A 52821-nucleotide genomic window follows, 5' to 3' on the forward strand; every position below is an offset into this window, starting at 1 on the left:
CGTTCCATCGTCAGTTACGATAATTGATACAATGATGGCGGAAGCCTACGACTTCAGTCGTGGGTCCGGGCGATAGGCAGAACTCTACAGCAACGCTACTGGTTAATTGTGCTGATCGATCAGCCCCTCGAGCGTCGCCCGATCCTGGGCGCCGAGCAGCCGTTCGACTGGCTCGCCGTCGGCGTACAGAACGAGCGTCGGAATGCTACGAGCACCCAGTTGCTGGGCGAGACGCTGGTGGGCGTCGACGTCGACTTTTGCGACCGCAGCGTCGGTGTCGGCGGCCAGCGCCTCGAGCGTCGGCTCGAGCATCTGACAGGGGCCACACCAGTCGGCGTAGCAGTCGACGAGGACGACGTCGTACTCGCCGACGACCTCCTCGAGGTGGGTCTGTCCCTCGATGGTGATCGGCTCGGGCGGACTCTCCGTCCGGGAGTCGTCGTCCGAATCGCCTTCGCCCTCGAGGCGCTGCTGGAGTTCCCGTTTTTTCGCCTCGAGGATCCGCGCTCGCTCGTCGTCCGGTGACTCGGTCATGCGTGCCCGTACACGGTGGGCCGCTATAACGGTTATCCAAATGAGTTACAATATAGACGGGGTCGCGATCCGTCTGTGAAGCGGTTGAATGCGACATCTGCACTGTTGGTGGGTACAATCCATCGGGCTCTCGACACTGGTGTTTATATTATTGGGTCCACGTCACATTACTATGGCGACGACGGAGACGGCGGTCGATCGGATCGGCATCGTTCTCGAGACGGCGGACCCCCGAACGGGCATGGAACGCCCTGCGCCTCGGGATTACGGCCCTCGAGGACGGCCACGAGGTGTCGGTGTTCCTCCTCGGGGAGGGCGTCGAGGCCGAGGAGATCGTCGATGAACAGTTCGACGTTCGTGACCGGATGACGGCGTTTATGGACGCCGATGGCGATCTGCAGGCGTGTGAAACGTGCCGAGAGCTTCGCAACAGCGAGGAAAGCGAGTACTGCCCGATGTCGACGATGGCCGATCTCCTCGAGATCGTGACGTCGGCGGACCGCGTCCTGACGATCGGCTGATCCTCAGTCGTTGCGCCGCAGTCGCTCCTGGCGTCGTTCGAACTCCTCATCAGAGAGGTCGCCGCGGGCGTACGCGAGGCGGAGTTCCTCGAGTGCCGGATCGCGGTCGCTCCTTTCAGACGGCGTTGTGACCCGGTAGAGGAGGTAGGCGCCGCCGAGGGCGACCAGAACCAGCGGGAGCCAGATCACCAGCCACGACAGCGTCGGGCCGATGCCGTTCGCGGCCCCGTCGTCCCACATGTGGCCGCCGCCCCACATTCCCACGGTCGGCCAGACGAGGAGCATCAGCAAAAGCGGGAGGAGAACGACGAGTGCGACGACGAGCAGAAGCGTTCGCAGGAGGTCGTTGTCGGGTGCCATACTCGAGTGTTCGTCGAACGACATCATAAAAACAAGTCTCGATCGGGGGATTCATCGCGGCATTGCTTCGAGCACGTGGTGTCGCGCTCAGGACGGCGGCACGAGCATCACGTTCCCGTTCGCTCGCGCGACCAGGTCCTCCGAGACGCTGCCCAGCAGCAGCCTGCGAAGGCGGCTGTGACCGCGCGAGCCGACGAGGATCGTCGTCGGGTCGTACGTCTCTTCTGCGGCGAGGATCTCGTCGGCCGGATCGCCCTGACGTATTTCGGTTCGGGTTTCGATCCCCCACTCCTCGAGTCGAGCGGCCAGCGCAGTCAGCCGCGATTCGGGATCGTCCCCCTCGGCTACCCCCGGGTCCTTCGGCGTCTCGACGTGGACGAGCGTCGCCTCTTGGGTCGCACGATGCAGGTACGAGAACGCCTCGAACGCCCGCTCGGCGTTCTCGGAGAAGTCCGTCGCGTACAGCATCCGCTGGAAGAGGTGCTGTCTGACGACGGACGGGTCGTCGGCCCCGCGCTCGATCCGGTTGACGAGCAGCGGCGTCTCGGTCGTCCGCGCGAGGTTGCGCGCCGTCGAGCCGATGACGCGGTTCTCGAGCGGACTCTTCCCGCGCGAGCCGACGAGGGTGAGGCTCGCACCGATCGTCTCGGCGATCCCCCGGATCCGTCGATGAGGGGTCCCGCGGACGACGTGCACCTCGACGTCGAAGCCGGCGTCCTCGATGACGCGCTGGTACCTCTTGATCGCCTTCTTCCGGCGCTTCTCGAAGTCGATGCCCGGCATTCCGGCGTGGACGTTCGACGGGATGACCGTCACGAGGTGGATCTCCTCGATGCCGATTCGTCCGAGACACTCGAGACAGGTTTCGTTCTCGATTGTCGCCTCGCTGGCGGCCGAGAGATCAGTAGCGAGTACCGCTTTCATACCCGTCGTAGGAACCGACGGCATAATATTGTTTTGGAGACCCAATATTAGATCCGATTCAGACGGTCGGCGGGGAACCACGGCCGGTGATAGCGTGTCGGGTCGTCGGATGCCTTCGAACGCACCCGTCGGCCGACCTCGGTCGTTCACGAACCGTGGTTCGCTCCTCTACCACCCCAACGTCAGAAATGGCGTCCATCACCCCGGATCCATAACGCGGATGATACGACGTGGAAGCGCGAATCGGGCGACCGCTGGAGCGGCTGTATCCGGATAACGTATGCAGATATTCTCGTTGGTTAGTCGTGGCATATCCTGCAGTAATATTGTGCGCCAGTCCCAAAAGCGTTATACGCCCACTCCGGGTAGAGAGCAATGAGTAGAAATCCATGATCCGCACACTACCGAACGCGAACGGAGGTCGGGGCGCATGATCAACTCCACAGCGCTCTCGGCCCCGGTACAGGCAACGCTCCTCGTGGGAATCGTCCTGGTGCAGGCGATCGTCCTCTACGCCGGCTACGGTGCCCTCGAACGAGTCGCAACGCCACTGATCGACACGATCACGAACGCGTAATCGATGGAGATACTGGGACTCGGACTGTGGCTGTTGGTGCTGTTCGTCAGCTTCGGCTTCATGGTCGGGGTACTGTTCGGCTTCTTCGGGATGGGTGGCTCGTTCCTGATCACGCCGACGCTGTTGATCCTCGGCTACCCTGCGCCGGTCGCGATCGGCAGCGGGCTGGCGTTTTACTTCGGTACCTCCGTGATCGCCGTGTTGAAACACTACGACGTCGGCCAGGTCGACTACAGGCTCGGCGCCATCCTGTTCGTCGTCCTCTCGATCGGGATCGAACTCGGCAGCCGACTCGTGTTCGGCCTCGAGGCGCTGGGAATCGCCGACCTCGTCACGGGCATCGCCTACGTCGTCCTGCTGGCGGGGATCGGTGCGCTGTTCCTGCGCCGTGCGTACAACCTCGAGGACGAGGACGACGAGGGGGACGACGTCGACGACGACGAGATACCGGCGGTCGGCAAGAAGATCCAGTCGTACAACGTGCCGCCGATGATCGACCTCACCTCCGGCGGCCGGGCGTCGCTGTGGACGATCAGCGGCGCCGGCGGCAGCGTCGGCCTCATCTCGGGGCTGATCGGCGTCGGCGGCGGCTTCATCCGCATGCCTGCGATCTACTACCTGATCGGGACGCCGCTGACCGCCGCCGTCGGGACCAGCCTGTTCGCCGGGCTGTTCTCGGGTGCGTTCGGCACCTTCACGTACGGGATGTCGGGGAGCGTCGACCTGACGGCCGTCTCCTTGCTGCTGGTCGGCAGCGCGCTCGGTGCGCGGATCGGCTCGGCGGCGACCACGATGGTCGAGGAGGACGACGTGGTCGTCTACTTCGGCATCATGATGGTACTCGCCAGCGCCGGGATCGCTATCAGCGAACTCGCGAACTGGCTCGGAACCGGCGCGCTCGACCTGGTGAGCGTCTTCTTGCTCGTCGGCTCGTCCTTTGTTGTCGCGTCGATGATCCTCTACAAGGTCGGTCAGTCGGTCGGCGCCGGCGAGTCGAACGCACACGCGACCTCCGAGGGTAACGACTGATGGTGAGGGCGAACCACCCGTCTCGGCGACAGGGGGAGAGATTGATTCGCGTTGGACGCGTAGCCATCTCCGTGCCAGCCGACCGACCGACTACCGCCGACGGCGACCCGCTCACCGCAGACGCGATCGTTTCCGCGATCCGAGCGGCGCCACAGCCCGTCGTGAACACGCGGTATCTCGCCGGCGAGTTCGGAACGGAGCCCGAAGAGCTGGTCGCCTACCTGTCGACGCTCGTCGAGGAGGGCGTCCTCGAGAGCCTCGAGATCCGGGGACGGACGCGGCTCTGGTGGCTCTCGCTCGAGAGCGAACTGGACTCGGACCGCCGATGACCTTACTTCTGCGTGAACACCCGGATGAGCAGGCCCAGAATGATCACGATCACGCCGAGAATCGTCGCGATCGGCGGGATCGGAACGAAGAGCAAGCCAACACCAGCGAGGATGACGATCGTCGACGGTCGAACCATACGTTACGGTCATCGGACAGCGGGGAACGGCTGCTGCAAGCAGGCTCCGAGAGCTTAAGTGGCGGGGGAAACGCCGGTCTCGAACTACCGATGTCGGACGTACAGCACCCAGATCCCGACCACCAGCAACAGCAGCCCCCACCACAGCGAATCCCAGGGGAGAACCTTGAGGATCAGGGTCACGATACCGGAAGAGACGAGCGACCAGCCGAGCGTCGTCTGATATGCCATACGTCACCCACAGTGTCAACGGGTGTATACGTGTGGGTTCGATGACCGACTCCGCGGTGGAGTACGAGGTTCTCGAGAGAGTCGTTTAGGATGGTCCAGGCCATCGGAGAATAGCACCGTTTACAACGGGCTCGCGAGAACGGGGCGTATGAGCGAGACTCGAGTCGCCCATCCGACCGTTCCACAGGTGGCGTTGATCGGCCTCTTCGTCACCGCGCTGGTGACCGCCCAGCTGACAGCCTCGAAGGTGCTCGCGTTCTCCCTGCCGGTCGAGTTACCGGTGACGGGTGCGCAGCTCGTGCTGCCGGGAGCGGCGCTCGCCTACGCGCTGACGTTCCTCGCGAGCGACTGTTACGCGGAGCTCTACGGCCGTAAGGCTGCTCAGATCGTGGTCAACGTCGCCTTCGCGCTGAACTTCGTCGTTCTGCTCCTCGTCTGGTCGACGATCGCCGCACCGGCCGCCGAGACGAGCATCGACCCCGGGATGTTCGCGGACGTCCTCGGCGCCTCGACGAACATCGTCGCCGGCAGCCTGCTGGCCTACGTCGTCAGCCAGAACTGGGACGTCGTCGTCTTCCACCGGATTCGGGAGTACACTGACGGCGACCACCTCTGGCTGCGAAACGTCGCCTCGACCGCCAGCAGCCAGGCGATCGACACCGTGATCTTCGTCGGCGTCGCCTTCGCGCTCGCACCCACCGTCTTCGGCGTCGGCGTCGCGCTCCCGCTCGAGGCCGTCCTCGCGCTGATGGTCGGCCAGTACCTCCTCAAACTCGCCATCGCCGTCCTCGACACGCCCGTAGTGTACGCCGTCGTCACGCTGGTGCGCTCGCGCTGGGCGACCGGGAGCGATGACCCCTCGACGGTCTGAGCGAGCACAGAAACGAAGACCGTCCTGGACGAGTGTGCGGTACGATCCCCGACCGCGCTCGGTGCCGGCTCGAGTCGATCCCTCCTTCCTCGTCGGAAACGCACAGCTTCGCCACGCACCGGACGTCTACGGGGAACTCCGCACCCCCCTCGAATGACGGTTCCGGCACGATCGGCTGAAACGGACGGTGTTTAGTGGATCGACCGAGAGCCACGGATATGGACGAGAGAGTGTCCGAGCACGCCGAAGTGCTCGTTGACTGGAGCGCGCGGGTCGAAGCGGGAGACGACGTCGTACTGAGCGTCGGCCCCGACGCTCACGAACTGGCGGTCGCCGTCGCCGAGAAACTGGGCGAGCGCGGCGCGAACCTGCTCGCGACCTACAGCTCGGGCGAACTCGAGCGAGCCTACCTGCGGGCCCACGACGGCGAGTTCGACGAGGATCCCGCCCACGAACTCGCGCTCGCGGAGAACGCCGACGTCTACCTCTCGGTCGGGGGCGGGCGCAACACGAGCGCGACGGCCGACGTGCCGAGCGAGATCCGACAGCAGCGGCGAAAGGCCCGGAAAAAGACGCGCGAAGCGCGGTACGACACTCGCTGGGTGTCGACGGTTCACCCGACCCGATCGCTCGCCCAGCAGGCGGGCATGGCGTTCGAGGAGTACCAGGAGTTCGCCTACGACGCGATTCTCCGCGACTGGGAGGAACTCGCCGAGGAGATGGCCCAGATGAAGGCGCTGCTGGACGAGGGTGAGGAAGTACGCCTCGTCACGGAGGGAACCGACCTCACGATGCGGATCGACGGTCGGACAGCGGTCAACAGCGCCGCCTCCGTCGCCTACGACTCCCACAACCTCCCCAGCGGCGAGGTGTTCACCGCCCCCTACGGCACCGAGGGCGAGGTCACCTTCGACGTGCCGATGACGATCAACGGCGAGGCGGTCCGGGACGTCCACCTCGAGTTCGAGGGCGGCGAGGTCGTCTCCCACGACGCCGCCCAGGGAGCCGACGTGATCGGCGAGATCCTCGACACCGACGAGGGCGCCCGCCGCCTCGGCGAACTCGGCATCGGGATGAACCGCGGCATCGACCGCTACACCGACAACATCCTCTTCGACGAGAAGATGGGCGACACGATCCACCTCGCCGTGGGGCGAGCCTACGACGCCTGTCTGCCGGAGGGTGAGTCCGGTAACGATTCCGCCGTTCACACCGACATGATCACCGACGTCAGCGAGGAGTCGCGACTCGAGATCGACGGTGAAGTCGTGCAGCGGAACGGGCGGTTCCGGTGGGAGGACGACGAGAGCTGAGCGTGCGAAGAGCTCGTCTCGAAACGGTGAGCGAGGCGAGCCGTGGAGACGGTTCCGAGGTCTGATCGACCACTTTTTGGTCCAGCTTTTGCGAGCGAACGCCGCACCGCGGCGCGAGCGAGACAAAAGGTGGGTGCAGGTCGTCCAGCGGAACGGGCGGTTCCGGTGGGAGGACGACGAGAGCTGAGCGTGCGAAGAGCTCGTCTCGAAACGGTGAGCGAAGTGGGTCGCGGAAACGGGTTCGAGTGCTGAACAGTCGTTTGACGTTAACAGTCTGTTAAACGCGACTGTGCGCCCGCCCCGGCCCTAAGTAAACTCATAATAATGTACCATCGAGCTATTGTATCGAGTACCGCCTGACCGGCGGCGGCCAATAGCCGGTTGGGACGATTCGGTGTCCCGGTCCCCGATTTCGTAGTTGTCTGCCCGCCCCGTCGGAGGCGGTACCGTATCCGGCATCAGTCCCGTGGCTGTCGGGCGAGTCACTCCGACTCGCCTCGCAGTGTCTGTCCCACTATTCGATCAGCGGCGCTTATTCCCCTCGAGTCCGAATCCGGAGCCATGCGCGACCTGCTCCGAGCCGGGGCGGCGATCTACAACGACGGCTACCACCACGCCGCCCACGACGCCTGGGAGCCGACGTGGCTCGAACTCGAGAGCGGCACCGACGACGAGCGGTTGCTTCACGGCCTCATTCAGTTCACAGCCGCCGTCTACCACGCCCGAAACCGCAACTGGGAGGGTGCCGCCGGGCTCGCGACGAGCGGCCACGAGTATCTCGCGGCGCTGCCGGCGACCTACCGGACGGTCGACCTCGAGCCCGTACGCGAGTATCTCGTGAGGCTGGCCGACGACCCCGAGGTGATCGAGCGCCGCCGCCCGATTCGGCTCTCGCTCGAGGGGGAGACGCCGACGCTCGCCGATCTCGGCGTCAAAGATACGGGAGTCGCGGCCGTCGTCCTCGCAGCGGAACTGGGATACGACGAGGAGGTCGTCGAGCAGGCGCAAGCGTACGCAGAACGAGATCTCGAGGCCGGGGACGACGGAAGCCGGTTCATCACGTTACTGTTCGATTTCGTCCGCGAGCCGGCTCACCGGGGAATCGTCTTTCAGCGACTCGAGGGCCACGTCGAGCGCAGACGGGCGAAGGAGCGGGACGTCGAAGGGCTGTTCTGATCAGTCGTGGTCGGCGGAGTTGTCCCGTGGCTCGTAGCCGAGTACCTTCCGCGCCCGGTCGATGGAGTAGTACTTCCGGTCGTTGTCCGAGATGCCGTAAACGATCTCGTAGTCGTACTCCGCTCGAATGCAGCGATCGAACAGGTGAGCGCAGTCGCGATAGGAGAGCCACATCGCCTGGCCGCGCTCGTAGTCGATCGGTGGGTGGCCCTTCGTGAGATTGCCGATCCGCACGCAGGCCACCGAGAGCCCGTGTTCGTCGTGGTAGTACCGCCCGAGCGTCTCGCCGGCCGCCTTCGAGACGCCGTAGAGGTTCCCCGGTCGCGGGAGTTCGGTGCCGTCGAGGCGGAACTCGTCGTGTGGGCGGTAGAGATCGGGCGTGCGCTCGCCGGTCTCGTACGCGCCGACGGCGTGGTTCGAGGAGGCGAAGGCGACTTTCCGGACGCCCGCATCGACGGCCGCCTGGAAGACGGTGTGAGTGCCGTCGATGTTGTTCGTCAACACGCTGTCCCACGGTGCTTCGGGACGCGGGTCGCCCGCGAGGTGAATCACGGCGTCGATACCCGCCATCGCCTCGCGGACGGCGTCGGTATCCGTGATATCGGCGACGACGAACTCGCCCGGGGGTTCCTCGGTGGGCGGCTCGCGGTCGAGCAAGCGCCACTCGTACTCGTCGGCGAGGTCGGCGAGGATCGCTTGGCCGACGCGCCCCGCAGCCCCGGTCAACAGGACCGACTGTGCCATTCGTTCGGTGTGAAGGCGACGGGCGATAAGTAACGTGCGGTTCCACCCCGCCATCGCAACGGCCTTCCCGCCGGACTGCGAGGGCTCGAGTATGAATCCAGCGACTACCGAGCCCACCGACGCCGAGGTCGCCTGCTTCGAGGCGGGTATCAAGTTCGGATCGCTCTACCACCAGTTCGCCGGGACCCCGGTCGCGCCCGCGAGCGCGCCGAGTCTCGCGACGGCGATGGAGGAGGCGATCGAAAACCAGCCCCACTGTCGGGAGGTCACCGTCTCGGTCCGCGAGGACGAACTCGTGGCCGCCCTCGATTCGTCGGCCGCCGACTACACCGAACTGACCGGGCGCTTCCTCGAGGTCGAAATCGTCGTCGAGTACGAGGGCCACGAAGTCGTGGCGCGCATGGAGATGGAAGACGGCTACCCGCTGATGCGAGTCGCCGAGGTTCGACGAAACGACTGAGTTCGACGCCCGAAACGGATGCCCCTCATCAGTTTCGGAACCGGAACGCCGTTTTCCCAATACCAACGCCGAGACGCCCGTTTTCACTTTCACTTTCGGGCGACCTTTTAACCTATGTCGGGCTGAACTGACAGTCATGAGTCAAGCATCACTGAACGACGACGACCTGTTCGGCGAAGCGGCAAGCGAGATGCGTTCGGACGTCGAGGCCTCCCTCGAGGAAGCCTGGGACGCCCTTCCCGAGGCCGACGACGTCTGGGAGACCGACGCCGAGAACGTACTCGGCGTGCTCAATGGCCTGAAATCGGCGCTCGACGCCGGCGACGCCGAGGATCACCTTCGCGACGCCAAGAAGTGGTTCACGATGGGCCAGCGCGCCGACGCCTTCGAGGACGCCGACGACCTGGAAGAAGAGATCGCTGACGTCGAGGAGGCCATCGAAGACATCTCCGAAGCCGGCGAGCAGGTCGGCGACCTCACCTCGACGATTCCCGCGCTCCGGGGCACCCTCGAGAGCGCCGGCCCGGACGCAGACGAGGAGTCCGACGAAGACGACGAGTAAGCAGGTCGTCGACCGTCCGAGCACCGACTTATCGGCGCTCGGGCCGCGAGACGTCCCGCGATTCGACGGCCTCGAGCAGCCGCGCCAGCGAATCGGCTGCTAGCTCGAGCAGCCGCGTCCCGCGCTCGGCGCTTCCCTCTCCCGGGTCCCCGACGACGCCGTTTTCGGTAAACTCCGCCGAGTCGTGCGCGAGGTTCGTGTGGCTAACCCACTCCCCCCAGCCGTCGGCAGCGCCCTCGCGGGCCTCCTCGATGCGGTCTTCTCGAACCAGATCGGGGTGGACGTGGCGCATCAGCGCCGTCTCGAGCGGGCCGCCGTGACCCATGTCGCTCGAGTGGTCGCCGACGGCCTCGAACCAGGTGAACGAAACGGCGTAGGCGTCGTCGTGGCGGGTGACGGTGCCCGCGACCTCCCTGAGCGCGTCGACGTTCCCGCCGTGGCCGTTGACGAGAACGACCCGGTCGAACCCGTGGGAAGCGAGGCTGTCGACCGACTCGCGGACGTACCGCCGGAACGTTTCCGGGGACACCCACATCGTGCCGGGAAACTGGCGGTGTTCCTCGGCGACCCCGATGGGAACCGTGGGAGCGACGACGACCTCGCCGTCGAAGCGTTCGACGCCCGCGTCGGCGACCGCCGTCGCCGCGAGCGCGTCGGTTCCGAGTGGGGCATGCGGGCCGTGTTGTTCCGTGCTCCCGACCGGCAGCACTGCGAGTTCCGTCTCCGTCGCCTCGACGTCCGTCCACGTCGCGTCCGCGAGGTGCATGCAGACGGCAACGGGGCGGCGAGCCTTGTAGCCGACGGCTCGTCCTCGAGTGGACACACGCGATAGCAGGGTGAAACGGTAACCGGCCGCCTCTCGACTGACCATACATGGACGACGAAACCCGCCAGCAGGGCGTCGAACTGGGCGAACTGGGCACGCAGTTACAGAACCACGACTATCCGGCGAGCCAGGACGAACTGCTCGAGGAGTACGGCGACGAGACGATCGATCTCGAGTCGGACGAGACGAGTTTCGGCGAACTCCTCGAGCCGTTAAACGAGGATGAGTACGCCTCGTACGACGAAGTCGAACAGGCGATCATGAACATGGTCGGCGACGCGGCGATCGGCCGGAAGAATTACAGCGACAGGACTCCGCCCGCACCGGGCGAGGATCGCCAGGAGGAAGGCGCGCCCGGCCAGGAGGGCCAGGACGAAGAGGACTCCTTCTGATCAGTCGTTCTGGCGCGCTTCCGTTCTGGCAGTTCGCTGCTGGGCGCGCTCGATGAACTCCTGTGGGAGTTCGTCGATCTCGCCGGCCTGAACCCCCCAGAGGTGCGCGTACAGCCCGTCGTTCGCGAGCAGGTCGTCGTGACTCCCGCGCTCGACGATCTCGCCGCCCTCGAGGACGACGATCTTGTCGGCGTCCTTGATCGTCGACAGCCGGTGGGCGATCGCGAACGTCGTCCGGTTCTCCGTGAGTTTGTCGATCGAACGCTGGATGAGCATCTCCGTCTCGGTGTCGACGTCGCTGGTCGCCTCGTCCAGGATCAGGATGTCCGGATCCTTGAGGATCGCGCGGGCGATGGCGACCCGCTGGCGCTGGCCGCCCGAGAGTTTGACGCCGCGCTCGCCGACCATCGTGTCGTAGCCGTCGGGCAGATTCTGGATGAATTCGTGAGCCTCCGCGGCCTTGGCCGCCTCGACGACCTCCTCGTGGTCCGCGTCGAACGTCCCGTACGTGATGTTCTCCCCGACGGTGCCGTAGAACAGGTACGACTCCTGGCCGACGTAGCCCATCGACTGACGCAGGCTCGGCAGCGACACCTCACGGATGTCCTGACCGTCGATCCGGATCGACCCCTCGTTGACGTCGTGTAAGCGCAACAGGAGCTTGAGGACCGTGGACTTCCCGGCCCCCGTGGGTCCGACGAGCGCGAGCGTCTCGCCGCCCGGAACGTCGAAGGTAACGTCGTCGAGGATCGTCTCCTCGTCGTTGTAGCCGAAGGTGACGCCGTCGTACTTGACGTAGCCGTTTCGGACCTCGAGGGGCTCCGCGTCGCTGTCGGTTTCGATGCGGCCCTGTTCGTCCATCAGACCGAAGATCCGCTCGCTCGAGGCCTCCGCGCGCTGGTACATGTTGATCACCTGCCCGAACTGGGCCATCGGCCAGACGAGCTGCTGGGTGTAGAGGATGAAGATGACGAACGTCCCCGTCTGGAGCGTCCCCGTGAACGGCCCGGGAGCCGTTCCCGTGAACACCCAGTAGCCGCCGACGACGAACGTGAGCACGAAGCCGATCCCCGAAATCAGCTGGAGGCCGGGGAAGAACTTGATTCGTAACCAAATTGCACCCCAGTTCGTGTCGTAGTACTTCCGCGAGACGTCGTCGACGCGGTCCGACTCGAATCCCTCGGTGTTCGAGGACTTGATCACCTGGATGCCGCCCAGGTTGTTCTCGAGTCGGGAGTTCACTTTCCCGACCGACGAGCGGACCGCGGCGTACTTCGGCTGGATCTTCTTGACGAAGATGTAGGTGAAGACCGCGATCAGTGGGACGGGTGCAAGCGAAATGAGTGCCAGTTGCGGGTTGAGCCAGAACAGCAGGAAGCCGATGCCGACGACCATCACGACCAGCCGCGTCGCGGAGTTCAGCCCGTCGTTGAGGAAGCGCTCGAGCTGGTTGACGTCGTTGCTCAGCACCGACATCATCTCCCCCGTCTGCTTGTTCGAGAAGAACTCCATGTCCAGGCGCTGCATCTTGTCGTAGGTCGCCGTTCGGACGTCGTGCTGGATGTCCTGTGAGAACGCGTTGAACCCCCAGTTTCGAACCCAGTGGAAGATCGCCCCGAGTGCGAACGAGCCGGCGATAGCGACGGCGACGAACCAGAACTGGCCGTCCTGGGTCGCGGGTAGCCACGATTCGGGAAGGGCGCTGAGCGGCACCTGTTCGTGAAACAACGCCTCGCCGAACAGGGAGTCGATCGCAACACCGAGAAGGAGTGCGGGGAGGAGATCGAGCGCTCTGGCGAAGATGCTTGCAAGCGTTCCAACAGTTACGGAGAACCAGTAGGGACGGCCGAACTCGAAGAGCAACCGTTTCATCGGGCTGTCGATGTTTTCCCGTTGCTCCTCGAACGGGTCGTCTTCGTCCCAGTCGACACTGCTCATTACCCCGACTGAATGGACGGTCAGCAATAAGCGTTGCCTACGAATCGAAACACCGGCCCCTACTCGTATTCGATCTCTACCTCGTCGCCGACCTCGATTCCCGTCTCGTTGGCGTAGCCGCGGGGCACCTCGAGCACCCACTGTGCCTGCCCGGAGTATCGCAGGTTCTCGCCGTCCTCGTCGGGTTCGGGGGCCCGTGCGTGGTGAATCGTCGTAATCTCGCCGTCGCCGTCGATGAAGATGATGTCGATGTCGAAGCTCATGTTTCGCATGACGTAGGTGCGCTCGTCCTCGCTCGAGTGGACGAACAACATTCCCGAACCGTTCTCGAGGGAATCGTGCTCGCTGAGTCCCGTATAGCGCTCCTCCCAGGTGTCGGCGACCTCGACGTCGACGGTGGCGAGCGTCTCGGAATCGTCGTTGACGACGGTAACGGTCGCCTGATCCTCGGAGAACGGCGACGGAACCAGCCCGGACTGGACGAGCACGAAGCCGGCCAACAGCGCGACTGCGGCGAACAGCACTCCCTTCCAGACCGTCTCGAGGTTCATCCCGGTGGAAGTGCGAGGCGAGAAAGTAAAGGTTATTCGGGGTCGGCCGGTTGGGTACGGTACGGGCTCGTGGTCTAGCTGGTTATGACGCGGCCTTTACAAGGCCGAGGTCGGTGGTTCGAACCCGCCCGAGCCCATATTTCTGCCGCGAACAATTCGTGAGCGGCAGAAATTAGATGTGAGCGGCGGGTTCGAACGAGAGAAGACGCAGCGCTCGAGCGGAGTGAGAGCGACCGTCTTCGCGTTGTTCGAACCCGCCCGAGCCCACTTCCTACTGTGATATCCGAAGGTGAAGCGGCCTCGAGCAGCCATGAATAGAGAGAGGACCGAACGCTGCGGCGATTACGTCGTCAGTCGCGCGCGAAGCTGACCGATCAATCCGTCACCGGACTGCGCCTGTAGCTCCGAGTGGAGCCGCGAGTGTTCGGGTTCGTCTTTGAGGATCAGTCGGAGGTAGGGCTCGAGTTGATCGGCGTTCGGCGCGAGGACGACGGTGTGGTCGTCAGTATCGTGATCGACGACGTTGGCATCGTCGAGCTTGGGAACGTGACACTGCACGGAAGAGACGTAGACACTCTTGTATTCGTTCTTCGCGACCTCGTCGGGTGGGACGTCGTGCTCCCAGCTTGCGACCTGCTCGGCCAGCGTCGAGAGCTCGATTGGGCGGTCGTATCCACGGAGGGCGTAGAGGAGGTACCGCCGACGCCGGTTGGCGAGCAGCTCGAGGATCGTATCAGCAGTCAATCTCGATGACCTCTTATCCGTGGTAAGCGCTTCCATAACACAACTGTGTCTCTCGGGCCGCAAAAGGGTGTCTTGAATATCCGTAAATCCAACAGACAGCGGTTAAGGCACCCGTTTTTGTGAATTTATGCACACCTATAATCACCGGTTTACCGCTCGAGGTAGGACCGAAAGGGGTGACGAACCGCTGCAGCAGCCGGCATTCGAAATCCTTTTTTACGTCATCGACGGAGGTTGAGGTGCGCCGCCTTAGCTCAGACTGGGAGAGCACTCGACTGAAGATCGAGCTGTCCCCGGTTCAAATCCGGGAGGCGGCATTTCTGCTGCGAGCAACACCGCGAGCAGCAGAAATCTATCCGAGCGGATTTGAACTAGACCAGAAATGCACAGCGAAGCGAGCATTTCTGGGCGTAGTTCACAATCCGGGAGGCGGCACGGTTCTTTCACGCAGTGTCACTCGAGGAGACCAACCCCTCCGAACTTCCGGACTCGACGGCCGGGGACGCAATTCCTGCGGAAACGGACACTATTTTGGATATATTCCACCATACATGGACGGATTTTCGCCTTTCCCGTCCCGGACACACAGCTGTTCAACTAACACGGGATAGAACTGGACATACATCACAACCCTTATCCGTGGACGCACACTGTGTTGAATTGCAATGGCGAAAGGAAACGTTGATTTCTTCAACGACACAGGCGGCTACGGTTTCATTTCGACGGACGACGCGGACGATGACGTATTCTTCCACATGGAGGACGTTGGCGGTCCGGACCTCGAAGAAGGCACAGAGATCGAATTCGATATCGAACAGGCCCCCAAGGGCCCCCGCGCGACCAACGTCACCCGACTGTAAGGCGACGTCGCCCGTCACCCGGACGGGATAGACGCGATTTTCATCGACACAGCCCGACTCGAGAGCGATGTGTATCGTTCGTCCCAAAGCGGGGGCCGAGGGTCGGCGCTGGAATCCGACGACATCCTGCACACCGCACGGTGTACGCAACCCCGGCGCTTAGGGCGACAGTCGTCGTGAGTGCTCCACGATAACGTACGAAATACACGAACCCGAGTATTCGGGAGCGACGACGTCGGAGTGGGAGGCTCCGCGGCAACCGGATTTTGACACCGACGACCTCTCGGCGACAGACGATCACTTCGTGGTCTCCGCGACGGGATTTCCTCCGGAGAACGTCACTGACCTGAAGCTCCCCGTCGTCGACCCCGACGGAACTCTCAACGAGAACGCGCTCCAGACCGCGCACGGCGGCGCCCACAGCGTCGAAGCGATTGACGATATCGACGACGAAACCGTCGACGAGGTCAGGGGTCTGCTCGAGGCGCTCTCGAAGGAGGCGTTCGACGAGGAGATCAGTGACTGAGAGGGGTCACAGCCCGGACGAGCCGTCCTCCATGCCGGGAGACCAACCTATATCCGACTCGCCGGATCACCGGGGATATGGTCGACGACCGGCTTATTGCCGAGAAGGTAGCACAAGCGGAACGGTGCCTCGAGGACCGTGAGATCGACTGCTGGCTCACGATCGCTCGAGAGACGACGGAGGTCGCGGACCCGGCACTGGATCTCGCGCTGGGATTCGACGTGGTGTGGGAAACGGCCGTCTTCGTCACTCGAGATGGAGAAAACCGCGTCGTCATCGGCCGGTACGACGCCCCGACCGCCGAGGAACTCGGCGTCTACGAGGTTCACCCGTACGACGAGTCGATCGAGGACGCGTTCTTCGAGGCCCTCGAGACGATCGACCCGGATTCGATCGCCGTCAACCACTCCGAAACGTATCCCGCGGCCGACGGGCTAACGCACGGCCTCTACCGTCGACTCGAGGGATTACTCTCGGGGACGAATTATGAAGAGTGTCTCGAGAGCGCCGAAGAAATCGTCACCCACCTGCGCGCCCGGAAGACCGATACCGAGCGCGAGCGGATTCGGGTGGCAGCGACGACGACCGAGGCCCTTCTCGAGGACGCCACCGACGACTGGACACCGGCGCGAACGGAAGGGGAAATTTCTGAGTATCTCCACGACCGGATGCGCGAGGCGGGCTACGGCAGCGCCTGGAGCTGGGACTACTGTCCGACGGTTCACGCCGGCGGTGACGCACCGGTAGGACATACGCTTCCTGGCGATCGGACGCTCCCCCCGGGCGAGGTCTTGCACGTCGACTTCGGCGTGCTCCAGGACGGGTACGCCGCCGACATTCAGCGGCTGTACTACTATCCGAGCGAGAGCGATCCCGAGCCGCCTTCCGATCTCGAGGACGCATTCGCCGACGTGCGCGCCGCGATTGATGCCGCAGCCGACGCGCTCGAGCCGGGCGTCATCGGTCACGAGGTAGATACGGCCGCCCGAGAGACGCTCACGGAGCGGGGCTGGCCGGAGTTCATGCACGCCACGGGACACCCGGTGGGACGCAACGCCCACGACGCGGGAACGCTGCTGGGTCCGCAGTGGGATCGGTACGGCGAGCAACCCGATCGCGAGGTCGGTGTCGGCGAGATCTACACGCTCGAACTCGGCGTCGAAACCGAGTGGGGGTATCTCGGCCAGGAGGAGATGGTCGAGGTGACTGACGACGGCTGTGCGTACGTCGCCGAGCCACAGACCGCGCTTCGGACCCTCGAGGCGACGTAGTCCGGAGTCGACGCTGGACGCCGGCGTTGCGAAAACGAGCAGTAATGGAGATGGTTCGGGAAGCGGGTTACGTCCCAAGGAGATGCAGCGCTTCACGGAGGTGATACCGGACCGTCTCGTCGTCGCTGTGCTCGAGTGCCTGTTCTAGGTGTTCTTCGATGCGAGGGCGGGGGTCGTCTGTCATGTGTATCGAATGCGTGGGGCTGATTCAGGTGCGGTGCGTCGTCCGAACGGGGCAGTGGAAGTCGTATAAGAACCGGTGAAACTTCAGCGACTGTATTGATCGTTCAGACGAATTTATCGGATTAACAGTGAGTGATTCGGCTGAACGATCGGTTGAACGGTACCACCGGTCGGCGGTCAGAAACGGAGAGCCGAACGGCGATGAGTAACCGTTTTGTCGCCCCTCCACGCCACCAAACGTATGAGCGAAGAACCAGACGAGCGATTGCTCGAGTTGCTCGCGGGGAACCGAGCGCACGTCGCCGAACTCCCCGAGGAATACTTCACTGCAGTGCAGAACGAACAGCATCCGGACGTAGTGACGATCTGCTGTTCGGACTCCCGGGTCTCCCAGGAGGGAATGTGGCACACGGAGCGACCGGGAACCGTGTTCACACCCAGCAACATCGGAAACCAGGTCTGGGACGACCACAGGGGTGAACGGATCGTCGACGGCAGTCTGCTGTACCCGGTCCACCACACGGGAACGGGAGCCGTCGCCATCGTCGGTCACACCGGCTGCGGCGCAGTCACCGCCGCCTACCACGTCGCGACGGGAGGCGAACTGCCCGAGCCCGAGGGCGTCGGGAAGTGGATCGAACTCCTCGCGCCCGTCATCGAATCGGGCCTCGAGAGCGACCTCGTCGACGAGACCGACGAGTCGACGGTCGTCGATCAACTGGTCGAGTACAACGTCGACTACCAGGCGCAGTTCCTCCACGACTCCGAGGATCTCCCTGCCGACGTCGCCGTCTACGGCTTCGTCTACGACATCCACGGCGTTTACGGTGACGACCCGGGGCGAGCCTACCTGGTGAACCTCGAGGGAGAAACCCACCCGGACGCGATCGCAGACCAGCTACCGGCCGAGTACGCAGACGCGACCGCGAGCCTGCTGTACTGATCGGCGACGTCAGATTATTATCGCTCCCGGCGAAAGACAGGGTATGCCACGGCCGCCGATCTGGGATCACCTCTGGGGATACCTAGAGAGTGATACGGGCTTTTATTACGCCGTCGGCCTGTTCACGGCCCTCGTGTTCGTGGCCGGCCTCGTCGTCCTCGCACTCACGAGCCCCGGCGGTATCGGGACGCGGGAACTCGCCGGTCTCGTCGTCGGCTTCTTTCTGTTCATGCTCGTCTACGTCGTCTCGATGGCGGTTCATCGGCTCGAGGACGGAGAGGAGCTTCGGTAACCGAGTCGGGCGGAAAACCGGCGAGCGATGCCGAAACCGGCGAATGACAACACAAGAGTTAACCGTGCACGGGCACTCGCTACAAAGGCAATGGCGAAAGGAACCGTTGATTTCTTCAACGACACTGGCGGCTACGGATTCATCGAGACTGAGGACGCGGACGACGACGTGTTCTTCCACATGGAAGACATCGGCGGCCCGGACCTTGAGGAAGGACAGGAACTCGAGTTCGACATCGAGCAGGCCCCCAAAGGCCCGCGCGCGACGAACGTCGAGCGCCTGTAAGGCGAATTCGCGGTAGTATCGGCACTTCACTGTCTGTATTTCACATCTCCGAGTGGCGACGCGACCGATCCTGACGGTTTTAGTACCGTGATACCCCAAGGTACGGCTATGACCGAGCCACGGCTCCGTCGCGGAGAGGAGATCGAGTACGAGACAGTCGACGCTGCCGACGGCCTCGAGAAGGGCGTTCTGATCGCCGACGAACACGGCGCGCCGAACTTCGCACTCCGGCGGTTCACCCTCGAGGCCGGCACCGAGGTCCCGAAACACACGAACGCCGTCGAGCACGAACAGTACGTCCTCGAGGGCCGGTACGTCGTTGGAATCGGGGACGAAGAACACGAGGTCGAGGCGGGCGATTCGCTGTTGATCCCGGCCGGAACGGTTCACTGGTACCGAAACGAAGGCGACGAATCGGGGGCGTTCCTCTGTGCGGTGCCGAACGGTGACGACGAGATCGAGCTGCTCGAGTAACACGCCTGCCGGGAGACGGATCTCGTTGCTGTGCAGTTACGAGAGGGGTATCCCCGCGAGCGCCGCGGGGCATTTCCGTTAGTCGTTCGGAAGGTCGTACTCGTCGAACAGCGTGTTCCAGTACTGATCGGCTTCGGTGAGCGAGTCGATCGACGAGACACGTTGCTGTAGCGTGGTGCCTTCGTCGGTCGAGATCACGCCTTCGTGGATCGCTTCGTCGATAACGTCGGTCAGGACTGACTTTTGATACTCGATGGGGGAATCTGACACATCGAGTGGAAAATCACGATACGAGGACATAGTTATGTAGTCCCAAGCTGGCAAGAACGCGTGCAACAGCCGAATTTCGGACGTTGTGTGTCGGCACCACATCTGACCAGGATGCTCGCACGGACGGCCGGAATCAGCCGATTCGACCGAGCAGCGACCGAGCAACGATCCGCAGAAGGTGAAACGGCTGCAACACGAGCGTCTGGTCGACGGAAACAGTACACTCGAGCGGGATGTCAGCCGAGAGTGTGACCGACGCCACGGCACTGTACTGTCACGAAGTCGAACCGCTCAAGTACGCGCCTCGAGTAACTAGAGCCTGTGTCGAAGCAGGTCCAGGACGTCGAAACGCTCTTCTGTCACGAGACGGGTTCGGACTACCTCGTGGTCGTCACCCGTGACGACGAGCGGCTGTTCCGTGCGAAACTCGGTCTCTCGGAGACCTCCGCCGGCCCGCGCCCGAGCAAGTTCCGTCTCAAGCGCGGCTCGAGCGAGGAGCCCCGACAGCCCGATGAGTTCGTCGAACTCGCCCGGCGGGCCGCGCGAATCCGGATCTCCGAACAGACCTCGAGGCGGGGTCGCGAGGTGCTCCAGGAGATGCTCGACGGCTATCAGCTCGAGGCCAAAGTGGTTCGTACCTGTCGGTACTGCGCCTCCTCCGGGCGGTACTCGCCGGTGACGACCGAGACGGCGATCAGGGACGGCACCGACTGGATCTGTACCGATTGTGCGGAACGCGAACTCGAGCGCGAACTCTCCTACGTCGGCGACGTCACCGGCGCTGCGAAGGATCGCCTCGAGGAGCTGATGCTCGAAGTGCAGGACCTGGAACGGATCGTCAACCTGCTCAAGGGCCGGCTCGACCCCGATCTGACGAAGTTCGATACCATCAGCGCGACGACCGACGATGTCGATCCCGTGCGGGTGGACTCGCTGAACCTGCATCCCGGTCTGCAGGGGTTGCTCGAGGACCGCTTCGAGACCCTGCTGCCGGTCCAGAGTCTCGCGGTCGACAACGGCCTCTTCGATGGAGACGACCAGCTCGTCGTGAGCGCGACGGCGACGGGGAAAACCCTCGTCGGCGAGATGGCCGGGATCAACCGGGTGCTCAACGGAAAGGGGACGATGCTGTTTCTCGTCCCGCTCGTGGCGCTGGCGAACCAGAAGTACGAGGACTTCCAGGAGGAGTACGGCCACCTGGTCGACGTCACCATCCGGGTGGGCGCGAGCCGGATCAACGACGACGGCAACCGCTTCGATCCCGGCGCGGACGTGATCGTCGGCACCTACGAGGGGATCGACCACGCCCTTCGAACCGGGAAGGAGATGGGGGATATCGGCACCGTCGTCATCGACGAGGTCCACACCCTCAAAGAGGACGAACGGGGCCACCGCCTCGACGGGCTCATCTCGCGGCTCAAGTACACCACGGAGCGACGCGCGGCTCGAGCGAAGCGAGAGTCGCGGGACGAACGAACGGGGAGCGAAGCGACCCGTGAGCAACGCGCCGCGCAGCGCGACGAGTACGGCGGGGCACAGTGGATCTACCTCTCGGCGACCGTCGGCAACCCCGAGAAGCTGGGGGCGGCCCTCGAGTCGACGCTCATCGAGTTCGAGGAGCGGCCGGTGCCGATCGAACGCCACGTCACCTTCGCCGACGGCCAGGAGAAAGTGCGCGTCGAGAACAAACTCGTGAAGCGGGCGTTCGACACCGAGTCCTCGAAGGGGTACCGCGGCCAGACGATCATCTTCACCAACTCTCGCAGACGGTGTCACGAGATTTCGCGCAAACTCGAGTACAACGCCGCGCCCTACCACGCGGGACTGGACTACAAGCGCCGCAAGACCGTCGAGCGGAAGTTCGCCGACCAGGAGCTCGCAGCGGTGGTCACCACCGCGGCCCTCGCCGCGGGGGTCGACTTCCCCGCCTCGCAGGTGATCTTCGACTCGCTGGCGATGGGGATCGAGTGGCTTTCCGTCCAGGAGTTCCACCAGATGCTCGGCCGCGCCGGTCGCCCGGACTACCACGACAGGGGAACGGTCTACGTCCTGGTCGAACCCGACTGCGCCTACCACAACTCCATGGAGATGAGCGAGGACGAGGTGGCGTTCAAACTGCTGAAAGGCGAGATGGAACCGGTGATGACCCGCTACGACGAGGACGCCGCGATCGAGGAGACGCTGGCGAACGTCACCGTCGGCGGCAAGGCGGCGAAGGCGCTCAACGACCGGATGCTCGGAAACGTACCGACGAAACACGCCCTCGGCAAGCTGTTACAGTACGAGTTCATCGACGGTTTCGAGCCGACACCGCTCGGGCGGGTGATTACGGAACACTTCCTCAACCCGGGTCAGGCGTTTACCCTCGTCGACGGCATCCGCAAGGACGCCCATCCCTACGACCTCATCGCGGATATCGAGTTGCGGGACTCCGAGCTGTAAACGGCGTCTCCGAACCGCTTCACGGACCGTCAAAAGCGAGCGACCGACGTTCCATCGGCCGTATCGTCCGCCGGTCCGAGGGGGTGCGCTCGACCGGTTCGAGAGGGCAGAGGCCGATCGTCCAGCGGTGATCGCACTCCGAACACTGAGGGACAGGATTACCCCCGACGAGTCGTCCAGCGCCCCCGCGTTCAGTCGTCATCTTGTTTCGGGGGGTCGTTCGCTCGAGCGCCAGCGGTCGCATTTCCGCGGGGAGCGACGGAAACGTCGCCGGCGTCGCTGACGGTTACCTCGAACTCCTGGTACTCGAAGGTCACAGTAACGCCATCGTGATCCGACCGAAGGATCGCGTTCAGCGCCTCCAGGTCGATCGCCTCGTAGAGCGGCGGCGTCAACTCGGTCGGAGTCGTCGATTTCGCCGCCGCGATTTCTTCGATAACCGTGAGGCTCATCGGGCCACATTCGGAGGAATGTGCGGATTCAACCATTGCACCGGGCTACCGGCGTGATGCGTTAAAAGTTGTTGGAGATCTAGTGTTTTATCGAGAGTACATAAGGCCCACCGGAAAATTTCCACCGACTCCGGACGGGCTACCCCTCGTGCTCGACTACGTACTGCTCTCCGAAGGCACCGAACGCCTGTGTGAACTCCGCTTTCAGTATTTCCGTCTCCAGCACCTCGATCTCGAGATCGTTCAGTTTCGTGATCGCCTCCTCGACGCCCTCTTGGGTCGGACTGATGACCTCGACCAACACGTTCCCTTCGTCGGTCACCAGTTCCCGGAGGGCGATGACGTTCGAGATCTCGATCGCTTTTTCGACGATCGAGTCGCGGTCGTCGGTGGGAACGGTCGCTCTGATGAGCACGTGATGGTCGAACCCCGCGACCTCGTAGTTGATAACGGGTGCGTATCCGGTGATGATTCCCTCGTCCTCGAGCGCCCGTATCCGAGTGGCGACGGAACTGGACGAGAGTCCGACGCGCTCTCCGATCTCCTCGGTAGTGGCGTTTCGGGCGTCCGTCTGGAGCAGGTGGAGGATCGCCATGTCCGTACGATCGAGTTGTTCGGGCAGCATCTACCTCGTACGGAAGACGCGTGCCTTTATCAGAACCACGGTGGTCGGACGGTTTCGGAACGAAGGAGGCGGTCATCGGCGTGAAACGTCACAACGGGGTACTCGACGACCGTGTTCCGGCCCGGAGGCGACGGCGGGGTCGTCATTACGGAACGAACGCAATCTCGAACAGCGCGAGCAGGATCACCAGCAGTGCGCCGGGAAAGCCGCCGATCGCGACGATGACGAGTGCGACGACGGTGACGGCGACCTCGAGGCCGAAGATCGCCTCCGCCAGAAACAGCGTAATCAGGCCGACGACCGTGTTGACGATGAACGGCTGGACGGTTCGAATGATGCGGGTTGCGCCGACGAAAAAGGCGATAACGAGCAGTAAGAGCAGGATCTCGAGGCCGGTAACCATACGTTGAGTCAGGTGCTCGGGCCTGAAATCGGTTCCGTCACGGAACGAAACCCTTTATATCGTCCGTCCGGAAGTGACGATGCGGGACCGTGGGTTAGCCTGGTATACTTCGGGCCTTGGGTGCCCGTGACCCCGGTTCAAATCCGGGCGGTCCCACTCATTCTGTCGCGAACAATTCCGTGAGCGACGAATTCGTTACGAACGACCGGATTTGAACTAGACGGCGGCGAACGAAGTGAGCCGACGGCGTAGTTCACAATCCGGGCGGTCCCCCAGTAGCCACAGAAGGTCAACGTACGTCCGATCAACAGCCACCGTGCGATCGGTAGGCAAATCGTTTCAGTCGGTGAGACAATCTCTGAAATTGAATTTTATAGAGTGCAATAGACTTAAACTCGCCGTCTATTCACCCCCAACTCGCCTGAAGACGCGATAACGCGGTGGCATAATCCTCACGTTCAATACCCCCTCGTCGCGTGACCCCAAATGCCCGCAAGGGCGTCAGAGGCACCATCCCTGCCACCGGTCACGGTTGACAGCGAAGAGAAATACCCCACCCGCGATACACCATTGCCATCCCTGTGGGGCACCCAACTCGTCATGATACACCAGGGGTATCGGGGAACCGGTCCCCCGTGCCCACCCCTGTCCGACCGTGGAACGATAACACGAGCAACTAGCTGCCGCGATTACTGCACCCCTAACTGTTGAGTGACGGCACAGGGTTTTCTCGAGCCAGAAGTCGCCAACGGAATTCGAACCCGACGGCGGTCGGCGATCGGGGGGAGTTAGTCGCACTGCCGGCCCTAGCCGAGCACGGGTTCTCGAGCCACCTTCGCCAACCGCGTCCGGGGAAAGACGTACACTCTGAGCGCGTCGGGGACGACGCCGTTCGTCGCCACGCGGGCGTGCGGATAGATCGCGCCGACGACGGGGTCGTCCGGCTCGTAGCGGTCGTTGGTGCCGTACTCCGCGACGGTCGTATCGGCGGCGGTGATGTGAACCGCGTCGGCCCGCAGGTCCGAGACGTCGACGACGGTGAGTCGATCGCCCGTCTCGCGGTCGCGGACGGCGTCTCCGGGAAAGATGGTGTGCGCCGGACAGTAGAACGGTCCGCTGGCGTCCTCCGGGACGAAGACGGTGCGGTCGCAGTCCGTACAGGCAACCGCGGTCTCGCCCGGGGGCGGGGTGCGGCCCTCGGTGATCTCGATGGCGACCCGCCGAACGTGTTTGCAGCGCACGTCGCGGAAGACGTGATCCGGACAGGTACACCGGCCGGCGTCCATATCGACGAGGTAGGTGCTGCCGCTGGCCGCTTCGACCTCGTAGAGGCCGTCGCCCAGTGCGAGCACGGACATCGGCTCGGTGCGGGCGCGGCGCGACCGCTCGTCGAGGTGGCTGTCGATCGGCAGGGGAAGCGATGCTTTCGGTGACGCTCGTGTGTTCATGGGTTGCGTCGGAAGTGGGGGAGTGCGTTCGTCCGGCTATTCGAATACGGTAGGGCCTCGAGCAGCATAACGGGCCCGCCTGCGTGCTCCAGCCGCCGGAAACCGCCGAAACGAGGGGTTCGATACGCTTTTGGCGTCCCCGAAGAAAGCCGTGGTATAATGCTCGAGCGCGAGCGCATCATCGAAATCGTCGTCGCCGTCTCCGCCGTCTTGCTGATGATCGGCGTCATGGTCGGCATCGGCACGAACTACGCGGTGAACGACACCGAACTCACCGCGGAGGGAGGAGAGATGCTGATCGGCGCGATCATCGGCTTCATCGTCCTGCTGACGCTAATCGGCGTCGGACTGGCGTACGCGCTGAACGACCCCGAGGACGGCCTCGAGGACGACGAAGCGGAGACGAAAAACGCGGCCTGAATCTCTTTTCGCCCGGTGCGACGACGCTGTAAGCGGCTGACGTGAGCGCTCAGTCGTCGCCGCTGGCCGTCGTCTCCCGCCAGTCCTCGAGTTCGTCCTCGTCGGCGTCGTCGAGGCGGTTCTCGTAGTAGGCCATCGGGTGCGGGATGCGCTCACAGAGGTCGTCCTTGTTCACGCAGTCGCCGTAGGACTGCATCGTCGCACACGACGGCGGCGAGTAGTCCGTCGGCGAGGTATCCCCGCGGATGTGGTCGGTCTGATACCGAGTCATCTCCTCGCCGAACGTCGAGTTCACCCGGTAGAGGTCGACGATCTCGTCGGTGCTCATCCCGATACTCGTCAGGAAGGCGGTGATCGCAAAGCGAGAGTGGTGGGGCAGGTGCTCGCCCTTCTGGATCGAGTCGAGCAACGCGGTCATACACGGCGGGAACAGGTCCGGGACGACCGTGTCGATCTCCCGGGTGAGATCCATCGCCGCGAGCACCTCCCGGATCGCCTCGACGTCATCCTCGAGTGCGGTCGCGATCGCCGGGGGAACGTCGAACGGCAGGCCGTCCTGAACCCGCTCGCGGATGGCCTCCCGCAACAGGACGTGAAGTTCTCCCTCGTCGACCGGCACTTCGCCACGGACGAGCGCCCGGTTGACCAGCCGCCACTCGTCCTCCCAGAGGTCCGCCGCGAGCGGGAGATAGGTGCCGACGGTGACCCGGTAGCTGTCGTCGGTTTCGCGGACCGTGTCCCGAAGGTCGAACTCCGCGAGCAGGTCCTCGAGGTCGATCCCGGCCGACTCGACGCTTTGCAGTTCGGTCGTGGACTCCCGATCCTCGGTGAACCGCTCGAACGCGACGCCGGCTTCCGCTCGGGCGTACTTCCGGACGAGGATCCGTTCGGCGACAAGCGAGACGAGCACTCGCGCGACCGGATACGAGAGCAACTCGACGCGAGCGTCCCGGTGAGGGGTACCGATTTCGCCGTCCTCGAGTGCACCCACCACCCGCTCGCGGGCGCGGTCGACGACGGCGTCGTCCTGCTCGACGACCGTCGACAGATCGACCGTCTGTGAGGCAACGGCGTCCCGTGCTGCCTCGAGAAACGGGTATCGAGCGTGCAGTCGCTGCATCGGTAATCCAATATTACTGCGTCGGGTTAAGCGCCGTGATTGTTCGTCGGCAGCCACCGAAACGGAACTCGAGTGGTAAAAGGGGATTACGCGTCGACACTCTCGAGCGCGGCGACGCCGCTACCGGCGGACGGTTTCACTTACCAGTCCCGCCGTTGCGGGTATCGTTCGCTCCCAAAAGCTGGACCAAAAGTGAACGGTTACCCCTCGAAGACGAACGTCCCGTCCTCCTGGACGACTTACACCCACTTTTTGTCTCGTTCGCGCCACCGGCGCTCACTCGCAAAAACTGGACTAAAAGGTGATCACTCACTCCTCGAAGACGAACGTCCCGTCCTCCTGGACGACTTCGCCGTCGACCTCGATGAGCGAATCTTCGCTCATGTCGACGATCATGTCGACGTGGACCGCCGAATCGTTGCCCTCGTTGCCCTCGCCGACGGTATCGTCGTAGGCGCGACCGACGGCCATGTGGACGGTGTCGCCCATCTTCTCGTCGAACAGCATGTTGTAGGTGAACTGATCGATGTCGCGGTTCATCCCGATGCCGAGTTCGCCCAACCGACGGGCACCGTCGTCGGTATTGAGCACCTCGGTCAGCAACTCCTCGTTTTTCGCCGCCGAGTGGGAGACGACCTCGCCGCCCTCGAACTCGAGGGAGACCTCGGTGATCTCCCGGCCCTGGTGGTACAGCGGCATGTCGAACAGCACCTCGCCCTCGACGCTGTCGGGCACGGGCGCGGTGAACACCTCGCCGCCGGGGAGGTTGCGCTCGCCGTAATCGTTGAGCGTCGGATTGCCGTCGATCGACATCGTGACGTCCGTCGTCTCGCCGCTTTTGATCCGGATCTCCGAAGCGGGGTCCATGATCTCGACCATGTGTGCCTGGTGCGCTCGCTGTTCGTCCCAGTCTTTGTTGACCGCGTCCCAGACGAAGTTCTCGTAGCCCTCGGTGGACATCTCCGCGAGTTGGGCGTTTGCGGGTGCAGGGAACTGCGTGAGACACCAGCGCGTCGACAGTCGCTCCGCGAGGATCGGCTGGTGGGCCTGGCTGTAGGCCGCCTGCGTCTCGGGCGAAACGTCGCTCGTCTGGGTGACGTTGTCGGAGGCCCGGATCGCGATGTAGACGTCGGTGTTCTCGATCAGCGCGAGTTCGTGTTCGGGGGTCTCGAACTCCCCGTCGGCCGCTCGGAGGTAGGCCCGCTGCTGGCGCTTCCCGGTGCGCTGGCTCGTGGTGATCGGGTTCGCGCCGTAGTCGCCGACGACCTCGTGCAGGGCGACGACGAGGTCCTCCGCGACGGGGTGGGCGTCGATGACGACGTTGTCACCCGCCTGAAGATCCACCGAGTGGTTCGCGATGATTTCTGCGTGTTCGCGGATACGTGGGTCCATATCACGGGAATTCTGCCAGCGAGGGGATACCGTTTTCGGATCGAAACGTCGCCGACCCCGGAGCCCGTCGGCCGGCTACTGCCACGCCCGGTTCTTTTCGCCCGTCCGGTGAAGCGGGCGTTATGGATTCGAAACTCCCCTCGGTGGCGCTGGTCGACGGTTCACCCCTCGAGTCCGTCGGCACCTCCTGGTTCCTGGCGGTCCTCGCCGCGTTCGCCGTCTGGTACGGCTCCGGATTGCTCGCCGATCGCATCCGCCCCAGACTCGAGGAGCGACTCCTCCGACCGACCACCACCAACGCCGTCCTGCTGCTCGGTCGATTCGCCCTCGTGCTGTACACGCTCGTCCCCTTCGCGGGGGTGCTCGGCTTCCGGCCGCGGAACGTCCTGCTGTCGGTGACGGTGCTGTCGGTCGTCGCCGGCGCGATGCTCGCACCCGCGGCCCAGAGCTACGTCAGCGGTCTGTTCGTGTTGCTCAATCGTCCCTACGAGATCGGCGACATGATCGAGTTCGTCGAACAGGACGAGCGAGGCTACGTCGACGACATCACGCTCCGGTACACGAAGGTGTTCACGCTCGACAACTCGTTTCTGGTCGTGCCGAACGAGACGATGCGCGAACGCGACATCCGAAACCTCTCCGCCGAAGACGAGCGCAGCCGCGCCTCCATCGAGGTGCTCGTCACGTACGAGAGCGACCTCGAGGCCGCCCGCGAGCTCTTAGAGCGCAGCGCCCACAACGCCGAGGGCGTCATCACCGGCGGACCGGATATCCGGGTGGGTCACTCCCGCTTTACCGCCCAGCCGCGGGCGTTCGTTCGCGAGTTCGCCGATCACGGCGTGCTCCTCGACCTCCGCTTCTGGGTCGAGCGGCCGTACCTGCCACTGCGGGTTCGCTCGGACGTCCAGGAGACGGTCTGGAGCCGCCTCGACGACGTCGACGTCGAGATTGCCTACCCGCACACCCACCACGTGTTCGACGAAACGAGCGGGCGGGCGCGGGTCGCCCTCGAGGGAGACGAGGCCGCAGAGCCCGTCGCGGGCGCCGCGGTCGAGCGCTGGCGAGAGGGGGAGGGGACGGCCGGCTGAGCGGCTGCCGTAAACGCCGCCTATTTCGTCGTGCGCCCGCTACGGCCCTCCATGATCGACCTTCGCTCCGATACGGTGACGAAGCCCGACGAACCGATGCGCCAGGCCGCCCTCGAGGCCGACGTCGGCGACGACGTCTACGAGGAGGATCCCACGGTGACCGAACTGGAGAGCCGCGCCGCCGATCTCGTCGGCATGGAGGCCGCGCTGTACGTTCCGACGGGGACGATGGGCAATCAGGTCGCCGCCCACCTCCACACCGACCACGGCCAGGAGGTGCTGGCCGACCGCAAGAGTCACGTCGTGAAGTACGAACTCGGCGGTCTCGCCCAGCACGCCGGCCTGCAGGTCCGGATGCTCGATACCGACCGGGGCATGCCGACGCCCGACCAGGTCGCGGCGGGCTACGTCGAGGAGGACTTACACCGGCCCGGAACCGGCCTGCTGTGTCTCGAGAACACACACAACGCCCGCGGCGGACTCGCGATCGACCCCGACGAGATTGCGGCGGCAGCCGACGTTGCTCACGAGCGCGACGTCCCCGTCCACCTCGACGGCGCGCGGGTGTTCAACGCCGCGACGGCGCTCGGGGTACCGGTCACCGAGATCACCGGTCACGTCGACTCCGTGATGTTCTGTCTCTCGAAGGGTCTCGGCGCACCCGTCGGCTCGATGCTCGCCGGCAGCGAGGCGTTCATTCAGCGCGCTCGTCGAACCCGAAAACTGTTCGGCGGCGGGATGCGACAGGTGGGAATCGTCGCCGGCCCCGGCCTCCGGGCGCTCGAGAACGTCGACGACCTCGAAACCGACCACGAGAACGCTCGGTCCCTCGCCGAGGGGCTCGATGCGATCGAGACGCTGTCGGTCCAGAAGCCGGAGACGAACATCGTCCTCGCCGACGTCACCGAAACCGGCCTCGATGTCGAAAGCGTCCTCGAGCGCCTGCGCGAACGGGAGGTGCTGGCGACGCCGTTCGGTCCGACGACGGTTCGCTTCTGTACCCATCGCGACGTAGAGGCGGCTGAGATCGAGACGGCTATCGAGCGGGTCGGCGAGGCACTCGAGCGGTAGCGGGCTACCGGCCGTCCATTCCGTCGCGGAACTCGAGGACCGTCCGCCGGAGCAGGAGGTACGAGAAGAAGATCAGCGAGAGCAGTATCAGGACGATCGCGATGATAACGGGATCGTCAGGCAGGAAGCCGAGCATTACCGCGGGGTACACGGGCGGTGTGGAAAACCGTTTCGGCAGTTCAGTCGGCGAACCGACGCAAGACGGGCGCCGACTCGCCGCGAACGAAGGACTCACATCGTTGGCGAGAAACCGGACGGGGAGGCCCTCTAGCACCCATTTTCACGACTGTCAGCCCGAGTTCGGGCTAGGTAAAAACAGTATTTCAGCTTGCGATGACTACATTATATACCGAACCGTAGCTGTAGGTGCACCCCGGTCCTCGGCCCTCCACGCAGTAAACCGAGACCGCGGGATCGCCCTGGTGTCCCCACTCTGCGGTCGGTGCCAGACGGGTTGCCATCCACACCGACCGTTCTCTCGGGTGCCTGACCCGAACACCCCGCTGACGTTCTCAGAACGACTACCGAATAGCTGCCGACTCGAGAGCCGTTCCGTCCGGTTCGAGCAACCGCACCTCGAGGCCCTCCTCGCCTTCCTCGAGAACGGCAAACCCAGGCCGATTCCCTCGCGGCTGAGCGTAACTTCCCGGATTGATCAGGAGGAGGTCCTCGGTGTCCGTGATCCCTGGCCGATGACTATGCCCCGAGACGACGATATCGGCGTCTCGAGAGCGACCGAACATCGCGAGGCCGGTTTCACCCCCGTCCCGGCGGTGGGTGAGCGCGATCCGAACGCCGACCTCCTCGATAACTCGCTCCGCAGGGAGTCGGTCGCGAACCGCGCTCGAGTCGGCGTTACCGTGAACGGCGTACAACACCGGGCAGATCTCCTGGAACGCCTCGAGAGCAGCGCTGCTGGTGAAATCGCCGGCGTGGATTACGGCGTCGGCATCCCGGGCGGCCGAGAGTGCAGCCCCCTCGAGTTCGTGTCCGCGACTGCTGTGCGTATCCGAGAAGATCGCAATCATGGGCGACGCTACACTCGCCAGACTAACGGTGTTTTCGCCCCGCCGTCCGGTTCGGTTTCGGAGGCCCCCGCGTTCCGAATCGAGAAAATCGATAACAGCGATGAGGAACGGCGAAAACTCGATCCGCTGGGCCGCGGACGGTCAGTCGAAAATACCGCCGTCGTCATCGTCGTCATCGTCATCGCCGTCATCGCTGTCGTTGTCGTCGAAGTCGCCGTCGTCGCTGTCGTTATCGTCGAAGTCGCCGTCATCGCTGTCGTTGTCGTCGAAGTCGCCGTCATCGCTGTCGTTGTCGTCGAAGTCGCCGTCGTCGCTGTCGTTATCGTCGAAGTCGCCGTCGTCGCTGTCGTTATCGTCGAAGTCGCCGTCGTCGCTCTCATTGGCGTCGTCGCCATTATCGCTCTCGTTATCGTCGGCGTCGTCGCCGTCATCGCTCTCGTCCTCCTCGGGTGGATCCTCCCCGTTGTCCGGGTCCTGTCCGCCGGCATCGTCATCGACCTCGGCCGCTCCGTCGTCCGCTGTCTCCTCGTCGACCTCATCCGGATCCGGAACCTCCTCGGACTCGAGTTCCTCCTCTTCGTCGACGATATCGACGGCCGTCGTGACGACCGTTCCACAGCCGGCCAGTGCCACGAGAGCGGCAACGGCGAGCGCGAGGAGTACGTTGCGACGCATTGGTGATCGCTTGGTCCCGGAGGGCCATTACTAGGTCGACGCTAAGCGGCGGCTTTCGCTCCCCCTAAGCCGGTCGAAGATCGGAGTGGGTCCGACACCGGTGTTACTCGCGTTCGGTGATCGCGACGACCCGTCCACCCGATAGCGGTTCGTCGGTCGTCGCGGTCACGGTCGTCTCCTCGAGGTCGACCTCCGAGGCGAGCGCCTCGAACCCGTCGTCGGTTTCGACCGCCACCGTCACGTCGGTCGGACTCGCACCCGGCGGGAGTTTCGAGGGGTCGTACGAGAGGGAGATCCGGATCGCCTCGAGACCGCCCACGTCCTCGAGGCCGACGATCTCGACGGGTGCGGCGAGCGCGTCCTCGGGTGCGTTTCCGTGCTCGAGGAGTTCGAACGTCTCCGGGACGGTTTCGGCCGCAATCGACACCTCGGCGGCCCCCGCAGCCGCCGTTTCGTCGGCGGCGTCCTCGCCTTCTACCTCGAGTCTGGCTGCCTCGACGTCGTCAGGGTCGTAGCCGGGAATCGTCATGGGTGACGGTACGATGAGCGGACCAGTAGTCGTAGGGCGTGCACCTGCCGGCCCTCGCGAGCGAATCCTTTTATCCGAGGAGTGAGCACGTCTACATCGTGTCCGAGACCGCCGGCTATCTGCGCTTTTTCCCATACGAGCAGCCCTACGAGAACCAGGGCGAGGCGATGGACCGAATCTACAACGCCCTCTCGCGCGGCCAGAACGTCCTCTTCGAGGGCGCCTGCGGGACCGGCAAGACGCTCTCCTCGCTCGCGCCCGCCCTCGAGATCGCCCGCGAGCAGGATAAGACGGTCGTCATCACGACGAACGTCCACCAGCAGATGCGCCAGTTCGTCGCCGAGGCCCGCGCGATCACGCGCGAGGAACCCATTCGAGCCGTCGTGTTCAAGGGGAAGGCCTCGATGTGTCACATCGACGTCGGCTACGAGGAGTGTCAGGCGCTGCGGGACAACACCCGCGCACTCGTCGACGCCGAACGCGACCGGGCGCAACTCGAGCGCCGCCAGGGAGAACTCCTCACGGAGAGCCAGGAGGGTGACGACGCCGCGACGGGCGCCCGCAGCGCGGTGATGGACGAACTCGATGATATCGAGGAGCGGATCGAGGACTTAGCGGAGCAGAACGTCTGCGACCACTACCGGAACAACTTACTCGAGGACACCGACGCCTTCTTCGAGTGGCTGTTCGACGACGTGCGGACCCCTGACGACGTCTACGAGTACGCCGACGAGCGCGAACTCTGCGGCTACGAACTCCTGAAGGAGGGGATGGAGGGCGTCGACCTCGTGGTCTGTAACTACCACCACCTGCTCGATGCGACGATCCGCGAGCAGTTCTTCCGGTGGATCGGCCGCGATCCGGAGGACATCATCGCCGTCTTCGACGAGGCTCACAACGTCGAGGATGCCGCCCGCGAGCACGCGACCAGAACCTGTACAGAGCGAACCCTCGAGTCCGCCCTCGACGAACTCGCCGAAACGTCCGACCCGCGGGCCGACGACGCCACGAACGTCCTTTCGGCGTTCGCGACCGCGCTCGTCGACACCTACGAGGACTCCCTGGGTTTCGGAGAGCGCGAACGGGTCGGCGACAGCTGGGAGGACGTGCCGATCTCCAACGAAGATCGGCGCGACGACCTCACGCTCGCCTTCCTCCAGCGGTATTCGGGCCAGGGGATCGAGGGCGACCTCGAGGCCGCGATGGCGCTGGGCCAGCAGTTAGACGAGGAGTACGAGGAGGCCTACCGCGAGGGCGAGACGGCGACTCGCACCGAGTGCCAGACCCTCCAGGCCGCGGCGTTCGTGGGCGCCTGGATGAACGAGGGCGGCAACGAGGGACTCTACCCGGTCGTCTCGCTCCGCCGCGATGCGGGAACCGAGGAGGTGTACGGCCGCGCGGAGCTGTACAGCTGTCTGCCCCGGCACGTCACCGGCCGGCTGTTCGACGAGGTGTTCGGCACCGTCCTGATGAGCGCCACCCTTCAGCCGTTCGCCGTCACCGAGGATGTGCTGGGACTCGAGGAGTGCGTCACGATGGCCTACGGGCTGCAGTTCCCGGAGGAGCGCCGACGCACGTACGCCGTCGAGACGCCCGCGCTGTTCTCGAGCGACCGGGAGGATCCCGCGGTCCAGACGGCGGTTGCCGACGCCATCGCCGACGCGGTCCGGATGACCCCCGGAAACACGCTCGCCTTCTTCCCGAACTACGGGGAAGCGAACAGGTACGCGGAGTTGCTCGAGGGGCGCTGCGAGGCGACGGTGTACAGGGACGAACCCGGCGTTTCCGTCGAGGAGCTTCGCCAGGCGTTCGTCGCGGACGACGACGGCGTCCTCCTCACCTCGCTGTGGGGAACCCTCGCCGAGGGGGTGAGTTTCGACGCCGACGACGCCCGCACCGTCCTCGTCGTCGGCGTGCCCTACCCGCACCTGGACGACCGCGCGGAGGCGGTCCAGGCGGCCTACGATGCCGCCTTCGAGGGGACCGAAACCGGCTGGCGCTACGCCGTCGAGATTCCAACGGTCAGAAAGACCAGGCAGGCCCTCGGGCGGGTGATCCGATCGCCCGAGGACGTCGGCGTGCGCGCGCTGCTGGATCGCCGCTACTCGAGGCGAGCCAAATCCGACCTCGGGAAGTACAGCGTCAACGGCACCTTCCCGCATGAGGAGCGCGAGGAACTGCTGGACATCGACCCGGAAAAGCTCAAGTTCGCGATGCTCAACTTCTACAGCGACCACGACGCCTACGACGGCGAGACGCCCCAGCCGTAGCCGCTCCGCGTACTCCGCGCCGCCGCCCGCTCAATAGTGCCCGCTCACTTCCACCGCCACGACCTCGCCGCGGACGGTGACCTCGTCGCCGGCGCGGATCTCGCTCGAGACCGTGACCCGTTTGCCGGGTTCGCCCTCGAGCCGCGCCCGGACCTCGAGCGGGTGGTCGAGCGGGGTCGGGTGCAGGTACGTCACGGAGAGTTCGCCGGTGACGTACTCGAACCGGTGGTCCTCGAGCGGGACGCCCGCGGCGTCGTGGGCGGCCGTGATCGCCGTCCAGACGGAATGACAGTCGACGAGGTTCGCGAGGTAGCCGCCGTAGGCGACGTTCGCCGCCCCGGAGGTGTAGCGGGCGTCGGGGTCGACCGTCGCGACCAGCGCGTCGTCGTCCTCGGCGCGATAACTCTTCAGATGTATGCCGGCGTCGTTGGCCGGTCCGCAGCCGTAACAGTCCAGCTCCGGCCACGCGTCCTGCACCGCTCCCGTTCGTTGCTCGAGCATACGATGAGTAGGCTCGGAACGGATAACCCGGTTGCGATTCGGTGGACGACCGTCGACGCGGCGGCCGCCTCAGGCGGGCAGCGAGATCCGACTCACCGGGAGCCGATAGGAGCCGTCGAAGAACTCGAGTTCGGACACCGTCCAGGTGATCGGCTCGATTTCCCGCGCTACGAGTCGTTTCGCGTCCGCGAGCGCGCCACCGCGCGCGAGAGTAACGTGAGGGACGTAGTCTCCACCCTCGAGCCCCTCGACGGTGCCGAACGCCTCGCGCAGATCGGCGTGGAGTGACTCGAGCCCGGGGCTCTCGACGGCGAGGTAGACGACGGGGGCGCTCCCGAGCGGCGGGTCGGCGAAGTAGTCGATCCCCGCGATTCGGGCCTCGACGGCGGGTGCACCCTCGAGTGCGCGGTGGGCGCGCCGCTGGAGTTGACTGACGTGGTCGGCGTCACCCAGCCGCTTGAGCAACAGTGAGTGCTCATCGCGGACGGTGTCGAACCCCTGGAGGGCGGGGTAGAGGTCGGCGGCGAGCCGGCGGACGCGGCCGGGAACCGGCACGTTGATGCTGTACACGTTGCCGGAACGAGGGCGGCTCGATGTATGAGTGTACTGATCGCGCGGCGATTCTCGCCGCACCCGTTGGTCCGCTCAGAGCCGGTCAACCAGCCAGAGCACGATCAACACGGCGATTGCGAGCTGGATGATGAAGAAAAAGGGCCCGAGCAGGCTGGCGATCCCGCTGATCAGCGCCTGGAGTATCTGGAGGACGAGCAAGACGGCGACCAGACCGAGGACGATCTTCAGTAGCGTTTCGACCTCGAGTTCTCCGCGAGTGTCGCGCATACATTCGTCTACGAGTGACTGTTTGAAAAACACTCCGCAGACGAGGTCGGAAAGACCTATTTATGCGGCCACTCCATCACCGTGTAATGGATCAGAGGGGGCACCGGGTGCTGGTCTACGCACTCGTAGTGCTCGTATGTCTCTCCGTGTGGGTTCCCTCGTTTGCAGCCGCCGACGGCGTCGAAGACGGGGTGGGCACCGAATCGGAAACCGTCGTCCCGGCGGTGACGACGACCGACACGACGGCGAACGCGGTGCAAGAGGAGCCGTCGCTGAACGGGTACGACGACCTCTACGTCGAGATAGACCTCCATCGCAACGGCTCCGCGAGCTGGTCGCTCGAGTACCGGTACCGGCTCGACGACAACGACGACGACAACGAGAGCGTCGACTGGGAGGAACTCGAGGCCGACATCGAAGAGCGCCCCGAGGCGTACGTCGCGATGATCGAAGAGCGGTGGTCGGCGGCCGCAGACGAGGCCGCGGCGGAAACCGGCCGTAACATGTCGACATCGAACTACGAGGTCGAGACGGACAAAAGCGAGACGCCCCAGGAGTACGGCTACGTCCGCTTCACCTTCGAGTGGAGCGCCTTCTCCCACGTCGAGGTCAACCGAATCGAAGCCGGCGACGCGCTGGTCGACTTCGATCTCGACGACCGGACGCGACTGATCGTCTCCTGGCCGGAAACGTACAACGCCACCGATGGCGGGATCGAGCCGGAGACGGACGACCGCCGAGAGTCGACGGCGATCTGGGACGGAGAGGAAACCGACTTCCTCGAGGGCGAACCCCGGCTCGAGCTCATCGAAACCGGCGGCGAACCGGTATCGCCGCCACAGGAAGCTGAACCGGAGATCCCGTTCTCCTGGATCGCCGCGGGCGTGGCGGCCGCTCTCAGCGTCCTCGTCCTGGGCGTCTGGTGGTTCCGGCGCGACCCCGGCGCCGGCGAGGAACCGGCGGGTCACGAGCCGCCGCCGGTCGAAGAGCCGACCGCCAGCGACCCGAGCCCGCCCCTCGAGTTACTGAGCAACGAGGAGCGGGTGCTGCGACTGCTCGAAGAACACGGCGGTCGCATCAAACAGCAGGAGGTCGTCGCCGAACTCGACTGGACCGAGGCGAAGACCAGCCAGGTCGTCGGCGGGTTGCGCGAGGACGACGAGGTCGAGGTGTTCCGGATCGGCCGCGAGAACGTCCTTACCCTGCCCGAAGAGGACGGCGAGTAGAGGGTGTGTTCGCTCTGACAGGTAACGTTTGCCTCGCCGAAAGGGTTTAATAGCCCGCTCGCTCTACCTCTGGCCAGATGAGTACAGCCGCGTTACTCGACGTCGCTCCTTCCCCGAGCGACGCGGCTGTCTCGCGACGACGACCGCGACCGGGCCTCTGAGCCCATACTATACCCTTCCCCCCGACCCTTCGTGCCGTTGCAACCCCACAGCAGTGTTGCTACTTCCTGCGTAGCGTCCGCTCTCGATATTATTTTCACAATCTAAATCAATGAATTTATGTAGGTCCCGCCGGTTCACTCGAGTAGGATATGAACCGCGTTGCACTCGCGTTCTCGGGCGGACTGGACACCACCGTTTGCGTCCCGCTGCTCGAGGAGGAATACGGATACGACGACGTCATCGGCGTCACCGTCGACGTCGGCCAGCCACACTCGGAGTTCGAAGAAGCCGAAGAGACCGCCGAGGCACTGGACCTCGAGCACTACGTCGTCGACGCGCGAGACGAGTTCGCCGATCTCTGTCTGGACAGCGTCCGCGCGAACGCGACCTACCAGGGCTACCCGCTGGGGACGGCCCTCGCGCGCCCGGTCATCGCTTCGAAGATCCTCGAGGTCGCCGAAGAGCACGACTGCACCGGCATCGCCCACGGCTGTACGGGCAAGGGGAACGACCAGCTTCGCTTCGAGGCGATCTGGCGCGACTCCGACCTCGAGGTGATCGCCCCGATCCGCGAACTCGGGCTCACCCGCGAGTGGGAGAACGAGTACGCCGAGGAGAAGGGCCTGCCCGTCGAGGGCGGCGGCGGCGGCAAGTGGTCGGTCGACACCAACCTCTGGAGCCGCTCGGTCGAGGGCTCCGAACTCGAGGACCCCGGCTACGTGCCCGGTGAGGAGATCTACGAGTGGACGACCGCCCCGACGGGCGAAACGGAGACGATCGAAATCGAGTTCGAGGAGGGGTATCCCGTCGCCGTCGACGTTCTCGGGAGCGAAGCTCCCGCGAGCCAATCAGAAGCGTCCGCTTCTGATGACGGCGAGGAGTACGGGCCCGTCGAACTGATCGAATATCTCAACGAACTCGCCGGCGAGTACGGCGTCGGCCGCACGGACTCGATGGAAGACCGCATGCTCGGCCTGAAGGTACGCGAGAACTACGAGCACCCCGCCGCCACCACCCTCCTGAACGCCCACGAGGCACTCGAGGGGCTCGTCCTCACCCAGGAAGAGCGCGAGTTCAAACAGCAGATCGACCAGCAGTGGTCGAAAAAGGGCTACGAAGGGCTCGTGGACGCGCCGCTCGTGGGCGCGCTCGAGGCGTTCATCGACGAAACCCAGAGCCGCGTCACCGGCACCGTCACGGTTCGTTTCGAGGGCGGCCAGGCCCGCGCGGTCGGTCGCGACAGCGAGTACGCCGCCTACTCCGCCGAGCACGCCTCGTTCAACACCGAGGCCGTCGGCAAGATCGACCAGGAGGACGCCACCGGCGTCGCGAAGTATCACGGCTTCCAGCGCCGCCTGGCCAACGAGTCCATCGCGGCCCTCGAGGCCGACGACGACCGCGTTTCGCTCGCGACGGACGGCGGCGCGAGCGAGACGAACGGAGCGGAGTAACCATGACAGACGAGGGAGCCGACGAGAGCGTGATCCGCCGCGACCGCTTCAGCGGCGGCCCCGCCCGGAGCTTCCTCTCCTCGCTCGCCGCCGACGAGCGGATCTTCGAGGCTGATCTCGCGGTCGATCGCGCACACGTGATTATGCTCGCAGAGCAGGAAATCGTGGACGACGAGACTGCAGGCGAGATCCTGACAGCCCTCGACGCCATCGAGGTCGACGGCCACGGCTCGCTGCCCGAAGGTGAGGACGTCCACGAGGCAATCGAGACCGCGGTGATCGAACACGTCGGCCCCGACGGCGGGAAGATGCACACCGCGCGCTCGCGCAACGACGAAGTCGCGACCTGCATCCGGTATCGCCTGCGCGAGGACGTCCTCAAGGCGCTCGAGGCCACCCTCGCGCTTCGCGGCTCCCTGATCGAGGTCGCCGAGGCGCACGCGGAGACGCTCATGCCCGGCTACACCCACCTCCAGCCCGCCCAGCCCACCTCGGTGGCCCACTGGGCGTGCTCCTACGAGGGGGCGATTCGCCGGGACACCGCGCGTCTGCTCGAGGCCTACGGCCGGATCAACCGGTCGCCGCTGGGCGGTGCGGCGTTCGCGGGCACCCCGTTCGATATCGACCGCGAGCGGACGGCGGCGTTGCTGGGCTTCGAGGGCGTGATCGAGAACTCGATGGACGCCGCCTCGAGCCGGGACTTCCTGCTCGAGACGACCCAGGCGCTGTCGACGCTCGCGACGACGCTGTCGGGGCTCGCGGAGGACCTCATCATCTTCGCGAACCGCGGCTTCGTCGCCCTCTCGGACGACTACTCCTCGACCTCGTCGATCATGCCCCAGAAGGTCAACCCCGACACGCTCGAGTTGGTTCGGGCGGTCGCGGGCGACGCCGCCGCCGGCGTCCAGGGGCTTTCGACCACGCTCAAGGGACTGCCCCGCGCCTACAACCGCGATTTACAGCGGGCGACCCCCCACGCCTGGGAGACCGTCGACGCCGTGAGCGAGGCGACGCGGGTCGCGGCGGGGGCCGTCGCAACGGCCACCTGGGACGAGGAGGCGCTGGCCGCCGAGGCCGGCGCGGGCTTCTCGACGGCAACCGGCGTCGCGGACGCGCTGGCCGCGAGCGGGCTGCCGTTCCGCACCGCGCACGAGTTGGTGGCGTACGCGGCGCAACGCGCCGCGGAAGAGGCGACCGGCGAAGCCGGGAGCGCGGCCGAGAGCGCGGAACACCGTTCCGCGGACGACGTGAGCGGCGCGCCGGGAGCGACCGACGCCGACTACGCCGCCCTCGAGGCCGCAGCCGAAGACGTACTGGGCGAGCCCCTCGAGACTCACGTCGATCCCGCCGCCGTGAAGTCGGCGCTCGACCCCGCCGAGAGCGTGGCGAGCCGGGATTCCCAGGGGGGACCCGCCCCCACCGCTGTCGGAGACCAGCTCGAGTCAGCGGTCGCCGCGCTTGAGGCCGACGATGAATCTGTCGAGGATCTCGAAGCGAGCCTCGAGGGCGCCCGCGAAGCGCTTCGCGCGGAGGTGAACGAGTATGCGTGAGCTGTCGGCGACACACCGACCGCCAGCCGCTGGCATCGGGGTTCCGCGACCGCTCCCGCGACCGTCCCCTCCGGGGGACAACACATCACTCAACCGATAATGAGATCGAAATCGACGTAGAAACCGACCGAGACACCATTACTCGCAAGTTTGGTTATTTAATTTTATACCTAAATTCGATGGGTTTAAGCCCGTCCGCTGCCGAGGGGGAGTTACAATGGCAGAATGCGTCGAGTGCGGGGCCGAACTAACCCTGCACGAGGATCTGGAAGCCGGAGAGATCGTCGATTGTACCACCTGCGGAGCCGAGCTGGAAGTCGTCGACACCGAGCCGCCAGTCCTCGAGCGAGCCCCGGAGCTCGAAGAGGACTGGGGTGAGTAATCTTGCAGATAGGACTACTCTACTCCCGGATTCGGAAGGACGAGAAGCTGCTCCTCGCCGAGTTGCGCGAGCGAGGTCACGACGTCGTCAAGATCGATGTTCGAAAGGAGACGTTCGACATCGGCGAGGCTCCCGACGAACTCGCCGACCTCGACGTCGTCGTCGACCGCTGTCTCGCGACGAGTCGCAGCCTGTACGCTACACAGTTCTGTGAGGCGTACGGCGTGCCCGTCGTCAACGGTCACGAGACCGCGGAGATCTGCGCCGACAAGGCGAAGAACAGCCTGGCACTCGAGGCCGCGGGCGTTCCCACGCCGGCGACGAAGGTCGCGTTCACCAAGGAGAGCGCGCTCGAGGCGATCGAATCGTTCGGCTACCCCTGCGTGCTCAAACCCGTCGTCGGGTCGTGGGGACGCCTGATGGCCAAGATCGACTCGAGAAGCGCCGCCGAGGCCATCCTCGAGCACAAAGCCACTCTGGGCCACTACGAGCACAAGGTGTTCTACGTCCAGGAGTTCGTCGAGAAACCCGGCCGCGACATCCGCGTCGTCGCCACCGACGGCGAGCCGGTCGCGGCGATGGTTCGCTCGTCGGACCACTGGCTCACGAACGCCGCCAAGGGGGCGAAAACCGAACCGTTCGAACTCGACGCCGAGGCGGAGGCGCTGGTGAAGAAAGCCAGCGACGCCGTCGGCGGCGGGCTGCTCGGGGTGGATCTCATGGAAACGGACGATGGATACACGGTCCACGAGGTCAACCACACCGTCGAATTCAAGGCGCTGAACGACGCCGTCGAGACCGACGTCCCCGCGGTGGTCGTCGACTGGCTCGAGGCGAAGGCCGCTGAGGAGGCGGGCGCGAAACTCGAGGTGACGGCCTGATGTCGACCGGCACACACCAGTCCGCCGGCGAGGACGGGACGGCGAGCGCGGAAACGGTCACCGCGAGCGTCGTCGGCGGCAGCGGCTTCACGGGCGGGGAACTCCTTCGCCTGCTCGCGGGTCACCCGAATTTCGAGATTCAGCAGGCGACCAGCCGCTCCTACGCCGGCAAGAGCGTCGGCTCGAAGCATCCGCCACTGCGCGGCAGCGAGCTCCGGTTCTCGGAGCCGTCTGACCTCGAGAGCGTCGACGTGCTCTTTACGGCAACGCCACACGGCGTCTCGATGGGGCAGGTCGACGAGTTCCTCGAGGTCGCGGACACGGTCGTCGACCTCTCGGCAGATTTCAGACTCGACACGGAAGAACAGTACGACGAGTGGTACGACGGCCACACCAGTCCGGAGTACCTCGAGAAAGCGGAGTACGCCCTCCCCGAGATCAACCGCGAGAACCTCGCTGGCGCAGCGCTCATCGCCGGCGGCGGCTGTAACGCCACCGCGGCGATCCTCGGGCTGTACCCCCTGTTCGAACACGGTATTCTCGAGGGAGGAGAGCACGTCGTCGTGGACGTGAAAGTCGGCTCCTCCGAAGGGGGTGCCGGCGGCGGCGAGGCCTCCTCGCATCCGGAACGCTCGGGGGTCGTCCGCCCCTACGCGCCGACGGGCCACCGCCACGAGGCCGAGATCGAGCAGTTCCTCGGCACGAAGGTCGCCTTTACCTGCCACGCCGTGGACATGGTCCGCGGCGCGAGCGCGACGAGCCACGTCTTTCCGTCGGGTCCGGTCTCGAAGGGCGACCTCTGGAAGGCCTATCGTGGCTGCTACGAGGACGAGCCGTTCGTCCGTATGGCCGCCGGCGGTTCCGGGGTCTACCGCTACCCCGAGCCGAAGGCTGTCGCGGGGACGAACTACGCCGAGGTCGGCTTCGAACTCGATCCATCGAATAAGCGAGTCGTCGTCTTCTCGGCCATCGACAACATGATGAAGGGGTCGGCCGGGCAGGCGGTCCACGCCGCCAACATTGCACTGGGATTGGAGGAGACCGCCGGACTCGAGTTCGCGGGACTGCATCCCGTGGGGGCACCCTGAGATGACGGTGGTTGTCAAGATCGGCGGCGCCGAGGCCGTCGATCCGACCGGCGCCCTCTCGGACGTCGCCCACCTGGCCGCAAACGGAGAGGACGTGGTGGTCGTCCACGGCGGCTCGACGGCCGTCGACGAGACGCTCGAGGCACTCGGCGAGGAACCCACCTACGTCGAAACCCCCGGCGGCGTCGTTGGCCGGTTCACCGACGAGCGCACCATGAACGTGTTCAAGATGGTGATGGCCGGCAAGCTCAACACCGATCTGGTGGAAGCCCTCCAGAATCAGGGCGTCGACGCGATCGGGCTCACCGGCGCGGACGGCAAGCTGCTCACGGGCAAACGCAAATCCGCCGTCCGCGTCAAAGAAGACGGCAAGAAGAAGATCAAGCGCGGCGATCACTCGGGAACGATCGAGGAGGTCAACGCCGACCTGCTCGAGACGCTGCTCTCCGACGGCTACGTCCCCGTCGTCACCGCACCCGTGCTGGGCGCAGAGAAGGACGGGGGGTATACCGCCGTCAACGCCGACGCGGATCGCACCGCGGCCGCCGTCGCGGGCGCGCTTTCGGCCGACCTCGTGCTCCTCACCGACGTCTCGGGGATCTACGAGGACCCCGACGACGAGTCGACGCTGCTCGAGTCCGCGAACACGGAAGCGGAGTTCGAGGCAGTCGAAGCAGCAGCCGAGGGGTTCATGACGAAGAAGGTGATGGCCGCCGAGGAGGCGCTTTCGGGCGGCGCGTCGTCGGTCGTCGTCGCCGGCGCCAACGCGAACGACCCCGTTCTCAACGCGCTTTCGGGCCACGGCACGACGCTGACGCCCGGCGCGGTGGGACTGGGGGACGAACCAACAGACGACGCGCTCGAGGCCGGTAACGAAAGCGAACTCGAGGTGACCCGATGAGCGACAACGGCTTCGTCTTCTCCCAGAAGCCGATCGCGATCGAGTCGGGAGAGGGGGTTCACCTCACGAGCGAACGTGGGACGGGGTACCTCGATTTCGGCGCGAGCTACGCCTGCACACCGACGGGTCACTGCCACCCCGACGTGGTGGAAGCGGTGCGAGAGCAGGCCGGCGAGTTGCTGTTCGTCCAGGGATCGTACCCCGTCGCCGCGCGCGAAGAACTCCACTCGAAACTGGGGGCGCTCGCCCCCGGCGACCTCGAGAAGGTCTGGCTCTGTAACTCGGGGACCGAAGCCAACGAGGCCGCGCTCAAGTTCGCCCGGAGCGCCACCGGCGGGACGAAAATCGTCGCCGCGAAGCGCGCCTTCCACGGCCGCACCGCGGGCACCCTCTCGGCGACCTGGAAACCCAAGTACAAGAAACCGTTCGAGCCGCTACTCGAGGACGTGGAGTTCGTCACCTACGGCGACGAGGCGGAGCTTGCGGACGCGGTGGACGACGACACCGCCGCCGTCATCCTCGAGCCGATCCAGGGCGAAGGCGGCGTCCACCCCGCTCCCGAGGGCTACCTCGAAGCGGCCCGCGAGATCACGACCGAAACCGGAACCGCGCTCGTCTTCGACGAGATCCAGACCGGCCTCGGCCGTACCGGAAAAACGTGGGCCTGCGAACACGAGGGGATCGTCCCCGACGTTCTCACGACCGCGAAGGGGGTCGCCAGCGGCCTCCCGATGGGTGCAACCCTCTGTGCGGACTGGATCGCCGAGAGCGCTGGTCCCCACGGCTCGACGTTCTCGGGCAATCCGCTCGTCTGTGCCGCCGCCAACGCCACCCTCGAGGTGCTCGCCGAAGAGGACCTCGCGAGCAACGCCGCCGTCGTCGGCGACCACCTGCAGGACGAACTCGCCGCGAGCGACCTCCCGGTCCGCGAGGTCCGCGGGCAGGGGCTCATGCTCGGACTCGAGGTCAAACGCGGCGCGAACCGCGTGCTACGCGACCTCGCCCTCGAGCACCGTATCCTCGCGCTGCCGGCCGGCCGGAGTGTCGTTCGTCTGCTGCCGCCGCTCGTGCTCGAGGAGTCCCACGCCGACGAGCTACTCGAGGCGCTCACCGAGATACTCGCGCCGACGCCCGAGTCACAGTCATGAACGCCACCGCACAGACCGACGACGGAGCCGACGTCTCGCTCGAGGAGGCCCGGAAGCTCCTGCTCAACCTCGTCTCGATCCCCTCACCCTCCGGCGAGGAGGGTGCCGCGGCCGAGCGCCTCGCCGAGTTCTTCGAGAGCCACGACCGCGAGGTGTGGCTCGACGAGGTCGGGAACGTTCGCGCCCCCGCTGACGATTCCGTCCTGCTCACCTCGCACGTCGACACCGTCCCCGGCGAGATTCCGGTCCGCGTCGAGACCGCGGGAGAGGACGACCCGATCGCCGCGGCGGGCGAGGAGGTTCTCTGGGGCCGGGGCAGCGTCGACGCCACCGGCCCGCTCGCAGCGATGGCCGTCGCGGCCGTCCGCACCGGCACCTCGTTCGTCGGCGTCGTCGGCGAGGAGACGACCTCGCGGGGCGCGCGCCACCTCGTCGCAGAGCGTGAGGAACCCAGAGCGGTGATCAACGGCGAACCCTCCGGCGCCGACGGCATCACCCTCGGCTACCGCGGGATCGTCTCCGGGACCTACACTGCCGAAAGCGACTCCGGACACACCTCGAGGCCCGAGCCGAACGCCATCCAGGAGGCGATGGCCTGGTGGTCCCGCGTCGAGGCGGCGTTCGAACCCGACGGCGCGGACGCGACCGTTTTCGAACAGGTAACCGCCAAACCCGTCGCCGTGCAGGGCGGGACGACCGAGAACGGTCTCGCCGTCCGTGCGACCGTCGACTTTCAGTGTCGGGTGCCGCCGAGCCTCGAGCCCGCGGCCGTTCGAGAAACCGTCGAAGCCAAGGGCGGCGGTACCGAGGTCACCGGCCTCGAGCGCGAGGGCGACAGCTTCGAGCGCGAGGGTCCTGTCCTCGAGTGGACGGACGAAGTCCAGCCGGTAATGCAGAGCCCGCGAACCGACGTGGCGCGTGCGTTTCGCGTCGCGATTCGCGCAGAAGGCGGCGAGCCGCGTCTGCTGCGCAAAACGGGAACGAGCGATATGAACATCTACGCCGGGGCGTGGGAGTGCCCGATGGCGACCTACGGCCCCGGCGACTCCGACCTCGATCACGCGCCCGACGAGCGCCTCCCGCTCGCCGAGTTCGACCGCTCGGTGACGATCCTCGAGCGCGTGGCGGGGTCGCTTTGAATACACGATGACCACCGAACTCGCTATGACACCAGCCACAGATTCCGACCAGCCGAGACACTTCCTCGACGTCGACGACCTCTCGCGGAGCGAACTGTTCGCCGTCCTCGACCGGGCGGCAGAGTACAAACTCGCCCAGCAGCGAGGCGACCCCCACGCGGACCTCGAGGGCCAGACCCTGGGAATGCTCTTTCAGAAGGCGAGTACCCGAACCCGCGTTTCCTTCGAGACCGGGATGACCCAGCTCGGCGGCCACGCGGTCTTTCTGGGAGCCGACGACATCCAGCTGGGTCGGGGCGAGCCGCTGAAGGACACCGCCCGCGCGCTCTCGAGATACGTCGACTGCGTGATGGCTCGCGTGTTCAAACACGAGAACGTCGAGGTGATGGCCGAGTACGCCGACGTCCCGATCGTCAACGGGCTCACCGACGACGCCCACCCCTGCCAGACGCTTGCGGACCTGCTTACGATTCGGGAGCGGTTCGGCGACCTCGAGTCCGCCTCCGCCGCGTGGGTCGGCGACGGCAACAACGTCGCCCAGTCGTTCGTCCTCGGCTGTGCGCTGGCCGGCATCGACCTCACCGTCGCGACGCCGGCCGAACACGGCGTCGACGAGGCGGTCGTCGAGCGAGCCGCAGAGATCGGCACCGCGCCGACGATCACGACCGATCCCGTCGCGGCGGTTTCCGACGCGAACGTCGTCTACACCGACGTCTGGATCAGCATGGGCCAGGAGGACGAACGCGACATGCGCCTCCGGCGCTTCGACGGCTTCCAGCTCAACGACGACCTGCTCGCCCACACCGACGACGCCGCCGTGATGCACTGCCTGCCCGCCCACCGCGGCGAGGAGATCACGGACGCGGTGCTCGAGGGTGAGCACTCCGTCGTCTGGGATCAGGCCGAAAACCGGCTGCACGCACAGAAGGCGCTGTTGGGCTGGTTGCTCGAGTAGCGCGGCGCTACGCGCCGCGAGAACGCGAACGGGGAGCGCAGCGACCCGTGAGCGAGGCGCGAGCGGAGAGGAACGACCCGTGAGCAAAGCAACCCGGGAGCGACGCGCCCATTACCCGCCGCTCTCGGAGAGTTCGCTGCGTGGCCGCCCGCGAGGGCGCTCGAGCAGCGCATACCCGACCCCGAGAACCAGCCCGTAGACGGCGTGGCCGACCAGACTGCCCATATCGAGGTTCGGAACCATCTCGGCCATGCCGAGCCAGATCGGCATCACGACCACCGCGAGTATCGCCCAGAGGACGATCCCGTAGGCGACGCCCGCGCCCACGCCGGTCGAGAGCGAAATCGTCGGCCGGCCGGCGGCGACGAGGATCGCCGCGAAGACGACCCCCAGCACCGCCGCGTGCGAGAGGTGGACGATCCAGCCGGCGAGGCCGCCCTCGAGGCCGTACATCGAGGGGATCATCGTCTCGAGCATCTCGGGGGTCATCGCAGTCATCATGAGGCCGAAGGCGACGCCGCCGGCGATGCCGCCCGCGACGCCCGCCTGCCAGGGCTCGACTCCGGTCGCAGTCTGTACGTCGGTCGGTGTTGCGGTTTCCGAGGCCATCAGACGGGGGTAGGTCGTGGGGGTGTGTGACAATGTCTCGGGCGTGCGTCGGCGATGCACACCCGAGGTAGGGCAATCGGTACGCCGACGGGGAGCGCTCGTCGAGGGCAAAGACTCTTTGACGTCGTCCGAGCAGTTCTACTCGATGGCGACGCCGCTTCGGATTGCCGCCGGCGAACTCGAGACCGACGCGATCATCGAGGCGATCCACGAGGGCCGGCGGGTGGTCGTGACGATGACGATGCTCGAGGAGGAGTACGAGGTGATCCTCCGCCACGACGGCTCGACGTACTACTGCGACACGCCCACGCGACTCCACCGCCACGAAAGCGAAGCGGAGATGCGAACCTGTATCGGACGGATGGGCTACAGCGCCGAGAGTCGGGCGTAACGTTTTCTCGGTCGTCCGCCAAGGTCGCACATGGCGGAGCAGCCGCGCCACCGACTGGACGAGTTGCTGGAGCAGTCCGATCCGGAGTTCGAGGCAGTCATGAGCTGCGTGTTCGGGATCGAGACCCACGAGACGCGCGTCTATCTCGTCGCCCTCGAGTACCCGGGGAGTACGATCGAAGAACTCGGCGACGTGCTCGAGCGCGACCGGAGTACGGTCAACCGATCGCTGTCGACGCTCCACGAGCGAGGGCTCGTCGAGCGGGATCGGCGGCTGCTCGACGGCGGCGGCTACGTCTATCAGTACACCGCGATCGCGCTCCCGGAGGCGAAACGGTTGCTCCACGAGGCGCTCGACGCCTGGACCGAACAGGTCCACGACGTGATCGACGAGTTCGACGGGCGGTCGATGCCCTGACCTCCGGCTGCTGGCAGCATCCGCAGCAACCCACCCACTTTTCCCCGCTGCCCGCCTTCGCCCCGTCAATGAGTCTCAGCCTCTCCGCCGAGCGTCCGGCCCCTCCCGACGACGCCGTCGACGGCGCCTGGCTCGAGTGCATCGACTGCGGCGAGAGCTACGCCCCGTTCGAGGCCGTTCGCTACACCTGCGACTGCGGCGGCCTGCTCGAGGTCCGCTACGCCGACTTGCCGGCGTTCGCGGACTTCGAAGGGACCGCGACGAGCGGCGTCTGGCGCTACGCCGACGCCCTTCCGCTCGAGTCGGGCGTCTCGATCCAGGAGGGTGCGACGCCGCTGTACGAGGTTCCCCGCCTCGAGGACGAACTGGGCCTCGAGGCCCTGCGGGTCAAACACGAGGGGATGAACCCCACCGGGAGCTTCAAGGACCGCGGGATGACCGTCGGCGTCGCCGTCGCCCGCGAACTCGGCGTGGATCGACTCGCCTGCGCCTCGACGGGTAACACCAGCGCCGCCCTCGCCGCCTACGGCTCCCGGGCCGGGATGGAAACGCTCGTGCTTCTCCCCGCGGGCAAGGTCGCCGCCGGCAAGGTCGCCCAGGCGAGCCTCCACGGGGCGCGGATCTTGGAGGTCGACGGCAACTTCGACGCCTGTCTCGACATCGTCCAGGAACTCGCCGCCAGGGGTGAGGCCTACCTGCTGAACTCGCTGAACCCGTTCAGACTCGAGGGCCAGAAGACGATCGGCCTCGAGATCCTCGAGGCCTTTCGCGAGGACTACGACGCCTGGCCCGACCGGATCGTCCTCCCGGTGGGCAACGCGGGCAACACCGCGGCGCTGTACAAGGCGTTCAGAGAACTCGTCCAGGCGGGTGACCTCACCCGCGAGGAGGTTCCGAAACTCACCGGGATCCAGGCCGAGGGCGCCGCGCCGATGGTCGAGGCGATCGAGAACGACGCCGACGAGGTTCGCCGCTGGGAGGACGTGGAAACCCGCGCCACGGCGATCCGGATCGGCAACCCGGTCAACGCCCCGAAGGCACTGCCCGGAATCCGGGAAACCGGCGGGACCGCCGTCGCCGTCACCGACAAGCAGATCACGGCCGCCCAGCGCGCCCTCGCCGGCGAGGGAATCGGCGTCGAACCGGCCTCCGCGGCGTCGGTCGCCGGCCTTCGGAAACTGCGCGAGCGGGGTGTCGTCGACGCCAGCGAGCGCGTCGCCTGCCTCACTACCGGCCACCTCCTCAAGGATCCCGACGCTGCCGCCGCCGCGGGAGCCGATACCGAATCCGTTCCGAACGATACGGACGGTGTTCTCGACGCGCTCGAGGAGTGAGACCTCCACGGCCTCCGGTTCGGTTTGCCGTCCCCCGAGACCGTCGCTGACCGAACGATTCTGCAGCGAGTTCCGATTCCGAGTATCCCGCGGTGGTCGGAAGATACCTACTTCGGGTATGTTTATTCACCCTATAATAGAAATGTTTTTAACCAATAAGTGGCGTTTTGCTAACACGAATGCGTCGGAACCAGTCAGGTACAGACTCCGAGCCAACGGCGGTCTGCCCCGAGTGTGAGGGACGACTCCGGCCGGTAGACGTACAGACGGTGTGTGAAGACTGCGGTCTCGTCGCCGCCGAAGATCCGATCGACCGCGGCCCCGAGTGGCGGTCGTTCGCCGACGACGACACCGACCGGCGACGGACCGGGGCGCCGTTGACCCGATCACGGCATGACCGCGGCCTCTCGAGTGAGATCGGGTACGGCTACGGCTCGGGAGTTAGAGTGAGCGGCCGGAAACGCCGCCAGATCGCGCGTATGCGCAGGGAACACAACCGTGCTCGTCTCTCCTCGAAGCAAGCACGCAACCAGAAGTACGGCTTTACGGAGATTCGACGGATCGTCGCCCAGTACTCGCTGCCGATGGACCTCTGCGAGCAGGCCTGTGCGCTGTTCGCGTCGGCCCAGTCGGACGGGCTGTTGACGGGCCGATCGATCGAGGGGTTCGCCGCAGCCGCCGTCTACACGACCTGTCGGACCCGCTCGGTCCCCCGAACGACCGACGAAGTCGCCGCGGTCGCGCGCGCAAGCGAGCGCGAGCTCGGCGTCGCGTACACCGCACTCAATCGTGAACTGGACGTCGAGACGGGGCCGATCGATCCGACGGCGTACCTTCCGCGATACGCGACGAAACTCGGCCTCGGAAGCGCCGTCGAACGCGAGGCACGCGAGTACGTCGAACGGCTTCTCGAGGACGGAGCGCTCGGCGGTCGGAACCCAAGTGGTGCTGCCGCGGCCTGTCTGTACGCCGCCGCCACGGAGTACGACGACGCCGAGCCGATCACGCAGGCCGCAGCGGCGGCGGTCGGCAACGTCTCACCGGCGACGATTCGGTCGACCGTATCACTTCTCGAGGAGGGACGCTAACAGCCAGAGCGCCACGAACCACCGCAAACGAGGAGACGCTACCGCAGCGGCGTCAGTTATCGTCCGTTTCGTCCGACGCTCGATTGCGGAAAAACGACCGCTCCCGCATCGTATCCGGCATCGGATGGTCGGTTCCCGACGCGAACTTCGGATACGGCGTCCGGTCGTGCTCTCGCTCCACAAACGAGTGCGCTGCTCGTCGCGCTCGGTGGTAGCGCTGGTGTCGGTCGTCGACGGGGCACGTTCTGGCGATCTGGACCGGCTCGCCGTGTTTTGCGCGAAGCCAGAACGCGAGAAACGCACCGAACTCGGTCGGTGCGAACACGACGGCGCGACCGAACCGCCGAAGCACCGTCTCATCGTGAGTCGTACAGATGTTTTTCATCGTTTCTCGAGCCTTCGGCTCGTCCGCGACGACGAGAAATCCGTCAGTCGACAGCCCATCCATGTATAATATTCAATCATTCCCGGAGTAAAAGTGTTTCTTTTCTAACTGCTATGCCGCCGTACGACTCGAGCCGCTACGTCGTCCGCAGATTGTCGGTGCTCGGCTCGTACACCTCGCCCTTCTGTTTGAGTTTCTCGATCTCGTGTTCGGCCTTCGACTCGTCCATCCCGATCTCCTCGGCGCGCTCCAGGACGACGTCGATCGGTGCGCCGTCGTCGTACTCCTCTTCGATATCCGTGATGAGGCCCTTGATGTTCTTGATCCGGTCGCGCTGGGACTTCGAGGTTCCCGCCTCGACGATATCCGCGTCGAACTCGCCGGTTTCGGGATCGACGCCGATATCCTGGAGACACGAGCGAACGATCTCGATCACGCGCTCGGCGTCGTCGAGTTCAACGGTGTCCGACAGCCGGATGCGGGCGCTGGCCTCCGAGAGCCGAACCAGTCCCTCGAGTTTTCGGGCGGTTACGGGGACGGGAGCGTCCTCGTCGGTTCCCTTCGAGCGAAGGTCGACGTAGAAGTCGCGGATCGCCTCGCGGGCCTCCTCGGTCATCCGCGGATGGCAGTTCTGTTTGGCGTAGGCGATGTACTTCCGGAGGAGTTCGGCGTCGATCGCCGGATCGACCTTCTGGGTCATCTCCTCGATCTCGTCGGTGCTCACCTCGAGGGAGGTCATCTGGGACTGCTGGGTCGTTAGCTCGCCCGCGTAGTTCGTGTTGATGATGTGTTCTGCGAGATTCCGGTCTTTCTCCTCGTCGGGCTGGTCGGTGACGGTGAAGATCAGGTCGAACCGCGAGATGAGCGCCGGCTCTAAGTCGATCTGCTCGCCGATGGGTTCGTACTGGTCGAAGCGGCCGTACTTGGGGTTCGCGGCTCCGAGGAGCGAGCACCGGGACTTGAGGGTGGCGTTGATGCCGGCCTTCGAGACGGAGATTTTCTGCTGCTCGAGGGCCTCGTGCATAGCACTGCGATCCTCCGACCGCATTTTATCTAGCTCGTCCACTGCCGCGATCCCCTGGTCTGCGAGGACGAGCGCGCCGGCCTCTAAGGTCCACTGCTGGCCGTCGCCGAAGTCGTCGCGTACCGCTGCGGCGGTAAGTCCGGCGCTCGAGCTACCCTTCCCTGACGTGTAAACCGATCTGGGGGCGATGTTCTGGATGTAGCCCAGCATCTGGCTCTTTCCTGTTCCCGGATCACCGATCAGCAGCATGTGCAGGTCGCCGCGGATCCTCGAGCCGTCGGGCAACTGCTTCGTCACGCCCGAGAACAACTGGAGCATCATCGCGAGCTTCTCCTGCTCGTAGCCGTAGATCGCGGGGGCGATCGAGTCGACCATCCGCTCGTAGATGTCGTCGGCCGTCGAGAGGCGGACGATCTCCTCTTTGTCCTCGTCGGTGATGTCCATGTCCTCGAACTGCTCCTCGTCGATGTCGACGGAGATCCCCTCCATGTAGAAGTCGAAGATGGGGGACTTCTCCTGCTGGTTGCCCTGCTGCTCGAGGCGCAGCACGCCAACGGCGGAGACGTGGTCGCCGGGGGTGACCTCCCCCGTAATGTCGTCCTCGATGTTGATGTCGAGGGCCTGTGGGGTTTCGCCGCCGCGGAGTCCCTCAGGGCTCTCCTGGATCCGGAGTTTCTGGGCGTCGATGAACTCCGACTGGTCGAAGTTCACCCGGAACGGCCCCTGGCGTTCACAGCCCTGGCACTCGTGGGGTTCCTGGAAGTCACCAGTCGACTGCGGGATCCGGGTGAGGGTGCCACAGAGTTGGCACTCGAAGGCGGCCTCCTCGATCTTGGGGCGGACGTCGGTCGCCTTCCGGACGATCCCGTACACCTGTACGAGGGAGTTCATGTCGCGGGCGCGGATGTCACGGATCTCCGGCGACTCGGTTTCGGGGAGGTTCCGAATGCGGACGTGGGCCTGCCCGAGGCTGACGTCGATCGGCAGGTCGTAGAGTCGGAGCGCCTCTTCGGCGTAGCGCTGGAGCTGTTCGGGCTGGTTGATGTAGTCGTCGGCTAAATCC

Annotated in this window: 64 protein-coding genes, 3 tRNA genes and 1 pseudogene (2 of these 68 cut by a window edge); 41 read left to right on the forward strand and 27 right to left on the reverse strand. The window is 65.2% G+C overall.

The genetic code is table 11. From position 1 onward, the window contains the following. Positions 1 to 27: the end of a DUF1428 domain-containing protein gene (locus AC6I6S_RS07380; protein WP_497949095.1), read on the forward strand. It extends 354 nt beyond the left edge of the window; the window shows 27 of its 381 coding nt (coding positions 355-381); its start codon lies beyond the left edge, outside the window; it ends in the stop codon at positions 25 to 27. 75 nt (positions 28 to 102) lie between these two features. On the opposite strand, the gene AC6I6S_RS07385 is transcribed toward AC6I6S_RS07380, so the two are convergent. After that, entirely contained in the window at positions 103 to 534 is a 432-nt protein-coding gene (locus AC6I6S_RS07385; protein ID WP_497949097.1) for a thioredoxin family protein, read from the reverse strand. Positions 535 to 706: 172 nt separating this feature from the next. On the opposite strand from AC6I6S_RS07385, the pseudogene AC6I6S_RS07390 reads away from it, so the two are divergent. Beyond that, positions 707 to 1055 (forward strand): annotated as a pseudogene (locus tag AC6I6S_RS07390) (DsrE family protein). Between the two features lie 3 nt (positions 1056 to 1058). Here AC6I6S_RS07390 and AC6I6S_RS07395 read toward each other — a convergent pair. Both AC6I6S_RS07395 and AC6I6S_RS07400 read right to left on the reverse strand, forming a co-directional pair. Continuing rightward, positions 1059 to 1415, reverse strand: coding sequence for an SHOCT domain-containing protein (locus AC6I6S_RS07395; RefSeq protein ID WP_497949099.1), 357 nt, complete (start codon positions 1413 to 1415; stop codon positions 1059 to 1061). 87 nt (positions 1416 to 1502) lie between these two features. Then, positions 1503 to 2339, reverse strand: a complete 837-nt coding sequence (locus tag AC6I6S_RS07400; RefSeq protein ID WP_497949101.1) for a universal stress protein — start codon at positions 2337 to 2339, stop codon at positions 1503 to 1505. A 430-nt stretch (positions 2340 to 2769) separates the two neighbouring features. Between AC6I6S_RS07400 and AC6I6S_RS07405 the strand changes: the two genes are divergently transcribed. The 3 genes from AC6I6S_RS07405 (at position 2770) to AC6I6S_RS07415 (ending at position 4274) form a co-directional block, all read left to right on the forward strand. Continuing rightward, positions 2770 to 2916 carry a DUF7512 family protein gene (locus tag AC6I6S_RS07405; RefSeq protein ID WP_497949103.1) on the forward strand — a complete coding sequence of 49 codons (147 nt, stop codon included), beginning with the start codon at positions 2770 to 2772 and terminating at the stop codon, positions 2914 to 2916. A 3-nt stretch (positions 2917 to 2919) separates the two neighbouring features. Then, complete coding sequence (locus tag AC6I6S_RS07410) at positions 2920 to 3945, forward strand: sulfite exporter TauE/SafE family protein (RefSeq protein ID WP_497949105.1); 1026 nt, start codon at positions 2920 to 2922, stop codon at positions 3943 to 3945. A gap of 71 nt (positions 3946 to 4016) precedes the next feature. Beyond that, entirely contained in the window at positions 4017 to 4274 is a 258-nt protein-coding gene (locus AC6I6S_RS07415) for a hypothetical protein (RefSeq protein WP_497949107.1), read from the forward strand. Between the two features lie 2 nt (positions 4275 to 4276). On the opposite strand, the gene AC6I6S_RS07420 is transcribed toward AC6I6S_RS07415, so the two are convergent. Next, positions 4277 to 4411 (reverse strand): transporter, encoded by a 135-nt coding sequence (locus AC6I6S_RS07420; RefSeq protein ID WP_497949109.1) that lies wholly within the window; start codon positions 4409 to 4411, stop codon positions 4277 to 4279. A gap of 84 nt (positions 4412 to 4495) precedes the next feature. Further along, positions 4496 to 4642 (reverse strand): hypothetical protein, encoded by a 147-nt coding sequence (locus tag AC6I6S_RS07425; protein ID WP_497949111.1) that lies wholly within the window; start codon positions 4640 to 4642, stop codon positions 4496 to 4498. A gap of 148 nt (positions 4643 to 4790) precedes the next feature. On the opposite strand from AC6I6S_RS07425, the gene AC6I6S_RS07430 reads away from it, so the two are divergent. The 4 genes from AC6I6S_RS07430 to AC6I6S_RS07445 all read left to right on the forward strand — a co-directional run bounded on the left by AC6I6S_RS07430 (position 4791) and on the right by AC6I6S_RS07445 (position 8002). Next, positions 4791 to 5513 (forward strand): queuosine precursor transporter, encoded by a 723-nt coding sequence (locus AC6I6S_RS07430; RefSeq protein ID WP_497949113.1) that lies wholly within the window; start codon positions 4791 to 4793, stop codon positions 5511 to 5513. A gap of 34 nt (positions 5514 to 5547) precedes the next feature. Beyond that, positions 5548 to 5670, forward strand: a complete 123-nt coding sequence (locus AC6I6S_RS07435; protein WP_497949115.1) for a hypothetical protein — start codon at positions 5548 to 5550, stop codon at positions 5668 to 5670. Between the two features lie 61 nt (positions 5671 to 5731). After that, positions 5732 to 6826: an aminopeptidase gene (locus AC6I6S_RS07440; protein WP_497949116.1), complete on the forward strand. Its 1095-nt coding sequence runs from the start codon at positions 5732 to 5734 to the stop codon at positions 6824 to 6826. 561 nt (positions 6827 to 7387) lie between these two features. After that, positions 7388 to 8002, forward strand: a complete 615-nt coding sequence (locus tag AC6I6S_RS07445; RefSeq protein ID WP_497949117.1) for a DUF309 domain-containing protein — start codon at positions 7388 to 7390, stop codon at positions 8000 to 8002. On the opposite strand, the gene azf is transcribed toward AC6I6S_RS07445, so the two are convergent. Next, positions 8003 to 8746 (reverse strand): NAD-dependent glucose-6-phosphate dehydrogenase Azf, encoded by a 744-nt coding sequence (azf, locus tag AC6I6S_RS07450; protein ID WP_497949119.1) that lies wholly within the window; start codon positions 8744 to 8746, stop codon positions 8003 to 8005. A gap of 91 nt (positions 8747 to 8837) precedes the next feature. Between azf and AC6I6S_RS07455 the strand changes: the two genes are divergently transcribed. Then, the gene (locus tag AC6I6S_RS07455) at positions 8838 to 9206 is read left to right on the forward strand and encodes a dihydroneopterin aldolase family protein (RefSeq protein WP_497949120.1); all 369 of its coding nucleotides are present in this window, start codon (positions 8838 to 8840) and stop codon (positions 9204 to 9206) included. Between the two features lie 136 nt (positions 9207 to 9342). Beyond that, positions 9343 to 9768, forward strand: a complete 426-nt coding sequence (locus AC6I6S_RS07460; protein ID WP_497949122.1) for a DUF5790 family protein — start codon at positions 9343 to 9345, stop codon at positions 9766 to 9768. A gap of 28 nt (positions 9769 to 9796) precedes the next feature. Here the strand turns inward: AC6I6S_RS07460 and AC6I6S_RS07465 are convergent, their stop codons facing one another. Further along, positions 9797 to 10534, reverse strand: coding sequence for a creatininase family protein (locus AC6I6S_RS07465; protein ID WP_497949312.1), 738 nt, complete (start codon positions 10532 to 10534; stop codon positions 9797 to 9799). A 107-nt stretch (positions 10535 to 10641) separates the two neighbouring features. Here AC6I6S_RS07465 and AC6I6S_RS07470 point away from each other — a divergent pair, with 107 nt between their 5' ends. Then, positions 10642 to 10986, forward strand: a complete 345-nt coding sequence (locus AC6I6S_RS07470) for a DUF5789 family protein (protein ID WP_497949124.1) — start codon at positions 10642 to 10644, stop codon at positions 10984 to 10986. On the opposite strand, the gene AC6I6S_RS07475 is transcribed toward AC6I6S_RS07470, so the two are convergent. Both AC6I6S_RS07475 and AC6I6S_RS07480 read right to left on the reverse strand, forming a co-directional pair. After that, a complete protein-coding gene (locus tag AC6I6S_RS07475) occupies positions 10987 to 12924 on the reverse strand; it encodes an ABC transporter ATP-binding protein (RefSeq protein WP_497949126.1) in 1938 nt (645 codons plus the stop codon). Between the two features lie 59 nt (positions 12925 to 12983). Beyond that, on the reverse strand, positions 12984 to 13475 hold the full coding sequence (locus tag AC6I6S_RS07480; protein ID WP_497949128.1) for a DUF192 domain-containing protein: 492 nt from the start codon (positions 13473 to 13475) through the stop codon (positions 12984 to 12986). Between the two features lie 63 nt (positions 13476 to 13538). Between AC6I6S_RS07480 and AC6I6S_RS07485 the strand changes: the two genes are divergently transcribed. Continuing rightward, positions 13539 to 13612 (forward strand) — tRNA-Val (locus AC6I6S_RS07485). Between the two features lie 205 nt (positions 13613 to 13817). Here the strand turns inward: AC6I6S_RS07485 and AC6I6S_RS07490 are convergent. Further along, positions 13818 to 14255 (reverse strand): DUF7344 domain-containing protein, encoded by a 438-nt coding sequence (locus AC6I6S_RS07490; RefSeq protein WP_497949129.1) that lies wholly within the window; start codon positions 14253 to 14255, stop codon positions 13818 to 13820. Between the two features lie 207 nt (positions 14256 to 14462). Between AC6I6S_RS07490 and AC6I6S_RS07495 the strand changes: the two genes are divergently transcribed. The 8 genes from AC6I6S_RS07495 (at position 14463) to AC6I6S_RS07530 (ending at position 19053) form a co-directional block, all read left to right on the forward strand. Continuing rightward, positions 14463 to 14536: transfer RNA gene (locus tag AC6I6S_RS07495), tRNA-Phe, on the forward strand. 348 nt (positions 14537 to 14884) lie between these two features. Beyond that, complete coding sequence (locus AC6I6S_RS07500; protein ID WP_049922404.1) at positions 14885 to 15079, forward strand: cold-shock protein; 195 nt, start codon at positions 14885 to 14887, stop codon at positions 15077 to 15079. A 304-nt stretch (positions 15080 to 15383) separates the two neighbouring features. Further along, positions 15384 to 15605 carry a hypothetical protein gene (locus tag AC6I6S_RS07505; protein WP_497949131.1) on the forward strand — a complete coding sequence of 74 codons (222 nt, stop codon included), beginning with the start codon at positions 15384 to 15386 and terminating at the stop codon, positions 15603 to 15605. A gap of 77 nt (positions 15606 to 15682) precedes the next feature. After that, complete coding sequence (locus tag AC6I6S_RS07510) at positions 15683 to 16876, forward strand: M24 family metallopeptidase (protein WP_497949132.1); 1194 nt, start codon at positions 15683 to 15685, stop codon at positions 16874 to 16876. Positions 16877 to 17300: 424 nt separating this feature from the next. Further along, a complete protein-coding gene (locus tag AC6I6S_RS07515; RefSeq protein ID WP_497949134.1) occupies positions 17301 to 18002 on the forward strand; it encodes a carbonic anhydrase in 702 nt (233 codons plus the stop codon). A 43-nt stretch (positions 18003 to 18045) separates the two neighbouring features. Beyond that, the gene (locus tag AC6I6S_RS07520) at positions 18046 to 18294 is read left to right on the forward strand and encodes a hypothetical protein (protein ID WP_497949136.1); all 249 of its coding nucleotides are present in this window, start codon (positions 18046 to 18048) and stop codon (positions 18292 to 18294) included. Between the two features lie 90 nt (positions 18295 to 18384). Further along, a complete protein-coding gene (locus AC6I6S_RS07525; protein WP_005554588.1) occupies positions 18385 to 18579 on the forward strand; it encodes a cold-shock protein in 195 nt (64 codons plus the stop codon). A 108-nt stretch (positions 18580 to 18687) separates the two neighbouring features. Continuing rightward, positions 18688 to 19053, forward strand: a complete 366-nt coding sequence (locus tag AC6I6S_RS07530; protein WP_497949137.1) for a cupin domain-containing protein — start codon at positions 18688 to 18690, stop codon at positions 19051 to 19053. 78 nt (positions 19054 to 19131) lie between these two features. On the opposite strand, the gene AC6I6S_RS07535 is transcribed toward AC6I6S_RS07530, so the two are convergent. Next, positions 19132 to 19323, reverse strand: a complete 192-nt coding sequence (locus tag AC6I6S_RS07535) for a hypothetical protein (RefSeq protein ID WP_497949139.1) — start codon at positions 19321 to 19323, stop codon at positions 19132 to 19134. 321 nt (positions 19324 to 19644) lie between these two features. On the opposite strand from AC6I6S_RS07535, the gene AC6I6S_RS07540 reads away from it, so the two are divergent. After that, positions 19645 to 21765, forward strand: a complete 2121-nt coding sequence (locus AC6I6S_RS07540) for a DEAD/DEAH box helicase (protein ID WP_497949140.1) — start codon at positions 19645 to 19647, stop codon at positions 21763 to 21765. A gap of 191 nt (positions 21766 to 21956) precedes the next feature. Here the strand turns inward: AC6I6S_RS07540 and AC6I6S_RS07545 are convergent, their stop codons facing one another. The 3 genes from AC6I6S_RS07545 to AC6I6S_RS07555 all read right to left on the reverse strand — a co-directional run bounded on the left by AC6I6S_RS07545 (position 21957) and on the right by AC6I6S_RS07555 (position 23245). Next, positions 21957 to 22253: a HalOD1 output domain-containing protein gene (locus AC6I6S_RS07545; RefSeq protein ID WP_497949141.1), complete on the reverse strand. Its 297-nt coding sequence runs from the start codon at positions 22251 to 22253 to the stop codon at positions 21957 to 21959. A 103-nt stretch (positions 22254 to 22356) separates the two neighbouring features. Further along, positions 22357 to 22842, reverse strand: coding sequence for an Lrp/AsnC family transcriptional regulator (locus tag AC6I6S_RS07550; RefSeq protein WP_497949143.1), 486 nt, complete (start codon positions 22840 to 22842; stop codon positions 22357 to 22359). Between the two features lie 145 nt (positions 22843 to 22987). Next, positions 22988 to 23245 carry a pro-sigmaK processing inhibitor BofA family protein gene (locus tag AC6I6S_RS07555; RefSeq protein ID WP_497949144.1) on the reverse strand — a complete coding sequence of 86 codons (258 nt, stop codon included), beginning with the start codon at positions 23243 to 23245 and terminating at the stop codon, positions 22988 to 22990. An 83-nt stretch (positions 23246 to 23328) separates the two neighbouring features. Between AC6I6S_RS07555 and AC6I6S_RS07560 the strand changes: the two genes are divergently transcribed. Continuing rightward, positions 23329 to 23401 (forward strand) — tRNA-Pro (locus AC6I6S_RS07560). A gap of 650 nt (positions 23402 to 24051) precedes the next feature. On the opposite strand, the gene AC6I6S_RS07565 is transcribed toward AC6I6S_RS07560, so the two are convergent. Beyond that, positions 24052 to 24693, reverse strand: coding sequence for an SWIM zinc finger family protein (locus AC6I6S_RS07565; RefSeq protein WP_497949146.1), 642 nt, complete (start codon positions 24691 to 24693; stop codon positions 24052 to 24054). A gap of 159 nt (positions 24694 to 24852) precedes the next feature. Here AC6I6S_RS07565 and AC6I6S_RS07570 point away from each other — a divergent pair, with 159 nt between their 5' ends. After that, on the forward strand, positions 24853 to 25113 hold the full coding sequence (locus AC6I6S_RS07570; RefSeq protein ID WP_497949147.1) for a DUF7472 family protein: 261 nt from the start codon (positions 24853 to 24855) through the stop codon (positions 25111 to 25113). A 49-nt stretch (positions 25114 to 25162) separates the two neighbouring features. On the opposite strand, the gene priL is transcribed toward AC6I6S_RS07570, so the two are convergent. Then, positions 25163 to 26233, reverse strand: a complete 1071-nt coding sequence (gene priL, locus AC6I6S_RS07575) for a DNA primase regulatory subunit PriL (protein ID WP_497949148.1) — start codon at positions 26231 to 26233, stop codon at positions 25163 to 25165. Positions 26234 to 26542: 309 nt separating this feature from the next. After that, entirely contained in the window at positions 26543 to 27625 is a 1083-nt protein-coding gene (locus AC6I6S_RS07580) for an aminopeptidase (protein ID WP_497949150.1), read from the reverse strand. Positions 27626 to 27747: 122 nt separating this feature from the next. Here AC6I6S_RS07580 and AC6I6S_RS07585 point away from each other — a divergent pair, with 122 nt between their 5' ends. Both AC6I6S_RS07585 and AC6I6S_RS07590 read left to right on the forward strand, forming a co-directional pair. Beyond that, complete coding sequence (locus AC6I6S_RS07585) at positions 27748 to 28713, forward strand: mechanosensitive ion channel family protein (protein ID WP_497949151.1); 966 nt, start codon at positions 27748 to 27750, stop codon at positions 28711 to 28713. A 51-nt stretch (positions 28714 to 28764) separates the two neighbouring features. Further along, positions 28765 to 29784 carry a threonine aldolase family protein gene (locus AC6I6S_RS07590; protein ID WP_497949153.1) on the forward strand — a complete coding sequence of 340 codons (1020 nt, stop codon included), beginning with the start codon at positions 28765 to 28767 and terminating at the stop codon, positions 29782 to 29784. A 4-nt stretch (positions 29785 to 29788) separates the two neighbouring features. Here AC6I6S_RS07590 and AC6I6S_RS07595 read toward each other — a convergent pair whose 3' ends face one another. From AC6I6S_RS07595 to AC6I6S_RS07610, 4 genes are all read right to left on the reverse strand, one after another. Next, a complete protein-coding gene (locus AC6I6S_RS07595; protein WP_497949155.1) occupies positions 29789 to 29920 on the reverse strand; it encodes a DUF7859 family protein in 132 nt (43 codons plus the stop codon). Positions 29921 to 30305: 385 nt separating this feature from the next. Then, positions 30306 to 30812, reverse strand: a complete 507-nt coding sequence (locus AC6I6S_RS07600) for a metallophosphoesterase (protein ID WP_497949156.1) — start codon at positions 30810 to 30812, stop codon at positions 30306 to 30308. Positions 30813 to 30953: 141 nt separating this feature from the next. Continuing rightward, positions 30954 to 31487 (reverse strand): hypothetical protein, encoded by a 534-nt coding sequence (locus tag AC6I6S_RS07605; RefSeq protein WP_497949157.1) that lies wholly within the window; start codon positions 31485 to 31487, stop codon positions 30954 to 30956. Positions 31488 to 31590: 103 nt separating this feature from the next. Beyond that, on the reverse strand, positions 31591 to 32016 hold the full coding sequence (locus AC6I6S_RS07610) for a hypothetical protein (RefSeq protein ID WP_497949158.1): 426 nt from the start codon (positions 32014 to 32016) through the stop codon (positions 31591 to 31593). Positions 32017 to 32114: 98 nt separating this feature from the next. Here AC6I6S_RS07610 and AC6I6S_RS07615 point away from each other — a divergent pair, with 98 nt between their 5' ends. Continuing rightward, positions 32115 to 34286, forward strand: coding sequence for an ATP-dependent DNA helicase (locus AC6I6S_RS07615; RefSeq protein WP_497949160.1), 2172 nt, complete (start codon positions 32115 to 32117; stop codon positions 34284 to 34286). Positions 34287 to 34316: 30 nt separating this feature from the next. Here the strand turns inward: AC6I6S_RS07615 and AC6I6S_RS07620 are convergent, their stop codons facing one another. The 3 genes from AC6I6S_RS07620 to AC6I6S_RS07630 form a co-directional block, all read right to left on the reverse strand. Continuing rightward, entirely contained in the window at positions 34317 to 34787 is a 471-nt protein-coding gene (locus AC6I6S_RS07620; RefSeq protein WP_497949162.1) for a PaaI family thioesterase, read from the reverse strand. A gap of 69 nt (positions 34788 to 34856) precedes the next feature. Then, positions 34857 to 35357, reverse strand: coding sequence for a 2'-5' RNA ligase family protein (locus AC6I6S_RS07625; RefSeq protein ID WP_497949164.1), 501 nt, complete (start codon positions 35355 to 35357; stop codon positions 34857 to 34859). A gap of 75 nt (positions 35358 to 35432) precedes the next feature. Next, entirely contained in the window at positions 35433 to 35627 is a 195-nt protein-coding gene (locus AC6I6S_RS07630) for a DUF7554 family protein (RefSeq protein ID WP_497949166.1), read from the reverse strand. Between the two features lie 86 nt (positions 35628 to 35713). Here AC6I6S_RS07630 and AC6I6S_RS07635 point away from each other — a divergent pair, with 86 nt between their 5' ends. From AC6I6S_RS07635 to argF, 10 genes are all read left to right on the forward strand, one after another. After that, positions 35714 to 36853 (forward strand): helix-turn-helix transcriptional regulator, encoded by a 1140-nt coding sequence (locus AC6I6S_RS07635; RefSeq protein WP_497949167.1) that lies wholly within the window; start codon positions 35714 to 35716, stop codon positions 36851 to 36853. Between the two features lie 311 nt (positions 36854 to 37164). Next, positions 37165 to 38466, forward strand: a complete 1302-nt coding sequence (locus AC6I6S_RS07640) for an argininosuccinate synthase (protein ID WP_497949168.1) — start codon at positions 37165 to 37167, stop codon at positions 38464 to 38466. A gap of 2 nt (positions 38467 to 38468) precedes the next feature. Beyond that, on the forward strand, positions 38469 to 40016 hold the full coding sequence (gene argH, locus AC6I6S_RS07645; protein WP_497949170.1) for an argininosuccinate lyase: 1548 nt from the start codon (positions 38469 to 38471) through the stop codon (positions 40014 to 40016). A 217-nt stretch (positions 40017 to 40233) separates the two neighbouring features. After that, positions 40234 to 40398, forward strand: coding sequence for a lysine biosynthesis protein LysW (lysW, locus tag AC6I6S_RS07650; protein ID WP_255169189.1), 165 nt, complete (start codon positions 40234 to 40236; stop codon positions 40396 to 40398). Positions 40399 to 40400: 2 nt separating this feature from the next. After that, positions 40401 to 41279 (forward strand): lysine biosynthesis protein LysX, encoded by an 879-nt coding sequence (lysX, locus tag AC6I6S_RS07655; RefSeq protein WP_497949172.1) that lies wholly within the window; start codon positions 40401 to 40403, stop codon positions 41277 to 41279. After that, a complete protein-coding gene (gene argC, locus AC6I6S_RS07660; protein ID WP_497949173.1) occupies positions 41279 to 42367 on the forward strand; it encodes an N-acetyl-gamma-glutamyl-phosphate reductase in 1089 nt (362 codons plus the stop codon). The genes lysX and argC overlap by 1 nt, the downstream gene beginning before the upstream one ends. A gap of 1 nt (position 42368) precedes the next feature. Beyond that, positions 42369 to 43268, forward strand: coding sequence for an acetylglutamate/acetylaminoadipate kinase (locus tag AC6I6S_RS07665; protein WP_497949175.1), 900 nt, complete (start codon positions 42369 to 42371; stop codon positions 43266 to 43268). Then, complete coding sequence (locus tag AC6I6S_RS07670) at positions 43265 to 44416, forward strand: aspartate aminotransferase family protein (RefSeq protein WP_497949176.1); 1152 nt, start codon at positions 43265 to 43267, stop codon at positions 44414 to 44416. The genes AC6I6S_RS07665 and AC6I6S_RS07670 overlap by 4 nt, the downstream gene beginning before the upstream one ends. Beyond that, positions 44413 to 45555: a [LysW]-lysine hydrolase gene (locus AC6I6S_RS07675; protein WP_497949178.1), complete on the forward strand. Its 1143-nt coding sequence runs from the start codon at positions 44413 to 44415 to the stop codon at positions 45553 to 45555. The genes AC6I6S_RS07670 and AC6I6S_RS07675 overlap by 4 nt, the downstream gene beginning before the upstream one ends. Positions 45556 to 45580: 25 nt before the next feature. Further along, the gene (gene argF, locus AC6I6S_RS07680) at positions 45581 to 46510 is read left to right on the forward strand and encodes an ornithine carbamoyltransferase (protein WP_497949180.1); all 930 of its coding nucleotides are present in this window, start codon (positions 45581 to 45583) and stop codon (positions 46508 to 46510) included. A gap of 111 nt (positions 46511 to 46621) precedes the next feature. On the opposite strand, the gene AC6I6S_RS07685 is transcribed toward argF, so the two are convergent. Continuing rightward, positions 46622 to 47119, reverse strand: a complete 498-nt coding sequence (locus AC6I6S_RS07685; RefSeq protein WP_497949181.1) for a DUF6789 family protein — start codon at positions 47117 to 47119, stop codon at positions 46622 to 46624. Between the two features lie 145 nt (positions 47120 to 47264). On the opposite strand from AC6I6S_RS07685, the gene AC6I6S_RS07690 reads away from it, so the two are divergent. The 4 genes from AC6I6S_RS07690 to AC6I6S_RS07705 all read left to right on the forward strand — a co-directional run bounded on the left by AC6I6S_RS07690 (position 47265) and on the right by AC6I6S_RS07705 (position 50349). Continuing rightward, positions 47265 to 47510: a DUF8001 family protein gene (locus tag AC6I6S_RS07690; RefSeq protein WP_497949183.1), complete on the forward strand. Its 246-nt coding sequence runs from the start codon at positions 47265 to 47267 to the stop codon at positions 47508 to 47510. 30 nt (positions 47511 to 47540) lie between these two features. Then, positions 47541 to 47927, forward strand: a complete 387-nt coding sequence (locus tag AC6I6S_RS07695) for a helix-turn-helix domain-containing protein (RefSeq protein WP_497949185.1) — start codon at positions 47541 to 47543, stop codon at positions 47925 to 47927. 68 nt (positions 47928 to 47995) lie between these two features. After that, positions 47996 to 49261, forward strand: coding sequence for a threonine synthase (gene thrC, locus AC6I6S_RS07700; protein ID WP_497949187.1), 1266 nt, complete (start codon positions 47996 to 47998; stop codon positions 49259 to 49261). Positions 49262 to 49440: 179 nt separating this feature from the next. After that, complete coding sequence (locus tag AC6I6S_RS07705) at positions 49441 to 50349, forward strand: transcription initiation factor IIB (RefSeq protein ID WP_497949189.1); 909 nt, start codon at positions 49441 to 49443, stop codon at positions 50347 to 50349. Positions 50350 to 50401: 52 nt separating this feature from the next. Here the strand turns inward: AC6I6S_RS07705 and AC6I6S_RS07710 are convergent, their stop codons facing one another. Then, positions 50402 to 50797 carry a DUF7855 family protein gene (locus tag AC6I6S_RS07710; protein WP_497949191.1) on the reverse strand — a complete coding sequence of 132 codons (396 nt, stop codon included), beginning with the start codon at positions 50795 to 50797 and terminating at the stop codon, positions 50402 to 50404. 73 nt (positions 50798 to 50870) lie between these two features. Further along, positions 50871 to 52821: the 3' portion of a minichromosome maintenance protein MCM gene (locus AC6I6S_RS07715; protein ID WP_497949193.1), read on the reverse strand. Its footprint extends 152 nt past the window's final position; the window shows 1951 of its 2103 coding nt (coding positions 153-2103); the start codon falls outside the window, past its right edge — the gene reads right to left on this strand; it ends in the stop codon at positions 50871 to 50873.

This window comes from Natrononativus sp. DTA114 (assembly GCF_059736515.1).

Coding starts and splice junctions, on each gene's coding strand:
- AC6I6S_RS07385 (WP_497949097.1), bottom strand. CDS start 534: ATGACCGAGTCACCGGACGACGAGCGAGCGCGGATCCTCGAGGCGAAA.
- AC6I6S_RS07395 (WP_497949099.1), bottom strand. CDS start 1,415: ATGGCACCCGACAACGACCTCCTGCGAACGCTTCTGCTCGTCGTCGCA.
- AC6I6S_RS07400 (WP_497949101.1), bottom strand. CDS start 2,339: ATGAAAGCGGTACTCGCTACTGATCTCTCGGCCGCCAGCGAGGCGACA.
- AC6I6S_RS07405 (WP_497949103.1), top strand. CDS start 2,770: ATGATCAACTCCACAGCGCTCTCGGCCCCGGTACAGGCAACGCTCCTC.
- AC6I6S_RS07410 (WP_497949105.1), top strand. CDS start 2,920: ATGGAGATACTGGGACTCGGACTGTGGCTGTTGGTGCTGTTCGTCAGC.
- AC6I6S_RS07420 (WP_497949109.1), bottom strand. CDS start 4,411: ATGGTTCGACCGTCGACGATCGTCATCCTCGCTGGTGTTGGCTTGCTC.
- AC6I6S_RS07425 (WP_497949111.1), bottom strand. CDS start 4,642: ATGGCATATCAGACGACGCTCGGCTGGTCGCTCGTCTCTTCCGGTATC.
- AC6I6S_RS07430 (WP_497949113.1), top strand. CDS start 4,791: ATGAGCGAGACTCGAGTCGCCCATCCGACCGTTCCACAGGTGGCGTTG.
- AC6I6S_RS07440 (WP_497949116.1), top strand. CDS start 5,732: ATGGACGAGAGAGTGTCCGAGCACGCCGAAGTGCTCGTTGACTGGAGC.
- AC6I6S_RS07445 (WP_497949117.1), top strand. CDS start 7,388: ATGCGCGACCTGCTCCGAGCCGGGGCGGCGATCTACAACGACGGCTAC.
- azf (WP_497949119.1), bottom strand. CDS start 8,746: ATGGCACAGTCGGTCCTGTTGACCGGGGCTGCGGGGCGCGTCGGCCAA.
- AC6I6S_RS07455 (WP_497949120.1), top strand. CDS start 8,838: ATGAATCCAGCGACTACCGAGCCCACCGACGCCGAGGTCGCCTGCTTC.
- AC6I6S_RS07460 (WP_497949122.1), top strand. CDS start 9,343: ATGAGTCAAGCATCACTGAACGACGACGACCTGTTCGGCGAAGCGGCA.
- AC6I6S_RS07465 (WP_497949312.1), bottom strand. CDS start 10,534: ATGCACCTCGCGGACGCGACGTGGACGGACGTCGAGGCGACGGAGACG.
- AC6I6S_RS07470 (WP_497949124.1), top strand. CDS start 10,642: ATGGACGACGAAACCCGCCAGCAGGGCGTCGAACTGGGCGAACTGGGC.
- AC6I6S_RS07475 (WP_497949126.1), bottom strand. CDS start 12,924: ATGAGCAGTGTCGACTGGGACGAAGACGACCCGTTCGAGGAGCAACGG.
- AC6I6S_RS07480 (WP_497949128.1), bottom strand. CDS start 13,475: ATGAACCTCGAGACGGTCTGGAAGGGAGTGCTGTTCGCCGCAGTCGCG.
- AC6I6S_RS07490 (WP_497949129.1), bottom strand. CDS start 14,255: ATGGAAGCGCTTACCACGGATAAGAGGTCATCGAGATTGACTGCTGAT.
- AC6I6S_RS07500 (WP_049922404.1), top strand. CDS start 14,885: ATGGCGAAAGGAAACGTTGATTTCTTCAACGACACAGGCGGCTACGGT.
- AC6I6S_RS07510 (WP_497949132.1), top strand. CDS start 15,683: ATGGTCGACGACCGGCTTATTGCCGAGAAGGTAGCACAAGCGGAACGG.
- AC6I6S_RS07515 (WP_497949134.1), top strand. CDS start 17,301: ATGAGCGAAGAACCAGACGAGCGATTGCTCGAGTTGCTCGCGGGGAAC.
- AC6I6S_RS07520 (WP_497949136.1), top strand. CDS start 18,046: ATGCCACGGCCGCCGATCTGGGATCACCTCTGGGGATACCTAGAGAGT.
- AC6I6S_RS07525 (WP_005554588.1), top strand. CDS start 18,385: ATGGCGAAAGGAACCGTTGATTTCTTCAACGACACTGGCGGCTACGGA.
- AC6I6S_RS07530 (WP_497949137.1), top strand. CDS start 18,688: ATGACCGAGCCACGGCTCCGTCGCGGAGAGGAGATCGAGTACGAGACA.
- AC6I6S_RS07545 (WP_497949141.1), bottom strand. CDS start 22,253: ATGGTTGAATCCGCACATTCCTCCGAATGTGGCCCGATGAGCCTCACG.
- AC6I6S_RS07550 (WP_497949143.1), bottom strand. CDS start 22,842: ATGCTGCCCGAACAACTCGATCGTACGGACATGGCGATCCTCCACCTG.
- AC6I6S_RS07555 (WP_497949144.1), bottom strand. CDS start 23,245: ATGGTTACCGGCCTCGAGATCCTGCTCTTACTGCTCGTTATCGCCTTT.
- AC6I6S_RS07565 (WP_497949146.1), bottom strand. CDS start 24,693: ATGAACACACGAGCGTCACCGAAAGCATCGCTTCCCCTGCCGATCGAC.
- AC6I6S_RS07570 (WP_497949147.1), top strand. CDS start 24,853: ATGCTCGAGCGCGAGCGCATCATCGAAATCGTCGTCGCCGTCTCCGCC.
- priL (WP_497949148.1), bottom strand. CDS start 26,233: ATGCAGCGACTGCACGCTCGATACCCGTTTCTCGAGGCAGCACGGGAC.
- AC6I6S_RS07580 (WP_497949150.1), bottom strand. CDS start 27,625: ATGGACCCACGTATCCGCGAACACGCAGAAATCATCGCGAACCACTCG.
- AC6I6S_RS07585 (WP_497949151.1), top strand. CDS start 27,748: ATGGATTCGAAACTCCCCTCGGTGGCGCTGGTCGACGGTTCACCCCTC.
- AC6I6S_RS07590 (WP_497949153.1), top strand. CDS start 28,765: ATGATCGACCTTCGCTCCGATACGGTGACGAAGCCCGACGAACCGATG.
- AC6I6S_RS07595 (WP_497949155.1), bottom strand. CDS start 29,920: ATGCTCGGCTTCCTGCCTGACGATCCCGTTATCATCGCGATCGTCCTG.
- AC6I6S_RS07600 (WP_497949156.1), bottom strand. CDS start 30,812: ATGATTGCGATCTTCTCGGATACGCACAGCAGTCGCGGACACGAACTC.
- AC6I6S_RS07605 (WP_497949157.1), bottom strand. CDS start 31,487: ATGCGTCGCAACGTACTCCTCGCGCTCGCCGTTGCCGCTCTCGTGGCA.
- AC6I6S_RS07610 (WP_497949158.1), bottom strand. CDS start 32,016: ATGACGATTCCCGGCTACGACCCTGACGACGTCGAGGCAGCCAGACTC.
- AC6I6S_RS07620 (WP_497949162.1), bottom strand. CDS start 34,787: ATGCTCGAGCAACGAACGGGAGCGGTGCAGGACGCGTGGCCGGAGCTG.
- AC6I6S_RS07630 (WP_497949166.1), bottom strand. CDS start 35,627: ATGCGCGACACTCGCGGAGAACTCGAGGTCGAAACGCTACTGAAGATC.
- AC6I6S_RS07635 (WP_497949167.1), top strand. CDS start 35,714: ATGGATCAGAGGGGGCACCGGGTGCTGGTCTACGCACTCGTAGTGCTC.
- AC6I6S_RS07640 (WP_497949168.1), top strand. CDS start 37,165: ATGAACCGCGTTGCACTCGCGTTCTCGGGCGGACTGGACACCACCGTT.
- argH (WP_497949170.1), top strand. CDS start 38,469: ATGACAGACGAGGGAGCCGACGAGAGCGTGATCCGCCGCGACCGCTTC.
- lysW (WP_255169189.1), top strand. CDS start 40,234: ATGGCAGAATGCGTCGAGTGCGGGGCCGAACTAACCCTGCACGAGGAT.
- argC (WP_497949173.1), top strand. CDS start 41,279: ATGTCGACCGGCACACACCAGTCCGCCGGCGAGGACGGGACGGCGAGC.
- AC6I6S_RS07665 (WP_497949175.1), top strand. CDS start 42,369: ATGACGGTGGTTGTCAAGATCGGCGGCGCCGAGGCCGTCGATCCGACC.
- AC6I6S_RS07670 (WP_497949176.1), top strand. CDS start 43,265: ATGAGCGACAACGGCTTCGTCTTCTCCCAGAAGCCGATCGCGATCGAG.
- AC6I6S_RS07675 (WP_497949178.1), top strand. CDS start 44,413: ATGAACGCCACCGCACAGACCGACGACGGAGCCGACGTCTCGCTCGAG.
- argF (WP_497949180.1), top strand. CDS start 45,581: ATGACACCAGCCACAGATTCCGACCAGCCGAGACACTTCCTCGACGTC.
- AC6I6S_RS07685 (WP_497949181.1), bottom strand. CDS start 47,119: ATGGCCTCGGAAACCGCAACACCGACCGACGTACAGACTGCGACCGGA.
- AC6I6S_RS07690 (WP_497949183.1), top strand. CDS start 47,265: ATGGCGACGCCGCTTCGGATTGCCGCCGGCGAACTCGAGACCGACGCG.
- AC6I6S_RS07695 (WP_497949185.1), top strand. CDS start 47,541: ATGGCGGAGCAGCCGCGCCACCGACTGGACGAGTTGCTGGAGCAGTCC.
- thrC (WP_497949187.1), top strand. CDS start 47,996: ATGAGTCTCAGCCTCTCCGCCGAGCGTCCGGCCCCTCCCGACGACGCC.
- AC6I6S_RS07705 (WP_497949189.1), top strand. CDS start 49,441: ATGCGTCGGAACCAGTCAGGTACAGACTCCGAGCCAACGGCGGTCTGC.
- AC6I6S_RS07710 (WP_497949191.1), bottom strand. CDS start 50,797: ATGGATGGGCTGTCGACTGACGGATTTCTCGTCGTCGCGGACGAGCCG.